Below are 57,671 nucleotides of genomic sequence, written 5' to 3' on the forward strand. Positions count from 1 at the left end.
AGCGCAGGGGAAGGGAATCCACTCACACAGGGACCGCCAAGGACCCCTTCCCGGTCCTGCGCCCGCTGACGACGCGGCGCGCTTCGCGGGGCTCCTGCGGCAAAGTCCCGCGAAGCGCTCGCTTCCCGTCCTCGATCCGCAAGTTTATGGCTTGCTAACCATAAAGGAGCGATAAGGAAGCGAATCGCGGGCTTCCCCGCCACAGGACTTCAACCCTTAAGGATGGCTCGGGCACGCGTGAGGGCGTTTTACGACGAGGACTATGAGGTAGGCGCGGCCCCGTCCGTGCACTTCGAGAATGTGGGCGTGCGTTACGGCATGGGGCCCGAGGTCCTGCGTGACCTGACCTTCTCCATCGAGCCCAACTCGTTCCAGTTCCTCACCGGCCCGTCCGGCGCCGGAAAGACAACGCTCCTGAGACTGATCCTGCTCTCGGTCAAGCCGACAAGGGGCCTGGTGTCCCTTTTCGGCGAGGACGTCTCGAAGATCTCCAAGGACGACCTGACGGGCTTGCGCCGCCGCATGGGCGTGGTGTTCCAAGACTTCCGCCTGCTCGATCACCTGACCACCTACGAGAACGTGGCCCTGCCGCTCAGGGTGCAGGGCAAGGAGGAGGCGAGCTACCGGGCCGAAGTGGTGGAGCTTCTGCGCTGGGTGGGCCTGGGGGACCGCATGCACATGCTGCCGCCCGTGCTGTCCGGCGGCGAGAAGCAGCGCGCGGCGATCGCCCGGGCGCTGATCGTGCGCCCCGACCTGCTGCTGGCGGACGAGCCGACCGGCAACGTGGACCCGTCGCTCGCCCGCCGCCTCCTGCGCCTCTTCATCGAGCTCAACCGGCTTGGAACCTCCGTCGTCATCGCGACCCACGATTTCAGCCTCATGGACCAGCTCGACGTCCGCCGCCTCGTGCTCGGCGACGGCCGGCTGCACATCGACGAGTGAGCGGGATGAGCGCCTCGCCCCAACCGCGAGCCAGAAAGGCCGCGGCCCCGAACGGGCAGAAGCGGGCCCTGCCCGCCTCGCTCAGCCGCAACGCCCCCCTCGTGCCCGTGGACTCGGCCGGCGGGCAGGCGCTGGCCGCCGTCATCGCCATCCTGACCTTCCTGGCGGCGCTTTGCGCAGGGGGCGCCGAGCTGATCGCCGCAAGCTCCGCCCAGTGGCGCTCCGAGATCGCCCGGGAGGTCACCATCCAGATCCGCCCCAACCCGCAGCGCTCCATCGACCAGGACGTGGAGCGCGCGGTGGCCCTCGCGCGCCGGGCGCCGGGGGTGGAGCAGGCCCAGGCCTTCACCAAAGAGGAATCCGAGCGCCTGCTCGAGCCATGGCTCGGAACGGGCCTCAACTTCAACGATTTGCCGGTGCCGCGCCTGATCGTGATCAAGATCCGGGAGAACGCAAAGCCCGATTTCAGCGCCTTGAGGCAGTCCCTTCAGGGCGAGGTGCCGGGGGCCACCCTGGACGATCACGCGCTCTGGGTCTCCCGGCTCTCGACCATGGCCAACACCATCATCAGCATCGGCGTGTTCCTGGTCGCCCTGGTGCTCGTGGCGGCGGGACTTGCGGTCATCTTCGCCACCCGGGGCGCCATGGCGGGCAACTGGGAGGTGGTGGACGTGCTCCACTTCGTGGGCGCGAACGATGCCTTCATCGCCAAGGAGTTCCAGCGCCACTTCTTCAGGCTCGGCCTGCGCGGCAGCGCCCTGGGCGCGGGCGCAGCACTTCTCCTGACCCTGCTCCTAGGGTTCATGGCCCGCTCCTGGCGGGCGAGCCCGGCGGGCGACCAGATCGAGGCCCTGTTCGGCGCCTTCACGATCAGCTGGACCGGCTACGCGGTCGTCGTCCTCATCGCGCTTCTGGTGGCGGTGGTCACGGGCATCGTGTCGCGCCTGACCGTGAGACGCTTTCTTAACGAAAATGGTTGATGGTGATTGTTAACACGGAAATAGAGGGTTGCCTCTCCATTGCCGCATTCTCCATTATCCTCGTCCAGGATGACCGCGCGAACGCAGAGTTGGGCGACGCCGAACGCCCTGGACGCCACAGAGGCCGTAGGTTGGGGCTGGACGATGTCAGGATCGCCTAAGCCACAGGCCAGACGGTCGTGGGCGAGACGTATGCTGGGCCTCGGCTTCTGGAGCTTCAGCCTTGCCCTGGTCGTTGGATTCCTCGGATTTCTGGGCTTCGTCTACAGCCTCAACCGCTTCGAGCGGGCGCCCGAGACGCGCGCCGACGGGATCGTGGCGCTCACCGGCGGGGCGCAGCGGATCGGCGAAGCCATCGACCTTCTGGCGCAGGGCTATGCCAAACGCCTGCTGATCTCCGGCGTCAACGAGAAGACCAGCCGCGAGCAGATCTCCAACCTCAATCCCGGCCAGCGGCGGCTGTTCGACTGCTGCGTGGATCTCGACTACCGGGCCCGCAACACCATCGGCAACGCCATCGAAACCCGGCGCTGGACGGAGGCGAACGGGTTCGACGCGATCATCGTGGTGACCTCGAACTACCACATGCCGCGCACCCTGGTGGAGCTCGACCACGCCCTGCCGAACCTTCAGAAGATCGCCTATCCGGTGGCCGCCACCATCGACCCGCACGACTGGTGGCACAACCCGGCCGTGGCCCGGGTGATCTTCACGGAGTACCTGAAGTTCCTGGCGGTCTGGGTTCGCACCCGGTTCGAGGACGACCCGGAGCGCTCCTCGGTCGCCCACATCATCAGCGGTGGGGCTCCGTCGAAAAGGCAGATGATCGCCGAGCCTCTCTGGCGCTAGAGCCGGGGCGGAAAACCGGGTCCACTTTCTTGCACGATGCGCTAAGGTGAGCGCCCGCGGAGCGCGATGCTCCGCTTTTCCTTTCATGAAGCCATGCTGATCGTCCGCTCCCTCCTGTTCAACGTCGCCTTCTACGCCAATCTGGTTCTGTGGCTGGTCCTGCTGTTTCCGGGCCTCCTTGTGCCGCCCCGGGTCTTCATGCAGGGGGTCAAGCTGTGGGGCCGCTCGTCCCTGTGGCTTCTGCGGGTGATCGTCGGAACGAAGATCGAGATTCGCGGCCGGGAGAAGATCCCGCCGGGCGGGGCGCTGGTGGCGGCCAAGCACCAGTCCTTCCACGAAACCTTCACCCTGGTGACGATCCTGGACGATCCGACCTACATCCTGAAGCGCGAGCTGATGTGGATCCCCCTCTTCGGCTGGTATCTGTGGAAGGCAGGCTGCGTCCCGGTCGACCGCAAGGCAGGCTCGCTGGCTCTGGTGCAGATGACCGCGCGGGCCAAGGAGGAGGCCCGCCACGGGCGCCAGATCATCATCTTCCCGGAAGGAACGCGCCGGCCCCCAGGCGCTCCTCCGGCCTATAAGTACGGCGTTGCGCATCTTTACCAGAATCTCGGCTTTCCCTGCATTCCGGTGGCCCTGAACACCGGCCTCTACTGGCCGCGCCGCCAGTTCATCCGTCGCCCCGGCACGGTCGTGATCGAGGTTCTCGATCCCATCCCTCCGGGCCTGCCGCGCGAGGATTTCTTCAAAGAGGTCCAGGAGAGGATCGAGGAGGCTTCCGACCGGCTGCTGGCCGAGGGTCAAAGGGAACTCGGCCTCGTTCCCTCCTCGCCGTCCGAGGCCTCCCTGTCAAAAGCCGGATAGGATCTGCTCGCCGGTACTTCCGAAAGGACGCGCCAGCAGAAGGGGGATCCACTTGCGTGCACGCAGCCATGGATCCCCTTCCCGCCCAGCCTGCGACGGAGATGACAAATCCTTGCGAAAAACGCCTAAACCCAAGCCCGGCCAAGCTTCCGGCAATCTTGACGACTCACCTGGGCGTTCTTACATATAAGAACATATGGCGAACAAACGAACCATATCCTGGAATACGGCCATGCGGGACCTCCGCAACGACCGAGTGCGGAGGGCTGGCGTGCGCGAGGAAAGGCTACGGGCGACCGCAGGGCTTCGCTCCTCTTCCACCTTGAGCTCCTGGCGCGGCCGGTCGGGACGCCGCTACATCGTCGGCGTGCATCCGCTCACCGAGACGGAACTCCTGGAAGTGACGGACGCCGTGATCCTTGCCGTGAGGCGGGACCGGAGCGGAGCGGGCCTGATCGTCGACGCCGCCATGGCGGCTGCCGAGCCCGCCGAGCAAACCCGCATGCGCTGGCTGGCGAAGGTTCAGGGGCTCGGCGCCACCGAGCTGCACATCCATCGGCTCGCCGAAACGGAGGCCGACCGCCGCGCGATCTTCGAGGATCTGCGCGAGAACGAGACTCAGGCCTCCTGATCGATCGCGCCCACGATCCTGTGCAGGAGCGGATCGACGACATTCATGCCGATGAGATGTTCGTAGGTGGAGCGGACATAGTCCGGGTTGCGCCCGGACACGCCCTGTCCCTGACGCACGAACCGGAGCACCTCCTCGAAGGACAGCCGGCCCGCATATTGCCCATGGTAGCGGTCGACCACATAGGCGAGCGCGCGAACCCGGCGGCCGTCGGCGAGCCGCACGGGCAGCCGGCGCTCCAGATAGACGGCCGTGACCTGCTCGCGCTCGCGCAGATACTGGATCGTGGCCCTTTCCTCCTCGGGCGCCACCCGAAAGGCGACGCCGTGGCAGCGTCCGCCCCGGTCGAGCCCCAGCACGAGGCCCGGATGCTCGGGCGTTCCCCGATGCACGTGGGAGAAGACGCAGAGCGAACGGTGATAGCCGTAGAGATGGGCGTGGGCCCGTTCGAGATAGGAAAACCCCGGCCGCCACATGAGCGAGCCGTAGCCGAAAACCCACAAATCCTCCGACGCGTCCTTCATGTCATCCATGCCCGAACCTTGCCTGCTTCGGGCCTATAGCATCGGACCCGCTAGGGGACACCACTTTTGGAATCGATTCGATGGCTTGGTTTCGGTGAAGGCATCCTTGTCGCGCACAAGTGAGGCTCCCACGTCCGGGGTCCCCTTGTCCGCACGAGGCGCTGCAGGTACCAAGCACCCGCACAACAGGAGATCGCGCATGGATCAGGCCGCCCCGTCGGGAAGCCCTCGCCGCAGCCGTTTCTGGCTCTACACGCCCTTCGTCCTGCTGCTTCTTCTCGCGATCGCCTGGAGCATCGCCTGGTTCGTGATCCGCAACCGCGCGGCCGACGCCCTCGACGGCTGGCTGGCCGCGGAGGCGCGGAGCGGACGGCAATGGACCTGCGGGGACCGCACCATCGCCGGCTATCCGTTCCGCATCGAGATCGTCTGCAACTCCCTCGACCTGAAGCGCGGCGCGGTGACCGCCTCCTTCGGGCGCACCGAGGCCGTCGCCCAGATCTATCAGCCCCGTCGCATCATCACCGAGGTCGCGGGCCCCTTGCGCGTGACCGACGGCGCCGTGACGGTGCAGGGAACCTGGGACCTCCTACAGGCCAGCATCAATGCCACGCCGGCCGGCTTGCAGCGCCTGTCGCTTGCGGCCACCGCCCCCAAGGTGACGGTCACGGGAATCGGCGGCGGGGAGATTGCCGGATCCGGCAGCCGCCTGGAGCTTCACGTTCGGCCCAATCCGTCCAGGGCGGGCGAGCAGGCCCGTGACGTGGCGGCCTCCGTGACGGAGGCCCGGATCCCCTTGCTCGACGCCCTGATCGGCGGCGGGGAGCCCGCCAACCTGACCGCAGACGTCACCGTGACCCGGGCCGACGGCTTCAAGGGCGGCACCATCGCCGAGGAGATGGAGCTCTGGCGCAACGCGGGCGGCAAGCTCGACATCCTGATGCTGGCGGCCACCAAGGGCTCCCGCCAGATCGAGGCCAAGGGGGATCTTCGCCTCGACGAGCAGCACCGGCCCGCGGGCCAGCTCAACCTGTCGGCCGCCGGCCTCGACGGCCTGCTCGGCAACCTGACGGGTGGCAGGCTCGGCGGCAACCTGTTGGGCATGCTGCTGGGGCAAGGCCGGGCCCCGGCCCAGCCGAACGCCAAGCCGCAGCTGGCGCCTCTTCCGCCCCTGCGCCTCGAGAACGGCTTCCTGGCCATGGGGCCTTTCGTGATCCCCAACGTGAAGCTGCAGCCGCTTTATTGATGGGGCTCCACACATTGTCATTCCGGGGCCGCGTAGCGGAGCCCGGAGTCCATAAACACGACGTTTCAAGAAGTGCGGGGAGCGTTACACCTCATTCTGCACCCGTAGTGGTTATGGATTTCCACGCTTGCAGCGCGGCCCTTCGGGTCGGGCTCGGCCTTTGGCCGCCCCGGAACGACGGTGGAGTAATGCCGCTTACGCCTTGTCCTCGCGCCTGCGGCCGAAATCGGGCTCCGGCGTTTCCTGCCCCGACGAGATGATGCCGCGGCGGATGGCGCGGGTGCGGGTGAAGAGATCGAACAGCTTGTCGCCCTCGCCCCAGCGGATGGCGCGCGCGAGCAGCGCAATGTCCTCGTTGAGGCGGCCGAGCATTTCCAGCACGGCCTCCCGGTTGTGCAGGAAGACGTCGCGCCACATGGTCGGGTCGGAGGCGGCGATGCGGGTGAAGTCGCGAAAGCCGCCGGCGGAGAACTTGATGACCTCCCCTTGCGTGACGGTTTCCAGATCCGCCGCCGTGCCGACGATGTTGTAGGCGATCAGGTGCGGCACGTGGCTGGTAATGGCCAGCACCAGATCGTGATGCTGCGCCGTCATGATCTCCACATTGGAGCCCATGGCGGTCCAGAAGGCACGCACGCGCTCGACGGCGCCTTCGTCGGTTCCCTCCGGCGGGGTGAGGATGCACCAGCGGTTATGGAACAGGGTCGAAAAGCCCGCATCGGGACCCGAATGCTCGGTGCCTGCCACCGGGTGGGCCGGCACGAAATGCACGCCCTCGGGCAGATGCGGCTGCACCTGGGCCACCACGGACGCCTTCACCGAGCCCACATCCGACACGATGCAGCCGGGCTTGAGGCCTGGGCGCAGGGCCTCGGCCACCCGTCCGCACACGCCCACCGGCACGCACAGGATCACGAGATCCGCATCCTTCACGCCGGCGGCGGCATCGGTGGTCGCCTCATCGGCGATGCCCAGCTCCCGCACCCGTGCGACCACCCGCTCATCCGCGTCGATGGCCACGATGGCGCGCGCAAGGTTCATGTGCCGCGCGGCTCGCGCGATCGACGAGCCGATCAGCCCGAGACCGACGAGGGCAACGCGCTCGAAGAGCGGCGCGTCGAGGGGAGGTCCGAGACGCTCAGGCATGGGTTTTCGTGCCGTTCAGGAAATCGCGGAGCGCCGCGACCACAAGCCGGTTCGCCTCCTCGTCGCCCACCGTCAGGCGCAGGGCGTGCGGCAGGCCATAGGCATCGATCCGGCGCAGGATCAGGCCGCGGCTGGAGAGAAACGCGTCCGCGTCCTTGGCCGTCCGGCCGGCGTCCTGCGGAAAATGGATCATCAGGAAGTTGCCGACGCTCGGCGTCACCTTCAGGCCCAGGGCCTCGATCTCGCGGGTGAGCCAGGCGGCCCAGCGCTCGTTGTGCTCGACCGCCCTGGCCACATGGGCTTCGTCCTGGATCGCCGCGATGCCGGCCGCCATGGCCGGGCCGTTGACGTTGAAGGGGCCGCGGATGCGGTTGACCGCATCGACGACATGGGCGGGCGCCACCATCCAGCCGAGGCGCATGTTCGCAAGGCCGTAGATCTTCGAGAAGGTGCGGGTCATCACCACGTTCTCGGAGGTGGCGACGAGCTCCAGCCCCGACTCGTAGTCGTTGCGGCGCACATATTCCGCATAGGCCGCATCGAGCACCAGCACCACATGGGGCGGCAGGCCCGCATGCAGGCGCTTCACCTCGTCGAACGGGATGTAGGTGCCGGTCGGGTTGTTGGGGTTGGCGAGAAAAACGATCCTAGTCCTGTCCGTGACCCTCGAAAGGATCGCATCCACATCCGTGCGGTAATCCTTCTCCGGCGCCACCACGGGCACGCCGCCGGCCGCCAGGACGGCGATGCGGTAGACCAGGAAGCCGTGCTCCGTGAAGATGCCCTCGTCGCCCGGCCCCACATAGGTGTTCGTGATCAGGGACAGGAGTTCGTCCGAGCCCGAGCCGCAGACGATCCGGTTCGCGTCGAGGCCGTACCTGGCCGCAATCGCCTCACGCAGCCTGGCGGCGCCGCCGTCCGGGTAAAGCTCGAGATGGTTGAAGCCGCGGACCGCCTCCGCCGCCTTGGGCGAGGGGCCGAGCGGCGTCTCGTTGGAGGACAGCTTGTAGATCTTCGCCACCCCTGCGGCCGAGCTCTTGCCGGGCACGTAGGCCTCGATCTGCATCACGCCGGGACGGGGCTGGGGACGAGCGGACATGGGGAATTCCTCAGGATCGGTCGAATGGGCAAAAAGGGCTCTAGCGCAGCCTGAGGTTTATTTCACGTGGAAACGTTCGGCATGGCTGCCGATCTCGGCCAGCTGAGCGAGACTTGCGCCTGCCTTGGTCAGGGTCTGGCGCAGCTGCGCGGGCTCGACCGTGCCCGGCACGGCGATGAGCTCCGACAGCCCATGGGCGTCGGCCGCGCTCGCCACCACCTCGCCGCCGAGGCGGATCAGGGCCTCGTTCGCACCCCGGTGCCAGCGCTCGAACTGGGCGGCATAGAGCACCACGTCCCGCACGGCCGCGTCCACCAGGGGCTTGGAGATGACGAAGACCGGGGTGCCGGCGGGATGGTCCGGCCGCTCGATGAAGGGCAGCCGGGCGATCACCTTCGGGCGGTCCCGGTCGGCCAAGGTGCGCCACCAGGCGCCGCTCGTGGCGCCCTGGTCGAGGCGGAAGACCCCGAGATCGCCGCGGGAGGAGGCCACGGCCTCGATCACCGCCGCCGCGCTCGGATGGCTGACATAGGGAACCGTGAAGCCGAAATGGAACCGGACCGAGTCGCGCATGGGCGCGTCGCCTCCGGAGATGTCGGCGTGAACCGCATAGTTGGACTGCACATAGGTGAAGGTGCCGATGATCACCCGCCAGATGCCCTCCACCGTATCGAGGGGGAGAAGCCCTTCGTGGCGCGCGGCGAGCGCCCGCATCATCGACGCCTCGCGCCCGGGGCGGAACGCGGAGCTGATGCCCGTCTCGGAGGCCTTCTTGGAGGCGATCAGCCGGTCGATGATGGTGCCGCGCTCCATGAGCAGCCGGTGCATCGCCTCGTCGATACGGTCGATCTCCTGGCGCAGGTCGGCAAGAGACGGAGCGGGCGTGTCGGCGGACATGAGCGGGATCCTCGTGAATGCGCCCTTCTTTGACGATTTTGGCCCCGCTTGTCATCCCTGATCGCACAGGGTTCGTGGGGCAGGCCCGCACAGGAGGGAGCGGCTTCGCGCTTTTGGCGCGAAGGGCTTTCGGCTGGTCCTGGCTTGTCTCGTGGGGCGAGGGAAGCGCGGGACTTGGATCTGCTTCGCTGCTCGGGCAGAGCGCGCGAAAGCGGGGTCGGGACGGGAGATCCGCCCGGATGAGAAGCAGGCCACCGCCCGCGCACGGCTTTTCGGCCCTGAGCCTTGCGCTCCGGCGGGATCAGGGACTAGACCCTCAGACCCGCTTCACGGCGCTTCTCGAGCGCGGCCCTTGATGAAGATCCTCGGGCCGGCAAGGCTTGGAAGGCCGACGGCGCCAGCCCGCCCGAACAGGCTGCCGCCTCGCATCCTCCACTCAGGCCCCCGGCATGCACGACCAGCGTCTTGTCCTGCAGCGGCCGGAACCGCATCCCGCCTCCACAACCGACGCCTCGGGCGCGTCCCTCGTGAGACCGGACCCGCATACCCATAGCCAAGGTTAGGCATAAAGTCAAGAACAAAAGCAGAACGCGCCCGCAGGCGATCCCGTGCCGGCGGGGAGCCGGACCCGACCTTTGCGGCAGGAGCCACCCGGCGCCATTGGAGGTGCCTGTTCTGCAGCGTCAGCGGTTCTGGATCCCCTTCCATCGCCTACGGCTCGCCGGGGATGACAGGGTGGCGCTGCCCTTGTGGTGCTGACCCTGGTGTCATTCCCGGCCGCAGCGAAGCGGAGGGGAAGGGAATCTATCAGCGTCAAGCGTGGAGTGGATCCCCTTTCCGGCCCTTCGGACAACCAGGAGCGACACTCCGAAGCCTCTTGCCGGGACGTTATGTTCGTTGACGCCGTGGCCTCCCCGCAGTACCGGTTGTTCGAAAGAACGAACGTTTCCAGCACACCATGTCCTTTGCCCCCCTTGCCTCCGAACCGCGAAGCCAGGTCGATGACCCGTCGAGCCCCGTCATGCGCTTCGGCGCGGACGAGCCGCTGATGATGGATGCGGGCGTGGCGCTGAGCCCCTGGCAGATCGCCTACCAGACCTACGGCACCCTCAATGCGGACCGGTCGAACGCGGTGCTGATCTGCCATGCGCTCACCGGCGACCAGCATGTGGCGAACGACAACCCGGTGACGGCCAAGCCCGGCTGGTGGCTGCCGATGGTCGGCCCCGGTCGGCCGGTGGACACGAACCGGTTCTTCGTGATCTGCGCCAATGTGATCGGCGGCTGCATGGGCACCACCGGCCCCGCTTCGATCAACCCGGCCACGGGCGAGCCCTACGCGCTCGATTTCCCCGTCGTGACCGTGCGCGACATGGTGCGGGCGCAGGCTGCGCTCATCGAGCGCCTCGGGATCGAGACCCTGTTCTGCGTGGTCGGCGGCTCCATGGGCGGCATGCAGGTGCTGCAATGGGCCGTGACCTACCCGGACCGGGTCTTCGCCGCGCTCCCCATCGCCACGGCGGCGCGCCATTCGGCCCAGAACATCGCCTTCCACGAGGTCGGCCGCCAGGCCGTGATGGCCGATCCCGAGTGGCGGCGCGGCCGCTATCTCGTGGAGGGCACCCGCCCCTCCAAGGGCCTTGCGGTCGCCCGGATGGGCGCGCACATCACCTATCTGTCCGAGATGGCCCTGCACCGGAAGTTCGGGCGCAACTTCCAGGACCGCAGCGCCCCGACCTTCTCGTTCGATGCCGATTTCCAGATCGAGAGCTACCTGCGCTACCAGGGCATCTCCTTTGTCGAGCGGTTCGACGCGAACTCCTATCTCTACGTCACCCGGGCCATGGACTATTTCGACCTCGCGGCGGAGCACGGCGGCAGCCTGGCCAAGGCCTTCAAGGGCTCGGCCACGCGCTTTTGCGTGATCTCGTTCACCTCGGACTGGCTGTTTCCCACCTCCGACTCGCGGGCCATCGTGCACGCGCTCAACGCGGCGGCGGCCTCCGTCGCCTTCGTGGAGGTGGAGAGCGACAAGGGCCACGATGCGTTCCTGCTCGACGAGCCCGAGATGTTCGCGGCGGCCCGCGGCTTCATCGACGGGGCCGCGCGCGCCCGGGGGATCGCATGACCGCCGCCGCCCTGCCCGCGACCGACAGCGAGTCCGGCCACCGCCTCGACTTTCTCCTGGTGGCCGACATGGTCGAGCCCGGCTCCCGCGTGCTCGACATCGGCTGCGGCGACGGTTCGCTCCTGGCCCTCCTGCGCGACCGCAAGGGTGTCGACGGGCGCGGCATCGAGATCTCCCGCGAGGGCGTGAATGCGTGCCTGACCAAAGGCCTGGCCGTGATCCAGGGCGATGCGGACACGGACTTGGCGGATTACCCGGACGATGCCTTCGACTACGTGATCCTGTCGCAGACGATCCAGGCCACCCGCCAGCCCCGGGTGGTGCTGGAGCATCTCCTGCGCATCGGCCGCCGGGCCATCGTGTCCTTCCCCAATTTCGGCCACTGGCGCGTGCGCTTCGACTTAGGCATCCGCGGGCGCATGCCGGTGACCGAGAACATGCCCTATTCCTGGTACGACACCCCCAACATCCATTTCTGCACCATCCGCGACTTCGTGGAGCTGTGCCGCGAGGTCGGCGCGCAGATGGAAAAGGCGGTGGCGCTCAACGCCGCCGGCCAGCCCATGCGCATGACCCTGCCCTGGTGGGCCTGGAACCTGCTCGGCGACCAAGGCGTGTTTTTGCTCAAGCGGCGGTAGCGCCGCAAAAGCCACTCGCGAGATTCGCTGATGGCTTTCCTTTTCCCTGATCTGAGCCAGAGCAAGGGAATTTCCAAGCTCACTGAATGGAGGGGCTTTCGTCCTCCATTCGGGTCAGAGGATTTCCACGACGCGGAAGTGCTCTCTTGTCAGGGCCGGGATCGACCCGTTCCAGGCATCGAAGTCCGCAATCTCAACGGCAGCGTTCCGGCCGGAGCCATCCACATCATAAAACAGCTTGCCGTTCGCCTGATTGTAGATGAGGTGCTGCGTCCTGGTTTGTGCTTGCGCACCAATGTGGAAGTTCTCCGCCGCAAGCGCTCCCAGCGCTAGAACACTGAAGTGGTACTGGGAAAGTTCGATCCGGTCCTCGTTGACATTGAAATCCACGATCCGGTCGCTGCTGAGGCTTTCGAACGTCACGAGATCAAAGACGAACACGTCTCGTCCTTCTCCCCCCGTGAGCGCATCGTTGCCCAGGCCGCTCATGAGCGTATCGTTGCCGCCGCCTCCGTCGAGCACATCGGACTCATCTGCCGAAACAAGGAGATCATTTCCATCAGAGCCTGTGACAACCTCGACCTCAAGATCACGCACGTCGATGGTGTACGTCATCTCCTTTGTTCCGTGCACACTGCCCGTGACAAGCACCTTGATCTCGAAGACGCGCTGCTGCTCGTAGTCGATGCGGAACCCATCCTTCACGCGAATGACATTGCCCTCGATGTAGAAGCGGCCCTCCGCATCTTCCCCGCCGATCATCTCGTAAGTATAGGTTTCGCCGCTCTCCTCGTTGACGGACCTGAAGAAGCCGACGGCGTCGTCCGTAAACGGATGCTCAAGGATCGTGTTGTTCTCCAGCAGATCCTCGAACCAGTCGCCCGGCCCCCCTTCTTCCCACTCCTTACCATCGACAAAGATTCTTTCTATGCCGTGGCTCCAAAGATGCCTCGCGTACCGACTGATCGCCGCAACATCTGCGAAGTCGCCTGACAGAAGATAAGCCCAATCGGCATCCGTGGCACTGCCCGTATCGTTGATGTCCCAGGCTTGGCCGTCAAGATGATAGATATCGCTGCCCTCGCCGCCATCAATGGAGTCGTTCCCGCCCCCACTGATCAGCGTGTCGTCGCCAAGGCCGCCCAGCAGCGTGTCGTTGCCGGCGCCGCCGTCGAGGAAGTCGTCGCCGTCGTCGCCAAAGAGACTGTCGGCTCCGTCATACCCGTAAAGCCTGTCGTTGTCGGCGCCGCCGGTCAGGCTGTCTTCAACAAGGCCGCCATACAGCGTGTCGTCGCCCTGCCCGCCGTCTATGGTGTTCTTGGAGTCGTTGCCGGTGAGTTGGTTGGCGCCGCTGTTGCCGATCAGATGCACGGCTCCGGCCGCCTCACCGGCAAAGGCATGTTCGATGGTGAGGCCGACCAGGCTGTAGGTGCCGGCCTCGGTGGCGACCAGCGTATCGTTGTCGCCGCCCTCGTCGATGATCTCGTCGTCGAGGTCGACGAAGTAGACGTCGTCACCGGTGCCGCCCTGCAGAAGATCGCTGCCGGCACCACCATCCAAGGTGTCGTTGTCGGCGCCACCATTGAGAGTATCGTTGTCGTCGCCGCCTTCCAGCGAGTCGTTGCCGGCTGCGCCCGTGATGCTGTCCTCGCCCGCTTCGCCGATCAGGTGGTCGCCGCCCTGGCCGCCGATGATGGTGTTGTCGAACCGGTTGCCGCTGATCTTGATGCCATCGGTGACGGTCTCGCCCACCGCCAGAACCTCGACGCCGACGTCGTCCTGAAGATCGTACTCGGGAATGAAAATGTAGGCCGTGTCAAAGCCTCCACTCGCGGCCGTATCCTCCCCAATCGTGTCACTCCCAAAACGTATGTAATAGGTATTGTTGATCGGTGGAGGTGTGTAGATCTGGCCATCGACCCATACAGTCTCAATGCCATGTGCCCAGAGGTGTTCGACATAGGCTTTGACGGCCTCAGCATTTCCTATGTTTACGGACAACACATGCACTGTGTCGTTGCCTGCATCGCGCCCGTCACTGAAGTCGATGACGTCGCCTGCATTGCGCAGATAGTAGACATCGTCTCCCGCTCCGCCCTTCAGAAGGTCGGGCGCACCCTCGTGACTATCGAGCGTGTCGTTGCCGATGCCGCCGATTATGGTGTTGGAGAGGTTGTTGCCTCGCAACGAGACACCGGTCTGAACCCCCTCGCCGACAGCCAAAACCTCAATGCCAACATCCTCGTCCAGTTCATAGCTGTCGACAAAAATATAAGCCTTGTCGTTCGAGCCGCCCTTAGCCGGGTCTTTATCCTCAGCAATGACATCCTCTTCATCTCCAAGGTAGATGTAGTAGGTGTCGTTGCCGCCGCCGCTGAGAGTATCGTTGCCGCCGCCGCCGTTGAGAGTATCATTGCCGCCGCCGCCGCCGAGTGTCTGATCGTACATGATGACGATGTTCTCGACGTTCACGAGTTTACTGACGTCAAAGCCCTTCTCGTACACATAGACCGTGTCGATGCCGCCGTTCGTTCCATCATGTTCTATGACAACGTCGTTCAGGTCGCGAACGTGATAGACGTCGTTGCCATCGCCGCCGTTCATGATGTCGGCCCCGGCACCGCCATCAAGCGTGTTGTCTCGTTCGTTGCCGGTCAGCGTATTTGCCGCGCCGTCGCCGATGAGGTGGATGCCGTCAATGCCTTCTTTTGCCTGCAGGTTCTCGATATCCGCGAAGGTGAGCGTGTGCGTGCCCGCCGTCGTGATCATCAGGGTATCGGAGCCCAGGCCGTCGATGATCGTATCGCCGCTGTCCGCGTAGTAGACGTCGTCGCCCTGGCCACCCTCCAGGGTGTCGTTACCCGCTCCGCCGATGAGCACGTCATTGCCCGCGCGCCCGGTGAGATGGTCGTTGCCGCCGCCGCCCTCAAGGGTATTGTCGAGATCGTTGCCGGCAATATCGTTGGCCTCGCCATCGCCGACCAACCATATATTGGCGATATTATCGGCAGCCTTCAGGTTCTCGATCCCGAACATGGCCTTATACGTGCCGCCCGTCGTGGCGACCAGGGTGTCGGTGCCACCCGTATCTTTAATCGAATCCTGGAAGTCCACGTAATAGGTGTCGTTACCGGCGCCGCCCTCCATGGAGTCCATGCCTTCGCCGCCCTTGAAGACGTCATGACCGCCGCCGCCGATGAGGGTATCGTTGCCTTTGTCGCCGGTGAGCACGTTGTTGCCCACGTTGCCCGTGATCTTGTTGTCGCGGGTATTGCCGGTGAGCTCGAGCGGGTCGGTCGAAGTGCCGGCGTTCGCGGCCTCGAGCTCTTCCAGGCGCTCGTCAGTCAAAGTGTAGGAGATGGTCGTGATCACCCTGTCCCGCAGGCCAGCATCATCCTTGATTTCGTCGAAACGGCTGTTGACGTAATAGGTGTCGTCGCCGGCGCCGCCTTCCATGAGGTCGATGCCTTCGCCGCCATTCAGGATGTCGTTACCGCCGCCGCCGATTAGAGTATCGTTGTTCTCCAGGCCAGAGAGGTAATTGTCACCCTCGTTGCCGGTGATCCGGTTGGCCAGCGTGTTGCCGGTGAGCGTGAAGGCGCCCGTGCCCGAGGCATTGGTGGTCTCGAGGTGCTCCACGTTGGCCGTGAGCGTGTAGCTCCGGTTCGCCTGGACGAGGTCGTTGCCCTCGCCGGCATTTTCCTCGACGCGGTCGCCATCATGGTCGATGACATAGGTATCATTGCCAGCCTTGCCCTGCATGCGGTCGGCCCCGCCGGCGCCGTCGAGCCGGTTGTCGCCCAGATTGCCCACCAGCCTATTGGCCTGGCTGTTGCCCGTCAGGTTTATGTGAATGACGCCATCCTGCGCCTGAAGAACCTCTATCCCGGCTGCGTTTTCCCCCAGCGTGTAGCTGACCATTGCGAGGGCGGTATCAATGTCGCCGAGGCCCGAACCGGAATCATTGAGAACCTCGCTGCCATATACCCTATAGGTGTCGGAGCCTTCCCCCCCGTCGAGGGTGTCACGGCCGAACAAGCTGCCACCGTCAAGCACGTCATCGCCGCCACCACCCTTGATGGTTTCGTGCACGGCGGCTGACCCGGTCAGGGTGTCACTGTGGCTGGAGCCAATGACTCCCTCGACTCCACTATAGGAGTCTCCAAAGGCCTCACCTGAATTCTTGCTCCGGTCGTTCAAGTTGACAATGACGCCGGCGGATGCATCAACATAGCTGACGTAGTCGTTGCCGTCGCCGCCCCTAAGAATGTCGTTTCCCCTAGCGCCGTTGAGGGTATCGTTACCTTCACCACCCGACAGGATGTCGTCGCCCGTTCCACCATCTACGAAATCATTGCCCTTGTGACCAGAAAGCGTGTCGTTGCCACCATTGCCCCATATATGGTCGTGACCAACCCCACCCACGTGGCGGTTTTCCCCATCCCAACCCCAGAGGTCCGTCTCAGAAGTTGTCCGCAGGTCGTAGGTCTTGCTTCGGATGCCGGATCCCCCTCCAGGGCCGAAATCCGTCGTCCAGGTGACCGTGAAACGTCCATCCCCTAAGGATGCGACCTTTGGATCAATCTGGCTTCCCTCCGGGAACACGCTGATGACAAACGCATCGAACTCACCGTAAGAGCGTCGGCCATCATGAAGCTTTCGACCCATGATGACGTTCTGGCCGCTCGCGCTCTTCTCGGTCCAAACAAGCACGTACGTGTCTTCGCCAAATTCTTTGTAGCCAAGCGACACTACGGCAGGGCTGCTGGCGGTACTGTTATCGCTATATTTGGTGATGCCTGAGACAGGCTGGGTGGGATTATTGGAGTCATAGATCCTGCCGAAGACGCCGCCGGCGTCTTCCCACATGACGAGGAACCTACCGTTAGCAAGGGCTACGACGTCGACGCTCCGCGGGTTGATGGGAAGCTCCGCGATGGTGTACTCGGTATTGCCCCCCCTCCAAGTATGCGGAACTTGAGGTAATTGTAGACCTCCCCCTCGGCGCGCGTCGAAGACGAACTCCATGCTATGACCATCCTACCATTGGTAAGGTAGGTTGCGGTGGAGTTTCCCTCGCTCGACCCTGTTTGTGTGTTGACCCGGTATTCTGGAAGCGAGGCACTTCCGTCAGAGCCGAAATCCCGGCCCTTGATATCTATACGGTCCGAGGTACTGCCGTACCCGTCCCAGAATACCGAGAAGCCGCCACCCGGTCTTGCAATCACCTCGGAGCCAGTCTGGTTACCAGATTTTAGATCATTGACGCTGAAGCTGGTTAGCGGATTATAGTGACCGTTTGCAGCTAGGATCTGACCCTGAATCCCTGTTCCGGATCCGTCGCTCGTTGTATAAGTGACGACAAATCGCCCGTCTTCCAGAGCAGCTACAGAAGGGTCTTGCGCGTTGGCCCACCCGCTACTTATGACGTAGGGACCTCGAATGACCTCGCCGTCGAAGGCGAGAAGCTGGCCCATAATCACGTCCGCATTGAGCGCCGGATCCCATACAGACCAGACCTGGAGCAGGGACCCGTCTTTGTTGACCGCCATGGCCGAGGAATTCTGGCTTGACGCTTGAACTACCCAGCCCTCGTCACTCCATACAGTCGGTCCGGCTGACATCACGAACTCCCAATTGAACCCTATATACTATGTTATATCGTATTTATCTAATAATAATGCAACACTATAGGCATTCTGTTCATGAAGAGGCATGCGACATGGTTTACGCCGAGGGGCTGGATCTATCGACAGCGCCCGTCCGAAGGTCCTTTGTTCAACTCTTTGACATGCACAATTGAGATTCCCTTGTGGCATGACCGAAGACTTGCCTCTTCGAACAGAGAGTGAAATGTGTAGTTTACTCAGGATTTTTTTAGCTTCCGAGCTGCGCAAAGCCTCATGAACTGCTTGCAACCGCATCTCAGGCACTTGCCATGACGGACAGGAACATCGCGTCTAGCCCTCACCGCCCTCCGCCAGGGGATGCAGGTCGCGCACCATGCTTTTGAGGCGCTCGTCCAGCACGTGGGTGTAGATCTGCGTGGTGGAGATGTCGGAATGGCCGAGCAGCTCCTGCACCACGCGCAGGTCAGCCCCGTTCTGGAGCAGGTGGCTGGCAAAGGCGTGGCGGAGCACGTGGGGGCTGATCTTGTCGGCCCGCAAGCCCGCCGCCCCGGCAACGGCCTTCAGGTCGCGCGCGAACGCTTGGCGGGTGAGGTGGCCGCTCTGGCTGTCGGCGGGAAACAGCCAGGGGCCGGCGGCCTTCTTCTGCTCTTCCAGCAGGGCCAGATAGGCCTGCGCCGCGTCCCGGGACGCATCGGTGAGCGGCACGAGCCGCTCCTTGGCGCCCTTGCCGCGCACCACGAGAAAGCGGTCCCGGGTCCTGGCGGCGCTGCGGGGCAGCGCGATCAGCTCCGAGACGCGCAGGCCCGTGGCGTAGAGAAGCTCCAGGAGGCAGGCCATGCGGGCGGCGCGCAGGCGCTCGGGCGCCGAGGCTTCCGGGTGCCCGACGCCCTGGTAGGCCACCTGGAGCAGGCGGTCGACCTCGGCGACGGACAGGACCTTGGGCAAGGCCCTGCCGCGCTTGGGCGCCGAGACGGCGGCCGTCGGATCGGCGGGCGCATAACCCTCCACGTAAAGAAACTTGTGAAACTGGCGCACGGCGGAAAGCCTGCGGGCCGCCGAGGTGGCCTTCAGGCCGCGCTCCTCGAGGCTTGCCATGAACCCCCGGACCGTGGCGGAGGTGGCGTTGCCGGGCTCCCCGCCCGCCTCGGCCAGATAGGCCAGGTAATCGTCGAGATCCCGTCGGTAGGCATCGAGCGTGTTCTTGGAGGCGCCTCGCTCGGCCGCCAGCATGTCCAGAAAGAGGCTGGCGTGGCGCGCACCGCTCATGAGGATGGCGTGCGATTGATCTGAACAGGGGCGTTGATCTCGCGCGGATCGGGCTTGACGAAGGTCGCCAGGGCGAACATGGCCGCAAAGCCAAGACCCGCCAGAACGGCAACGACGAGGAAGAACCGGAATAAGGTGGGCACGGGAGCCTCTTGCAGGGTTAGACCGCTAGAACCATGCCAGGGCCGCGAAGGCAAGTCCTTCTCGCCTGTTAAGTTTCTGCCCGGCTGGGGAATAACGTCCTTGTGACAGAGCGCCGCTCCCGCCCCGACGCATGGCGTTCCAGGACCCGATCGGGTTTCGAAGCACGCCGCGTCTCTTGAGAAAGGAGCACCGGATAGCGCCCAAAAGTGCATTCCACTTTTGGGCCTGATGCTCTACGACTGGCATATGAACAGTATCAGCCGCTTCAATTCGCTCGATGAAGTTGGCGGGCAAAACCAGGCAAGCCGGCGCGGCCATCCCATCAGCCGCCAGCTCGGCACGCGATCGCTTGTGCTCGTTGGCCTCATGGGCGCCGGAAAGAGCACCGTGGGCCGCAGGCTCGCGCAGACGCTCAAGCTGCCGTTCCGTGACGCCGATCACGAGATCGAGGCGGCGGCCGGCATGACGATCCCCGAGATCTTCGCGGTTCACGGCGAGGACCATTTCCGCGACGGCGAGCGCCGGGTGATCGCCCGCCTCCTCCAGGAAGGGCCCATGGTGCTTGCCACCGGCGGCGGGGCCTTCATGAACGAGGAGACCCGCCAGCGGGTGTCCGAATGCGCCATCTCGATCTGGCTCAAGGCCGATCTCGACGTTCTCATGCGCCGCGTCCGCAAACGGTCCACCCGTCCCCTGCTCCAGAACGCCGACCCGGAAGGCACCATGCGCCGCCTCATGGAGCTGCGCTACCCGGTCTACGCCACGGCGGATCTGACCATCGACTCCCATGAGGCCCCGCACGACCGGGTGGTCGCCGACGTCGTCAAGGCTTTGGCCGACTGGTTCGACAGGGACAAGCAGGGAGGCCACGAGGGATGAGCCACGCAGCCGCCCAGGCGGAGCCCTCGGCCCCTATCACGGTTCCGGTGCCGCTCGGCGAGCGGGCTTACGACATTCTCGTCGGGCGCGGCCTGATCGGGACCGCGGGCGCGCGCATTGCGGCGCTTGGCGCCCGGGCCGCCGCCATCGTGACGGATGCCCATGTGGGACCCCTCTATGCGGACGCCCTCGCCGCCTCCCTGGAGGCCCAGGGCCTGCGCATCTCCGTGACCGTGCTTCCGCCGGGCGAGGCGACGAAGTCCTATGCGGGCCTCGAGCGGGTCTGCGATGCGGTGCTCGAGGCCAGGATCGAGCGCGGCGACCTGGTGGTGGCGCTGGGCGGCGGGGTGATCGGGGATCTCGCGGGCTTCGCGGCGGCCGTGGTGCGCCGGGGCGTGCGCTTCGTCCAGGTGCCGACCACCCTGCTCTCCCAGGTCGATTCCTCGGTGGGCGGCAAGACCGGCATCAATTCCCGCCACGGCAAGAACCTCGTCGGCGCCTTCCACCAGCCGAGCCTGGTTCTCGCCGACACGGCCCTTCTCGACACGCTCCCGATCCGGGAGATGCGCGCGGGCTACGCGGAGGTGGTGAAGTACGGCCTCATCGACGATCCGGGCTTCTTTGCCTGGTGCGAGGCCCATTGGCGTGAGGTTTTCGCAGGCGGCCCCGAACGGGACCGGGCCGTCGCGCAAAGCTGCCGCGCCAAGGCCGCCGTGGTGGTGCGCGACGAGCACGAGAACGGCGATCGCGCGCTGCTCAATCTGGGCCACACCTTCGGCCATGCCCTGGAGCGCATCACGGCTTACGACTCGGCCCGCCTCGTCCATGGCGAGGGCGTGGCCATCGGCCTGTGCCTGGCCTTTCGCTTTTCCGCCTCCCTCGGGCTTTGCCCGAGGGCCGATGCCGAGCGCGTGGAGGCCCATCTCAAGGCTGCGGGCCTCCCGACGCGCCTTGGCGACGTGCCGGGAGGCTGCGGCACGGTGGACGCGCTTCTCGACGCCATGGCCCAGGACAAGAAGGTCAAGGGCGGCGCTCTCACCTTCATCCTGGCGCGCGGCATCGGGCAGAGCTTCATCGCGCCCGGCATCGAGGCCGAGAGCGTTCGGGCGTTTCTGCGGGACGAAACCAACACATCACGGCCATGATCGAAGAATCCTCCGGCAATCTCTGGCTTGCGGCTCTGGTCGTGGTCTTCTGCCTTCTGCTCTCGGCCTTTTTCTCGGCGGGCGAGACGGCGTTCACGGGGGCATCGCGCTCCCGCATGCTGGTGCTGGAGAGAAGCGGCGACCGGCGCGCCAAGCTGGTGAACCGCCTGCTCGAAATGCGCGAGCGCTTCATCGGCACGGTGCTGATCGGCAACAACATCGTCAATATCGGCGTCTCGGCCTTCGCCACCAGCGTGCTCGTGGCGATCTTCGGCGACGAGGGCGCGATCTACGCCACCGTCATCATGTCGGTTCTGGTGATCGTGTTCGCCGAGGTCCTGCCGAAGACGCTCGCCATCTCGTCCCCCGACACCGTCACGCTCTTCCTGTCGCGGCCCATGTCCTGGGTAGTGGCGCTCTTAGGCCCGCTTGCCATCGCCATCGAGCGCATGGTGCGCCTCATGCTGCTGCCCTTCGGCATCCGGATCGGGGAGAACACGCCGATCCTGTCCGCCAGCGAGGAGATCCGCGGCCAGGTGGCCCTGCTGCACAAGGAGGGCGGCGTCGCCAAGGTGGAGCGCGACATGCTCGGCGGCCTCCTCGACCTCGAAGACCTGACCGTCTCTGAGGTGATGGTTCACCGCACCAAGATGCGCACCATCAATGCGGACCTGTCGTCGGAAGAGATCGTGCGGGAGGTTCTCTCCTCGCCCTATACCCGCATGCCGCTGTGGCGCGAGAGCCAGGAGAACATCGTCGGCCTGCTCCACGCCAAGGACCTGCTGCGGGCCCTCGATGCGGTGGGCGGCGATGCCAGCAGGCTTAAAGTAGAGGCCATTGCGCTGGAAACCTGGTTCGTGCCCGACACCACGTCGCTGCGCGACCAGCTCAAGGCGTTCCTGGCCAAGAAAACCCACTTCGCCCTCGTGGTGGACGAATACGGCGAGGTGATGGGCCTCGTGACGCTCGAGGACATCCTCGAGGAGATCGTCGGCGACATCAAGGACGAGCACGATCTCTCGGTCCAGGGCGTGCGGCCCCAGCCCAACGGCTCGGTGAACGTGGACGGAGGGGTGCCGATCCGCGACCTCAACCGCGCCATGGACTGGAACCTGCCCGACGAGGAGGCCACCACCATCGCGGGCCTCGTGATCCACGAGGCGCAGACCATTCCCGATACGGGCCAGATCTTCACCTTTCACGGCTTCCGCTTCCAGGTGCTGCGCAAGTCCCGCAACCGGATCATGGCGCTGAGGATCACGCCGCTTACGGCGATCCGCGCCAAAGCGGAGTGATCGTCAGGTTTTCAGGAAGCTCGCGAGCGCCCCATTGACGGCCTCCGGCTCCTCGTGGTGAACCCAGTGGGTCGCGCCATCAATCCAGCGAATGTCGCCCGTGGTGCAGAGGGCAACGCTCGCCTCGGCCAGCCCCTTCTCCAGGAACCGGTCGCGGCCGCCCCAGATGACGAGCGTCGGGGATCGCACGGCGGGATCCTTCATGCCCGGCCGCAGCGGCAGGGCCCGGTACCAGTTCAGCATGGCCGTGAGCGCGCCGGGCTGAGACCAGACCTTTTCATACTCGGCCATATCCTCGTTCGAAAACGTGCCGCGCCGGCTGGTGCGCAGGAGCGCATCCTTGAGGCTGCGGTGGCCATTGGCCGACAGCATGGCTTCAGGCAGGCGCGGTATCTGGAAAAAGCCCGCGTAAAGGCTTCTCAGCATCTGGGTCGGATGGGACCGCATGTAGGACCCGACGACGCTCGGATGGGGCGCGTTGAGGGCAACGAGCTTTGCAACGCGGCCCGGATGGCGGGAGGCCGTCCACCAGGCGACGAGGCCGCCCCAATCGTGACCCGCCACATGAAACGTCTCGCGCCCGAGCGCATCCGCCAGCCCGACCACATCCTTTGCCAGGGTGTCGAGGTCATAGGCGCGCCGGCCTTCGGGCTTGTCGCTGAGATTGTAACCGCGCTGATCCGGCACGAGCACGCGAAAACCGGCCTCGGCGAGCGGCGCGATCTGGTAGCGCCAGCTCCACCAGTACTCGGGAAAACCGTGCAGCAGGATCACCAGAGGCCCATCCTGCGGCCCTGCCTCGATGCAATGAAGCGCGATGCCGTTGGTCCTGTGACGGATGCCGGGTGTATGAGGATCGAAGGCCTGTTTCATGCGCTCGCGCTCCTATGCCGTCAGGCCTTCCGAGATCCTGATCGTGCGCTTGGCCGGCTCGTCGGAAGCCATGAACTGTGCCCTGGCAAGCTCCGCGAAGCGGCCGCCCCTTGCCACGAGCTCGTCGAAGGTGCCGGTCTCGATCACACGGCCCCCATCGAAGACGAGGATGCGGCTGGCGTTGCGGATGGTGGCGAGACGGTGGGCGATCACGAAGGTCGTGCGGCCGCGCATCACCTCGTCCAGGGCCTTCTGCAGCTTCTGCTCGGTGGCGGCGTCAAGCGCGCTCGTCGCCTCGTCGAGGATGAGGATCGGCGGGTTTTTCAGGAGCGCACGGGCGATCGACAGGCGCTGGCGCTCGCCGCCCGACAGGGAGCGTCCGCGCTCGCCGATCACCGTGCCGAGCCCGTCGGTTTGGCGGGAGATGAACTCGATGGCCTGCGCCCGCTCCAGCGCCTCGATCATCTCCGCATCCGTGGCGTCGGGCCGCCCGACCTGCAGGTTCTCGCGGATGGTGCGGGCAAACAGCATGGGCTCCTGGAACACCACGCCGATGTTCCGGCGAAGCGACGACAGGGTCACGTCGCGGATGTCGAAGCCGTCGATCCGGATGCTGCCCGATTGCGGATCGAAGGCCCGGTGCAGCAGCCCCAAGGTGGTGGACTTGCCGGAGCCGGTCGCACCCACCAGGGCCACGTTCTCTCCCGCCCGGACGGCAAAGGACACGTCCTGCACGGCGGAGCGCTTGCCGTCATAGGAGAAGCTCACATCGTCGAAGGCCACATCGCCGCGGAAGCGCTCCACGTTCCTGGCATTCACCCGGTCATGGACGGCGGGCGTCGTGTCCAGGATGTCGAAGAACTCGCGCAATTTCGGCGCCTGCATGAAGAGCTGATTGATGAAGCTCACCGCCTGCTCCAGCCGCCCGATCAGCATGCCGGCCATGCTCATGAAGGTGACGATCTCGCCGATGCTGGCCAGTCCGTTCAGGTGCAGCCAGGTGCCGAGCAGAAAGATCGCCGTGACCGTGATGGTGGCGGAGGCCCGGGAGGCCACGGACGCAATCGCCCACCAGGACAGCACCGGGTTCTGCGCCTGGAGCAGCTGGTGGATGATGCCTCGCAAGGAGCGGGTCTCCGCCTCGACGCGGGTGAAGGACTGGATCACCGGCACGTTGCCCAGCGCGTCCGAGGCGTGCTCCGCGAGGTTCGAGTGATAGCGCTCGACGGAGCCCTGCAGGGTTTCGGTCTTGCGCAGCACGATGGCGGTGAGAACGGCGAAGACCGTCACCAACGCGACGAGCAGAAGCCCCAGGCGCCAGTTCAGGAACACGGTCAAAGGCAGAAGGACGACGAGCGCGATCAGGGCCGACATGTGCTCGCGAAAGAAGCCGAGCCAGAGCCAGGACATGCCGCCGGAGCCTTCGAGCATGACCTTCAGAACGCGGCCCGAATGGGTGGAGGTGTGGAACGCAAGCGGCAGTTCGAGCACGTGCTCGAAGTAATTGGCCACCACCGCCAGGCGCCGACGGTGGGCGAGCCTGTCCGCATGGAGCGCCACGAGAGCGCCGGCGCCGATGGAGAAGAGCCCGAAGGCCACCCAGGCGAGGATCAGCGGCGTCAGGACCCCGAAGGTCACGGGTGCGGTACCCGGCACCTGGGCGCGGGTGAGCAGGTCGATGATGCGGCCGAACAGGATCGGCTCCGCGAAGGCCGAGATCGCGAGCGCCACGTTGGCCACCGCCAGGAGAACGCCTATGCGAAGATCGGACCCGAGCTGACCGAGAACGCGGGTGTAGAGGCGGATCATCCGCATCGGGTCTTTCCTGCAAACCTTGGATCGGAGCTTGAGTGCAGGAAACGCCGCCCCCGATCCGGGGTTGCATGGATCGGGGCTGCCGGACAATCAGCGCTTGTCGGCCGCGACGGCAAGCGCCCAATAGACCTTGTACTTGGAGCCCGGCGCATAGGCCGTGGCGATGCCGATCCGGCCTGCCCTGGGATCGAGGAGCACGCGGTTGTGCTGCGGGCTTTCCCGCCAGCCGGAGAAGGCCTCGGCCAGGGTGTGGTAGCCGGCGGAGAGGTTCGCCGCCGGAGCCGCAAAGCCGGCTGCGGCCAAGCGGGCCTTGAAGGCTTCCGCCGAGCTTGGCTTGTCGGCCGCCGCCATGGCATCGGCCTCCGCCTGGGCCGCAGCCTGCAGCTGGGGATCGAGCGTAAGGGGTCCCAGACGGTTGTTGCCGCGATAGGCGCCGATCATGTCCCTAGCCATCGCGGCATCCACTTGCGCGTCGGCCCTGGCCATGGAGACGTAGAAGCTCGGGGTCTGGCCCTGCGTGACGGGCTTCTCGCTCTGACAGGCGGCCAAGACGAGGGCGGACAGGCTGAGAGTGATGAGACGCTTCATGCAGGCGTCTTATCCTTGAGAAGGGTTAAGATTTCGTCCTCTTTCGCCTCGGTCTTCGCGGCCTTGTCCGTCGCTTCGTCCTCGGGCTCAGGCGCTGGTGCGGCCGACGGCACGCCGATCCCGGCCTTCCGCAGCCCGCGGAAGACGTCGAAATACAGATCGCTCGAGACGCGCCCGGCCGCATCGATGTCGTCGACGAAGCAGACGAGATCGAAATCGATGGTGTTCTCGGTCACCTTCTTGAACAGGACGCGGGGGCTCGGCTCGCTCATGATCTCGCGGTGCGCCAGCGCCGCCTTGCGCATCACCTCCGCCACCTGGTCCGGATCGGACGCGCGGGGAACCGGGATCGAGACGAGCACCCGCCCGACGCGGTCGTTGCGCACGCGGTTGCGGACGATGCCGGAGATCAGGTTGGAATTCGGCACGATCAGCATCGAGCGGTCGAAGGCCTGGATCTCCGTGGAGCGCACATTGATCCGGCGCACATAGCCCTCCCCGTCGCCGACGACGACGAGGTCGCCGACGCGGATCGGCCGCTCCCAGAGCAGGATGAGCCCCGAGATGAAGTTGTTCACGATGGACTGCAGGCCGAAACCGATGCCCACCGAGAGGGCGCCGGCCACGATGGTGAGCCGCTCAAGGCTCAGGCCCAGATAGGTGAAGGCGATCACGCCCGCCGTGATGATGCCCACATAGCCTGCCGCCGTGCGGATCGAGTTGCGCAGGCCCGCATCGAGATCGGTTGCCGGCAGGAAGGTGTTGTCGAGCCAGCGCTGGATGATCCGCGTGATGGTGAAGCCTGCGGCGAACAGCAGGGCCGCGATGAGGATCGACGACAGGGAGATGGTGACGTCGCCCACGTTGAACCCGAAGAACACCGCCCGCAGGGAGCCGGTCACGTCGGTCGATTCGATGCCCCAGGGCGCCAGCACCAGCAGGAAGCCGATGACGATGAGGGCCAGCCGCGCGACCCCGCTTCCCAGAACGCCGATCTGCTCCAGGGAGCGGCGGCGCAGGCCCGTATTGGCCTGCAGGGCCGTGGCCAGCCGGCTCTGGCTGCGCAGGGAGCCGCCGATGAACTCGTCGGCGAAGGCGATGCACAGGATCAGCAAGGCGACGACGATGGAGATCCACAGGGCCTGATCGACCAGGAAGGACGCCAGCGCCACATAGCCGCCGAGCACGCTGCCGAGCACGAGGGCGACCACGAACCAGCCGAGGCTTCGCACCGGTCCGCCGATATCCACGTCCTGTGCCACGTAAGGGCCGAGGCAGGCCTCGTCCTGGGACTCCCGGGCGGCGAACCGGCGCAGGAGCTCGGCGAAAATGAGAGCCGCGGCGAGCGCGAAGACCGCGCGGGTGATCACCGTAATCGGCAGGGCGGCGGCAATCGCCTTGTTGAAGGCCTCGATCACCTTGCCGACCACCATGACGGTGGCCAGGGTGACGGAAAAGCTCATGATCCGGGTGGCCGACGCATCACGAACCGGGATGAGGCGCCAGGATGTGTGCTCCGGCGCCAGAATCGCGTCGATGAGCGCGCGCACGAAGGCGATGAAGGCCAATCCGCTCAAGGTAGCCCTGAAAACCTGCTCCAGCCGGGGCGGGACCAGATCGGCGGAGTCGAAGGCCACCCAGACGATCCAGCTTCCGGCAATGGCCGGAGCCGCGCCCAGGACGAGAACCCCGAGGGCCGCGAGCAGGCGGCTGCGCTTGAGGGGTTCGGCGATCGCCGGATCGCGCCGGACCAGGCGCGGAGCGATGGAGCGGCGGCCCACGTAAAGTGCGATCGCCACGCCGATGGCCAGCCCGAGCATGAGCAGGACGCCCAGCGTGGTGCTGCGCTGCAACTGGTCCAGGGCATCGGAGCCGATGATCCGCAGGGCACGCCACTCCCGCGGGACGGCCTGGATCACGTTCATCCAGAGGCCGGGGCTGAAGAGGCCTTCGCTCTGCTCGAACAGCGCGCGCGCAAAGCCTGCCCGCCGCAGGTCGCTGATTTGGGCGCTGAGCTGCTCGGCCTGAACGAGCAGGGCGCGCCCGAGCCGCTGGGTTTCGTCGAGCTCCGCCACGGCCGCCTCGCGCTCGGCCCGGTCCCGGGCCACGTCGGCGCTCTCCTCGGGCTGGCCGTTGGCAGGTTTCGGCCCGAGCTGGGTCAGGCGCTGCCTGCTGGCTTCCAGCCTCGGCGCCTGCTCCTCGATGACGGCGCGGATCTCCCCGATGACCGGATCGATCTGCTGCCGAAGGTTCTGCAGGTCGGCATCGGACATGGTCCGGCCCTGGATCGCGACCTCCTTCTGGTCGAGGTCGGCCTTGTAGCCGTCGAGCTTGGCTCGGGCGGCCTTCGTCTCGGCCGAGACCGAGGCGCCCGGGGCGTCCGTTGCGGCAGCAGGCGGGACAGCCTGGGGCTGGGCCTGCGGCGCGGTTTGTCTTTGGGGAGCAGGTTGAGCCTGGCTGGGCTGCGTTTGGGCAGGTTGCGTTTGGGAAGACGTCTGCGCCTGGGCCAGTCCGCCCGCCGCAACGCTCAATGCGATCATGGCCGCCCGGAGGAGCCGCCCCATTCCAACACCAGTCATTCAGTCCGCCTTATCGCAGCCCCTTGCGGTGGCTTCTTTGCGAATCATTACGGCGAAAACTCGCCGCCCTGCGGACGAAGCGCAACAAAAAAGCCGGGAGCGGCAAGGACCGTCCTCCCGGCTTTCCGATAGGGTATGCGTTACCGCTTCGGGGTTTCGTTCGCCGAAGGCTGGGCGCCGGGTGCGGGATAGGCCGGGTTTTCGGGCGCGATCCGGTTGGTGGGATTGCCGTTGGACGAGCCCGTCGTCGAGCCGGTCGTGTTCGCGCGGGCCGCATCCGTGCCCGGATCGTCGGGAGACGTGGAGCCGGCCCAGATCATGTAGCCGGACACGGCAACGGCGAGAAGGAGAAGCGAGCCGATCAGCACGCCCAGAACCGGGCGGCCGGAAGCTCCCTGCCGGGCGCGATCGTCGGGAATCAATTGAGCCATCTGTAGCCTCTTTGGAAAGCGTGGGTTGCAGGGCGAGCAACAAGGCTCGGCATTATCAGGGCAACGCCACATGTCCGGAGGGGTTCCTGCCGGATGCGCATGGCCGGCTCCTCCCTGGAGCGGGGGCCCGGACCTGGGATCAAATACAGCGCTTCGCCGTTGTTCGAAACGGGCCACTAACCACTGTCGGAAACGAGGGGCCGATGGGTCGAGCAAGCTTCAGCGGCACGTGGTGTCGCAGGTCGGGCACCTTTTCACTCTGCTCGTCTTCAGCCATGTTTTCGCCGTTTTCGAACCCCTTGGGTAACCGCTGATTCAAGGAGATGTCATGCAGGACAATCGCATCAGTCTGGATGGGACTTGGGAATTTTTGCACGTGGCCGACGATCGCCTGTCGGGCCCGGCCGAGGTTCGCCAGATCACGGTGCCAAGTCCCTGGCAGGCGCAGTTCTCGGATCTGCGGATGCGCGCAGGCATCGGCATCTACCGCAAGACCGTTCATATCGACGAGGCATGGCTGCACGACAGCGTCTGGATCCGCTTCGGGGCCGTCTTCCACAACACCAAGGTCTTCATCAACGACCACGTGATCGGCCATAACGAGGGCGGCTTCCTGCCCTTCTCCTTCGACGCGACCGCTCACCTCAAGCCCGGGGCGAACGAGATCAAGGTCCGCGTCGACTCGCCCACCGACAACCCGGCCGAGTTCCCGGACTCGCCCTTTGCCGAGATTCCCTTCGGCAAGCAGAGCTGGTACGGGCCGCTCTCGGGCATCTGGCAGTCGGTCTATCTCGAACGCCGCATCCCCGACCACATGAACCGCGTCCGCCTGGTGCCCAGCCTGGCGACGGGCCGGGTCACGTCGGGCGTGTTCTTCGCCCGCCCGCTGACGGATGCCACCCAGATCCGCATCACCGTGACGGCGCCCTCAGGCGAGGTCGTTCTCGACGAAATGCACGAGACGCAGGTGGGCGTCACGAGCATGCCGTTCGAGTTCACGGTCGGCGACGTGCAGCCCTGGTCGCCGGACCACCCCAACCTGTACCGCATCCGCCTGGAGCTCATGCGGAACGGCGCGGTGATGGACGAGATCGCCGACAATTTCGGCTTCCGCACCATCGAGACCCGGAACGGCAAGTTCTATCTCAACGGCGAGCCGCTCTACCTGCGCTCCGCCCTCGACCAGGACTACTATCCGGACACGATCTGCACGGTGCCGTCCGTGGAGTTCCTGGAGGATCAGTTCCGCAAGGCGAAGGAGCTCGGCCTGAACTGCCTGCGCTGCCACATCAAGGCGGCCGACCCGCACTACTATGAAGTGGCGGACCGGATGGGCATGCTCATCTGGACGGAGCTGCCCAACGGCGGCATGGCCACCGACCGCTCTCGCGGGCGCAAGGAAAAGCTCCTGAAGGGCATCGTCGACCGCGACGCCAACCATCCCTCGATCATCATCTGGACGATCATCAACGAGAACTGGGGCGTCGATCTCGTCAACGACGCGGACCACCGCGATTGGCTCAAGCGCACCTTCGCCTGGCTCAAGGCTTACGACCCCACACGCCTCGTGGTCGACAACTCGCCGCTCGCGCCGAGCTTCCACGTGGAGTCCGACATCGCGGATTATCACTTCTACGCCGCCTATCCCGACCACCGGGAGCAGTGGGACCAGTTCGTGGACGAGCTGTCGGGGCGCGCCTCGTGGCTCTACTCGCCCCACGGCGATGCGGTGATCACGGGCCGCGAGCCGCTGATGTGCTCCGAGTTCGGCAACTGGGGCCTGCCCTATCCGAAGGACCTGCGCGACGCCAATGGCGAGGAGCCCTGGTGGTTCGAGACCGGCCACGACTGGGGCGAGGGCGTGATGTATGCCCACGGGGTCGAGAACCGCTTCTCCGACTGGAGCCTCGACCGGGTGTTCGGCGACCTGCGCCGCTTCGTCATCGCGGCCCAGTGGCAGCAGTTCCGCGCCTTCAAGTACGAAATCGAGTCCATGCGCCGGAAGCCGAATCTCGCCGGCTACGTCATCACCGAGCTGCATGACTGCCATTGGGAATCGAACGGCCTTCTGGACATGCGCCGCAATCCGCGCGTGTTCCACGAGCTCTTCCACATCGTCAACTCGGACACCGTGATCGTGCCGAAATGGGAGCGCGCCTCCTACTGGTCCGGCGAGAAGGTTTCCCTGCAGCTGGCGGTCGCCCACGGAGCAGGACCCGTTCTGGAAGATTGCCAGTTGGAGATCACGGTCTGCGGCGAGACCCAGCAGATTCCCCTGCCCCGCATCGAGGCTCCGGAGGTGCTCGATCTGGGCAGCATCCAGCTGCAGCTGCCTGCCATGGAGGAGCCTTCGTTGCGGCGCATCAGCTTCGACGTGCGCGCCTCCGACGGACGCCTGATCGCGCATAACCACCATGACATCGCGATCCACCCCAAGCGCGGGCGGCCGGCGCATGCGCGCGAGCTGGTGTGGTCGCCGGACGAAGACATCCGCGAGCGCTTCCGGGCCTTGGGCTACACCCTCGCCCGGGCCTTCGAGGAATCGACCCTGATCGTCGCCCGGACGCACAACAAGGCCATCGCGGACCATGTGCGCGCGGGCGCCAAGCTCCTGCTTCTGCCGGAAGAGGACATGAGCCTTTATCCGTTCTTCCCGCACTGGCAGGCCGTGAAGGTTCAGGCGCGCCACGGCACCCTCTGGTCCGGCGACTGGGCCTCGTCCTTCGGCTGGCTGAGGCGCTCGGGCCACTTCGCCCGCTTCCCATCCGGGCCTCTGCTCGACGAGACCATGGACCGGGTGCTGCCGGACTTCGTGATCTCGGGCTGCAACCTGCTCGACTTCCAGGCCCGCGTCTTCGCCGGCCTCGTGGTGGGCTGGATCCACAAGCCGGTGGCCTTGGGCGTGGAACGCTCCTATGGCCGCGGACGCTTGGTGGCCTCGACCCTGCGCCTGTTCCGGGACGAGCCCATGGCCGATCCGAGCGCGACGATGCTGCTGGACGCCCTGGTGGAGCTCGCCGTCGAGTCGCGGGCGGCCCGCTTGGAAGAGGCTGTCCGGGCGGCGGAGGCAGCGGCCTGAGGCCTTCGCTTCGAACCCGCATCGAAAAGAGCGGCGCGGATCTCTCCGCGCCGCTTTTCTTTTGCTCACAAAAAACAAGGCCGGCGCGAGGCCGGCCTTGTTCCCAATGTCTGCTGCGAAAACCGTCTACTCGGCCGCCACCTTCATGGCTTCGTCCGACCAGTCGACCTCGCTGTCGCCGAAGAAGCGGTCGAGCGCGCCCTCGAGCCGCGGCATCAGGATGCCGCGCTCGGTGGATAGCGCCGTATTGAGGGAAGGCTCGTCTCCTGCCGCGGTCACGAGGCCGGGATCGTATCCTGCGCGCTCCGCCGCCATGGCGGCCAGATCGCGCCAGGAGGTCTCGCCGATATTGGCCATGTGCCAGATGCCCGTGCCGCCGTCGATCAGAAGATCGAGGGAGGTATTCACGAGATCGGGCACATAGGTGGGAGATACCAGGTCGACGCTGGCCTCGACGCCATCGCCCCTGCTCAGGGTGTTGAGAATGGACCAGACGAAGTTGTAGCGGTCCCAGGGGCCGAAGAACGCGCTCGTGCGAAGGACCAGGGCCTGCTCGTGCGCCGCCAGAACCCGACGCTCGGCCTCGGCCTTGCTCTCACCGTAGACGGTGGTCGGATTGACCGCGTCGCTCTCCACATAAGGCCGGTCGAGGCGCCCGTCGAAGACGAGATCGGACGAGAAGGTGACGAGCGGAATGCCCAGATCCGCACAGGCCTTGGCCAAGACCTCGGCGCCCAGAGCATTCTCCCGGAAGCAGGCCTCCGCGTCGTCTTCGGCCTCCGCCACGCGCACATAGCCTGCCGTGTTGATCACGGCCCAGGGCCTGTGACAGTCGAGAGCCTTGGCGACGCTTTTCGGATCCGCGATATCCATGTCGCGGCGCGAGAGCAGGACGTGATTGAGGCCGCGGAAATCGCAGAGACGCGAATAGGCCCGCCCCAAGGTACCGGTTGCACCCGTGATCAGAAGCTGGCGCGGCTCGTCGGCGAGCCAGCAGGACCGCGACTGCTTCGATGGACGCTTGTAGAAGCGGATGTCGCGCTTCCACCAGCCGGCACGGTCGAGAACCGGATGGTCGTAGGTGCCTGTCTTGGCAAGCGACTCGGCCGCATGGGCCAGGGCCGTCCGCCGCGGCACGGATGTTCGCACATCGAAGGGACCCGGCTCGTAGAAGCCGTTGCGGCGGGTCAGAAGGCTGTTCCAGTCCACGGCGCCGTAAAGCGACCAGACGGTGACGGCACGGATGTCGGCACCTTCGTCACGAAGCGCGTTGACGTCGTTCCACACCTCCATGAGCCAGCGGAGCTGATCGTCGCGGGTGCTGCCATGGTGGGCTTCCGTGACGGCGATGGGGCGCTTGTAACGCTCCCAAACCTCGCGCAGCCGCGCAGCCGGTCCGAGATCCGCCGCCGGAAGCGGCATGCGGACCGCTTCCGCGTCGGCGTATTGGTGCTTGCCGTTGCCGCCCCAATGGTGCTCGGGGTAGCGCGTCATGCGCTCGTCGAGATAGCGCTCGCTTGTCAGGTAATGATTGATGCCGATGATGTCCGGCGCGGCATCGGCCTCGAGGAGGAGCTCGAGATCGGCTTCACTCACGCCGCTCTCGATGAACTTGTTCCACCAGGGATGATCGCGGTCGACCATGCCGCACAGGAGATCGAAGCTCAGGAAACGGCGCTGGTTCTCGTGCTCGGCCTGATACGCCAATGCGGGCGTCGAGAAGGTCTTGCCCATGTCGTCCGTCTGCACGAGCTGCGCATCCGGACGCACCTTGCGGATGGCCCGCATGGACAGAACGGTCGCCTTGCACTCGTTCACCAGGATCTTGAGAAAGGTCTCCAGGCTCGTGCCGTGCGGATACCAATGGCCGTAGAGCCCGGAGAACCGCGCGGTGGTGAGCGGCTCGTTGACGGGCGTGTAAAGATCGAGATGCGGATAGCGCTCGGCCACATTCGCTGCATGACGGGCCAGCAGCTCGGGCCAGGCCGGATCGAGCATGTGCGTGTAGCGCGGGCCGCTGCCGTGGTGGCACAGGCCCGCGATGGCTCGGATATCGAGTTCCTGCAGGCGCTTCAGGCGGGTGTCGTGCCAGGAGAAGTCCGTGCGGTCCGGGCTCTCGGGAGAGATCTTCTCCCAGAGCACCGGGTGACGCAGCGTGCGGATGCCGAGTTCGGCGATACGATCAAGATCCTCGATACGATCCTGATGACCGGTCTCCAGGCTTTGGTCGCGGTAGTCGTCGCCAACTCTTGCGACAGTACATTCCAGACCGCCCCAAAGCTCTAGTGATCGTTTCATCATCCAACTCCGAGCTAATTCACTAAGCGTTCGACAACTATTCTTAGCGCGGATAGTTCGATGTCTTTTTCCATTAAGAGACGAGGCCTGCCGAGGACGACATGACTTTGACCGTGGATGTGTCCGCCCCGACCGGCAGGGACTCGTTGATGCGCCGGAAGGTGGCGAGCGCCTGACCGACGATCTGGTCCATGTTGTAGTAGCGGTAGGTTGCAAGGCGCCCCACGAACCAGACGTCGGGCGTGGCAAGCGCCAGGCGCTCGTACTTCTTGAACAGCTCCTGATTTTCCGCCTTCGGGATCGGGTAGTAGGGGTCGCCCTCCGCCGACGGGTACTCATAGGTGAGCGCCGTCTTGGCGTGCTCCTGACCTGTCAGGTGCTTGTACTCGGTCACGCGGGTGTAGTCGTTGGTCTGCGGGAAGTTCACCACGCCGACCGGCTGGTGCCAGGTCTTGTCGAGCGTCACGTGCTCGAAGCGCAGGGAGCGGTAAGGCAGCTTGCCGAACTGGAAGTTGAAGTACTCGTCGATGGGTCCCGTATAGATGACGCGGCGATGCGGGACGACGTTCTTCACGTCCTCGTAGTCGGTCTGCGTCATCACATGGATGTTGGGATGGCTGACCATCTTCTCGAACATCCGGGTGTAGCCGTGCTTCGGCATGAACTGGAACTCGTCCGCGAAGTAGCGGTCGTCCCGGTTCGTGCGGGTCGGCACGCGCGAGGTCACCGACTTGTCGAGCTCCGATGGATCGAGGCCCCATTGCTTGCGGGTATAGCCGCGGAAGAACTTCTCGTAGAGCTCGCGTCCGACGACGGAGACCACCACGTCCTCGGAGGTCTTGATCTCCCCGATCTTCTCGGCGCGCTCGGCAAACCAGTCCTGCAGCTGCTCGGAGGTGAGGTTCAGGCCATAGAGCTTGTTCACCGTATCGAGGTTGATCGGGATCGGCACCTGCATGCCGTCCACTTCGGCGAGCACCCGGTGCTCGTAGAAGCGCCACTCCGTGAAGCGGGAAAGGTGATCGAAGATCTGCTTCGAATTGGTGTGGAAGATATGCGGCCCGTACTGGTGAATCAGCAGGCCGTCATCGTCGTAGCGGTCATAGGCGTTGCCGCCGACATGGTTGCGGCGGTCGATGAGAAGCACGCGCTCGTTGCGCTCGGTTGCAAGACGTTCCGCCAGAACACTGCCTGCAAAGCCGGCGCCGACAATCAGCCAATCGTACATTCTCAATCACTCCGCAGGCGTGGTGGCATAAATCGAAAGGGAAGACGCGGGACGGTCCGCCGTTGCATCGCCCGTGGCATCCAGCATCAGCTTGTGCATGGCGCCCCAGGTCTTGTCCCAGGAACCGGCGGCAAGGTGGCGGTCGACCTTTGCGAGCCAGGCCTCCTTGGGCCGGGCCAGAATGGTCTCGACCTTCGCGACAACCTCTTTGGCGTCCTTGGCGATCTCGACCAGGCCCTTCTCGCCGTAAGGCCGGACCACGTCGGTGATGGCCGTCGAGACGACCGGCACGCCGGCTGCCAGGAATTCAGGGGTTTTCGTGGGGCTGATGAACTTCGTCGCCTCGTTGAGGGCGAAGTTCATGAAGCCCACGTCCCAGCCGGCAAGGTAATGCGGCAGCTCGTTGTAGGACTTTCCGCCGAGCCAGTGGATGTTCGGCGCCTGCGGGAGAGAAGCGGGGTCGATCTTCACCACCGGGCCGATCATCACGAACTGCCAGTCGGGGCGCAAGCCGGCGACCTGAGCCAGCAGGTCGATGTCCATGCGCTCGTCGACGACGCCGAAGAAGCCGAGGCGAACGTGAGGGATATGCGCCTGATCCTCGGGATCCTTGTCGATGGAGCGCGCCTGGGAGAAATGATTGAAGTCGATGGAGGACGGGAAGCCGTGAACGCTGCGGTGGCGGTGGCGCTTGGCCTCGTAAAGGCTCATGCCGCCCGTGAAGACCAGATCGCAGCGGGCGAACAGTGCGCTTTCAAGGTCGAGCAGCTCCTGCGAGGCGCCGCGGAAAAGCGAGAGCTCGTCCATGTTGTCGTAGATGCACAGATCGCACTCGAGATCGCTCGTGAAGGCCATCGCCATCGGCGTGTAGTACCAGAACACGCGCGATCCCGTGGACTCGCGCCCGATCAGCTCCTCGATGAGATCGTGCTGCTCGGCAAGAACATCCTCATGGGACAGGCCCTCGGGCAGAACCGGCACAGCGATGGTCACGCCCTGCGGCCGGTCGCTCAGATCCATATGCGGCTTCACACCCGGCTTGAACAACGGCTCTTCGATGATCAGCACGTTGTAGTGCTTGACGGCTCGGCTGAGGAGGTGCTGCGGGCGCTGCCAGACGAAGTCCCAACGCAGATGGGAAAAGCAGACAAGGAGAGGCTTTTCTGAACCGGCCTGAATAGGCGTACGAAGGGCATGGGACTGCGTCATCAAACGCTCATGCATAGCGCGATCCTCAAAAACAGCTGTGTTGTCACGATCGGACGGAAGAACACGGTCCGGGGCGAATAAAGCGATGACTTTAGTGAAGCGCACCGGCGAAGGGTCGCGGTCGCAATCGATTACCTAACGCAGACGGAGCAGTTTGGTTCCATTTGCGTTCATATTCGTGAACGGTTATTCATGACTATAGCTCGCATCACTTCTTCTCCAGAAGCAGCGTGCCTTGCTTTTGGATGAAGGTCTTTGCCTTCTCGGCGATCATGGCAAGAATCCAGGGCAACTGAACTTCAACACGCACCTGCTCTTCCATGACCTCGAGATGGCCGTTGACGGTCTGCCCCATGGCGCCGACGCGAAAATCCATGCGGTCCCCGCGCCAGGTTTCGTTGATGGACGCCACCTTGTCCCCGAACTGCGATTTCACGCTCGACATGCCGCCCTGCAGCCGCCGCGTCGCTTCGGCCTTGCCGAGATTGTGGGGAATTGAAACGATAAGGGGCTTGGCCATCGTAATGCTCCGCTCTGCAACAACAAGCGAAGCAGTGCAGGTCCGGTTCCGCCGTCACAGCATTTCCACGCGGATCGCGCGGATCACGATGGTCTCCTGATCGAAGCGGCGTTCCAGGTCCGCGCGATAGCGCTCCCACCAGGGATGATCGAGCTCGCGCGTCATCACCTCGAACACGACGATGTCGTCATGAGCCGTGTGGCCGCCCTCTTTCCAGACGCCTTCGGCCGGCGCGCGCGTAAAGCCGGTGATGCCGCCGAAACGCTCGGACAGCTCCGTTCGAACACGCCCGAAGGCCGCGCCGTCGAAGCGGCGGCCCGCATTGTCGGCAAGCGGCAGGAGAATCTGAACCAGGTGCATCGCCATTCCCTTGGAAACGCCATTGGCTGGCGCAGGAAATAGTTCAGGCGATGAGAAAGGCGAGTCCTACGGGCTCGTTAGGCCTGCAGGACGGCAAAGAGATCCCGGTCCGACTCGGGCAAGCCGTCATCGATGCGGTAGCGGCCGGACGGCTTCGAGACGCGCCATGGGCGGGCGGTGCAGCCATGGATCGCCTCGGACGGACGCAGCCGGCGGGCGGAACCATCGGCCTGCACCTCGTCGATGACCACGAAGCCGAAGATGTTCAGCCGCGTCGCCATAGCCTTGGTGGTCCGGTCTCCCGCCTCGATCGGCAGAGAGCCCGCGGCATAAACCGCATCCATGAGGCCCCGCTGATCGCGGCGGGGATTGGCCGACTGGCGCGCGCCCGGAAAGCGGACCACGTTCGTCGGATGAGACGATCTCGATTCCATGTAAGCAACCCTTGGTCCCGAATCGGGCCAAGAATCGCCGGAAGGGATTAAGAAGCGCCTAATCGAGCCGATGCAGGGACACGTAGCCCGTACCCGCGGATGTGAGCCCCAGAGCCTGCGCCGGTCCTTTGGCGAGATCGATGATGCGCCGATGGGCGAAGGGGCCGCGGTCGTTCACGCGAACAACCACCGAGCGGCCGTTGTTTTCGTTGACGACCTTCAGCCTCGTGCCGAACGGCAGGGAGCGGTGGGCTGCGGTCATGTCGTAGGAGTTGAACCGCTCCCCGCTGGCCGTTTTCCTGCCGTGAAAACCCGGTCCGTACCAGGAGGCGGTGCCGCGCTGAAAGGCCCTTCCCGTTTCGATATTCGCCTGGGAGATGGATCCCGTCACCGTAGGGTCGTTGGAAGCGGTCGTGTTGCACGCCGCCATGAATAGAAGTGGCACCACCGCGGATGCTCGGGTGAGGATATTCTTCAAGGTCATATTCCCCTTCCGTTTTGATTGGAAGTGAAGCTGATCTTTAAAAAGGCAAGAATAAGGCGTTACGGTTTTTTATGCCCCGGATAATCCTTTTGAGTCATGCGGCTATTGGCAATATTAGCCTCACCGGGATGAACGCCTTGAGGATATAGCCTGAATAATGTTTCCTTTTCCTAGCAATATCATCGAATACTGAGAATATTTTTTGGCCGCCGCCTCTACCCATCGGGCCGGGCTGATCTAGGTGAATCAGCCGTCGTCCCACGACGGTTGAGGGCTGCCGGTCCATGCTGAATTCTTCCCCATCGCCGCGTGTTGCCGTGATCGGCGCAGGCCCAGGGGGGCTTGCATCGGCCATGCTGCTGGCCCGTGAGGGCGTTCCCGTCACGGTGTTCGAGCGGGAGCCGGCTGTTGGCGGCCGCACCCGCACCATCCATGCACCGGGCGGCTACAAGTTCGACATCGGCCCGACGTTTTTTCTCTACCCCCGGGTTCTGAAGGACATCTTCGAGGCCTGCGGCGAGCGGCTGGAGGATCACGTCGAGCTCAAGCGCCTCGATCCGCAATACCATCTCATATTCGAAGGCGGCGGCGCCATCCGCGCCACCTACGATCTGGAACGCCTCGAGCAGGAGATCGCCCGCTTGGCGCCGGCCGATGCGCGCAACGTGCGCCGGTTCCTCGACGACAACCGGGAGAAGCTCGAGGCCTTTCGGCCCGTGCTGGAGCAGGCTTTCTCAAGTCCCGCCGACCTGTTCTCGCCAGGGATGCTGGCCGCCCTGCCGAAGCTGCGGCCGTTCTCCAGCGTCGACAGCGATCTCAAGCGCTATTTCGCCGATCCGCGCGTGCGCCTGGCCTTCTCGTTCCAGACGAAATATCTCGGCATGTCGCCGTTCCAGTGCCCGAGCCTGTTCACCATCCTGTCGTTTCTGGAATACGAGCACGGCGTCTTCCATCCCATGGGCGGCTGCGGCGCGGTCTCCGAGGCCATGGCGAAGGTCGCCCGCAAGATGGGCGTCGACATTCGGCTGAATACGCCGGTGGACCGCATCGTCTATGAGCAGGGCGAGGCTGTTGGAATCGAGGCGGCCGGAGAGCGGTTCGCGGCCGGCTCCGTCGTGGTGAACGGCGACTTCGGCCATGCCATGCGCCGGCTCGTGCCGGAGGCCATGCGCCCGCGCTGGAAGAACAAGAAGCTCGATCGGGCCAAACTCTCCTGCTCGACCTTCATGCTCTATCTCGGCATCGAGGGCGATGTGGGCGATCTGGCCCATCACACGATTCTCCTGTCGAAGGATTACGAGCGCAACATCCATGAGATCACGAACGGCATCCTTCCCGAGGAGCCGTCGATCTACGTGCACCATGCGGGCGCGTCCGATCCTTCCCTCGCGCCCAAGGGACATACGAGCCTTTACGTGCTCGTGCCCGTGCCGAACTTGCGCTGCAACGTCGACTGGGCCCGCGAGGCTCCGCGCTATCGCAGGATCGCCCTGGAGCGCTTGAAGCTGCTCGGGCTTACCGACATCGAGAGCCGCATCCGCTTCGAGCGGGTCGTGACGCCGAACGGCTGGCAGGACGATTTCGCCGTCTTCGAGGGCGCCACATTCAACCTCGCGCACAACCTGACGCAGATGCTCTATTTCCGGCCGCACAACCGGTTCGGCCGCAACGTGTATCTGGTCGGCGGCGGCACGCATCCCGGCAGCGGCCTGCCGGTGATCTACGAGGGCGCGCGCATCACGGCGCGGCTTCTCCTGGAGGACCGGGCGCGTCGCCGGGTCGGACGGGACGAGGAGCCGGCGCCTGCCATTGCGGCAACCGGCGAAGCGGCATTGTAAGGGAGCAAACCGTGAGACGCGCCGGAATGACCGGAGTTCTTCCAGCCGTCGCGCCCGCCCAAGCGACAACCCGCACGATCCGGTAGGCGGCCATGTGGTGGCGCGCCTATGCCCTCCTGTCACACGGCGGAGACCGCATCGGGCTGGGCTCCCTCCGGTGGGGCTCCTGGCGGCCGCTCCGTGGCCGCGCCCCCTGTCGAAAAGCCGACGATGTCCTGAGGGCGCTCGAGGAAGCCGACACCGCGATCTGGACGGCGAGCGCCTTGGCGGCCTGTGCCGAGAGCGGCCTGCTCACCCGCCTCGGACAGCCGGCGGCGCCGGAAGCCTTGGCCAGGGACCTGTCCCTGCCGCCGGCCCTCGTGCGAAGCCTGCTCGACGTGCTTGCAGGCTTCGGCTTCGTGGTGTGGGAACAGGAACGGGCGATGGCCGCACCGGCCCTGCTGCCCTTCACGTCCCCTGAAGGCGCCGCAACCTTCCGGGCGGCCCTGCGCGCTCCCCTTCTTCAAACCGATGACTTCCGGCGCAGGCTCGCCGACGGCACCCTCGCGCTCGACGGTTGGTCCCATACGGATGAAGCCGTCATCGAGGCTCAAGGCGCCTTGACGCGGCTTTGGACCACGAAGGCGCTTCCGAAGCTGAAATTCCTGCCGGGTCTCGTGGCGCGCCTGGAAAGTCCAGGGGCAGCGCTCCTCGATGTCGGGGCCGGAGCCGCAGGCCTGTCGATCGCGCTTTGCGAAAGCTTTCCCCATCTGAGGGCCGCGGCGCTCGAGCCCGCCCCTCATCCGGCCGCCATCGGTGAGCGGCATGTGCGGGAGGCCGGTCTGACGGACCGCATCGTCATTCGCCGTGAACGGGTCGAGGACCTGGAGGACACGGGCGCCTTCGATCTCGCCTTCCTGCCTCAGATGTTCCTGCCCGACGCGATCATCCAGGATGCGACCGAGCGGATCTTTCGCGCCTTGCGGCCCGGCGGCTGGCTTTTGGTCGCCGCTCTCGCCCAGGAGGGGCCTGGGACCGCGCCTGCGGTCAACCGCCTGAAGAACCTCCTGTGGGGAGGCAACACACGCGGCATCGACCATATGCGGCCACGCTTGATCGATGCCGGCTTCGCCCCGGTGATCCGCGCTCCCGGAGGCCGTTCGCTGCGCATGATCTGCGCCCGCCGCCCAAACCTGCGTGAACTGCCTTGAAGTGGAGGATGGGCTTCCTAGAACCAAGACGACTGGACATGCGCCCCATGAACGATAGGCTCGTGCCCCGCGGGAGGACTTCGTGAGCGCTCAAGGAACTTCGGTCGCCGTCATCGGCGGAGGACTGGGCGGGCTGGCTGCAGCCTGCGTCGCGGCGGCCCGCGGCCACAAGGTTACGCTTTATGACAAGAACGCCTGGATCGGCGGCAAGGCGGCGGTGCTGCACGAGGACGGCTTTCGCTTCGACATGGGGCCGACGATCCTCACCGTCCCGCGCGTGCTGGAGCGCATCTTCGCGGAGGCCGGACGCAACCTCTCGGATTATGTGGACCTCGTGCGGCTCGATCCGCAATGGCGCTGCTTCTTCGATGACGGCACGCAGATCGACCTGGAGGAGAACATCGACTCCATGGCGCAGGTCATGGACCGCTTCGCGCCCGGCAAGGGTGCGGGCGACGGCTACAAGCGCTTTCAGGAGATCTCTTCCCGTCTCCACGACATCTCGAACCGCTTCTTCTTCTGGAAGCCGGTGGAGGATCTGTTCGACACCATCAACATCCGCGCCAACATGAATCCCGCAACCTTGCGGGATGTCCTGTCCCTGCGCATGGGTTCCTCGGTGGCCGGCACCATCCGCTCGAAGGTGAAGGACGAGCGCCTGGCCCAGATGCTCGACCACTTCACGCAGTATGTCGGCTCCTCGCCCTATGGCTCCCCCGCCGTGCTGTGCGCCATCGCCCACATGCAGGCGGCCGACGGCGTGTGGTATCCCATGGGCGGCACCCGGGCCGTGGCGGAGGCCCTGGCGAAGCTCGCGACGGAACTTGGGACGACCTTCAAGACCGAAAGCGACGTGGCCTCGCTCAATATCGAGAACGGTGCGGTAACGGGCCTCGTGCTGGCCAACGGCGACGTGGCGCAGTACGACAGCGTCATCTCGAACATGGACTCGATCCGCACCTATCGCGAACTCGTCGGCGGCGAGGTGGGCGAGCATTACGCCCGGAAGGATTTCGAGCCCGCCTGCTCCGGGGTGGTGCTCTATCTGGGCCTTAAGAAGCGCTACGATCACATCCTCCACCACGACTTCGTGTTCTCGCGCGATCCGGAGGTGGAGTTCGACTACATCTACCGCCGGGGCGAGCCTGCGCCCGATCCCACCTGCTATCTGGCCGCCCCGGCCGCCACGGACCCGAGCGTCGCGCCGGAAGGCGGCGAGGCGCTCTACGTTCTCGTGCACACGCCGTATCTTCGCCCGCACCACGACTGGTCGCAGATGTTCCCGGCCTACCGCCAGGTCATTCTCGACAAGCTGAAACGCACGGCCGGCATGAGCGACATCGAGGAGCGCATCGTCGTCGAACGCCATCTCACGCCGCAGGACATTCACGACCGCTACAAGGTGCTCAACGGCGCGATCTACGGGCTTGCAAGCCACGGCAAGTTCATGGGCGCGTTCAAGCCGGGCAACCGCAGCCGGCAGGTGCGCGGCCTGTACCTTGCAGGCGGCGCGGCTCATCCCGGCCCCGGCATGCCGATGGTCATGATGTCGGGCTGGATCGCAGCCGACGCGCTCGATGCGGATCACAAGGCCGAGAATCTACGGAACGTGTCTTGAATCAGGAAGCGGATCAGGCAGCCACGGAGCGCTCCCCCTCCCAGGACGCGGGAGCCTCTCCCGTCGCGCGCCGCTCCGCCCTGCTTCACCGCTTCATGGTCTCCACCTTCCGGCGCTATCTCACCCGGCACATGAACGCGCTGCGGGTCGCGCAGTGGGGCATGCCCGCTGCGCCTCCCGGCGGTCCCGTCATCGTTTATTCCAATCATCCCGCCTGGTGGGATGCGGCCGTCTATATCGTCGCGGCCGACCGGTTCTTTCCGGCCTATGAGAGCTATGCTCCCATCGATGCCGAGATGCTGAAGCAATACGGCATCTTCGGCCGCATCGGCGCCTTCGGCGTCGACCTCCACACCCCGCGCGGCGCGGCGAATTTCCTGAAGACCAGCCGGGAGATCCTCGCCTCGCCCCGTCGCTCCCTCTGGATCACCGCGCAGGGACGCTTCAGCGACGTGCGCGAGCGGCCGCTGGGGCTGAAGCCCGGTGTGGCCCGCCTGATCGAGCTGGCGCCGGATTGCACGGTTCTGCCGCTTGCCATCGAGTACGGCTTCTGGCTGGAGCGGGGCGCGGAGGCGTTCATGGCCTTCGGGGCTCCCATGCAGGGTCGCGATCTTCTGGCCCTTGCGCGCCCTGCCCGCCTGGAGCACCTGGAGGCAGACCTCACCCGAACCCTCGACCGCCTGAGCGCCGACGTGCAGAGCCGCGATCCGGACCGGTTCCGCGCCGTGCTCGAGGGTCGCGCCGGGATCGGCGGGGTCTACGATGGTTGGCGCAGGCTGTCGGCCGCCCTGCGCGGGCGCACCTTCGACCCCTCGCATGAGGGGCACGCATGATGGTGATCCTCGGCCTCATCCTGCTGGCGCTGGCGGCGCTTCCCGCGGTGCTGGTCGTCATGAACCTGAACATCCTGCGCGCGACGCCGCGGCATCTCCCGCAAGGCGACGTTCTCGTCTCGGTTCTCATCCCCGCCCGGAACGAGGCGGCGAATATCGGCCCCGCGCTCGATGCGGCCCTGAAAAGCATGGGCGTGCCCGTCGAGATCCTGGTGATGGACGACGGCTCGACGGACGAGACGCCGGAGATCGTGCGCGCCTATGCGGCCCGCGACGCGCGGGTGCGCCTTCTCACCGCCCCGCCCCTGCAAGAGGGATGGACCGGCAAGGTCCATGCCTGCCACCACCTGGCCGAGGCGGCGCGCGGCACGCACCTCCTGTTCGTGGATGCAGACGTGAGGCTTGAACCCCATGCGGCAGCCTTGCTCGCGGGCCACGCGCAGGCAACCGATGCCGGTCTCGTGAGCGCCGTCCCGCGCCAGATCATGCGCTCGCCCGGCGAGTTGCTCACCGTGCCCACGATCAACCTGCTGCTTCTCGGCTACCTGCCCATGGGTTTCATGCGCCTGTCCCGCGATCCGGGACTGGGCGCCGCCTGCGGTCAGCTCATGCTCGTGGAGCGCGAGGCCTATCGCCTGAGCGGAGGCCACGCGGCGATCCATTCGCGCATTCACGACGGCATTCAGCTGGCGCGGCTCTTCCGCCGCAAGGGGCTCATGACGGATCTCGTGCCCGGCGAGCGGCTGGCCTCGTGCCGGATGTATGCGGGCTTCCGGGAGGCGTGGATCGGCTTTGCCAAGAACGCCCATGAGGGCATGGCGACGCCGGTGGCCCTGCCCGTCTGGACGATCCTGCTTTTGGGCGGGCACGTCCTCCCGTTCGCCCTCCTGCCGCTTTGGCCCGCATGGCCCATCGCCCTTGCGGCGTTTCTGTCGCTTTCGTCCCGCGCCGTGGTCACCGTCGTGACGCGCGAGAATCCCTGGTCCATTCCCTTGCATCCCTTCACCACCCTCGTGGGACTTGCCATCCAATGGAGCGTTCTCCTGCGGATCGGCAGGGCCCGCCGTGCCGGATGGAAAGGGAGGCTTTATCCCGTAGGGTGACGCAATGCAGACGGGCGCCAAAGAGGCATCGAAGAAACCGCGGAACGAGAACTTTCCCGTGGCGTCTCTCGTGCTGTCGTCCGAACACAGGGATGCGGCCCTCGCGTTCTATGGCTTCGCGCGCTTGGCCGACGATGTGGCCGATGCTCCCGACCTGGGAGCCGCCGAAAAGCTGGCGCGCCTCGAGGCGCTGGAACAGGCGCTCGTGTCCGGCGATCCCACCGTTCCAGAGGCCGCGCGCCTGCATGCGGCCGACAGGCGGCACAAGGCCGGCCTCGTTCAGGCCCGCGACCTGCTGCGCGCCTTCCGCCAGGACGTGGTCAAGGCCCGCTACAACGAGTGGGCGGAGCTGGTCGGCTACTGCCGCCTCTCGGCCAATCCGGTCGGCCGCTTCCTGCTTGCCCTGCATGGGGAGCGCATTGCCGCGCAGGCGCCGGCGGACGCCCTTTGCACGGCGCTCCAGATTCTCAACCACCTCCAGGATTGCGGCGACGACCGGGAGCGCCTGGGCCGCATCTACATCCCGATCCGCTGGATGATGGCCGCAGGCTCGGAGGCCGCCTTCTTCGATCCGTCGCAGGCCACGATCCGCCGCAGCGTGTTCGACGCCATGCTCGACCGGGTCGATGCCCTGATCGATCAGGCGCAATGCCTGCCGCAGCATCTGCAGAGCAGGCGCCTGCGGGCTCAGAGCATCGCCACGATTGCCCTGGCCCGGTGCCTGAGCCAGCGCCTGCGTCTCGCCGATCCGGTTGTCCAGCGCGTGCAGGTGAACAAGCCGGATGCCATCAAGGCTTTCCTGCGCGGGCTCGGCGGCTTGGCGCGTGCGCCGGTGAACGGCGACCATCGGGTCACGGCAGCGGTGGTGCGCCGCTCAGGCTCGTCGTTCCGCCTGGGCATGCAGAGCCTTGCGCGGGAGCGCCGCCGCGCCATGCATGCGGTCTATGCTTTCTGCCGGGCCGCGGACGACATCGCCGACGGCGCCGCGCCCGCCTCCGAGAAGCGCGCCTTTCTGCGCGACTGGCGCTGCGAGATCGACCGGCTGCACCGCGCTCCGGAAACGCCCATCGGGCGCGAGCTCGCCCGCGCCTCGAGCCTGTTCAAGCTGCCGCTGGAGGAATGCCATGCCCTCCTCGACGGCATGGAAACGGACTGCGCCGACCGGGTCCGCTTGGCAAGCGACCATGAGCTCGGCCTGTATGGGCGCCGGGTGGCAGGTTCCGTCGGAGCGCTCTCGATCCGCATCTTCGGCGCGCCCGCCGCCCATGACTTCGCCCTCAATCTCGGACGCACCCTGCAGCTCGTGAACATCCTGCGCGACGTGGACGAGGACGCGGCCTGCGAGCGGGTCTACATTCCCCTTTCGCGCCTCGCGCAGCTCGGGCTGCAGGACGCCCCGGCGGCAGCCCTCGTGGCCGATCCGCGCTTCGCCCGCGTCTGCGAGAGCCTTGCCGAGGAAGCCCGCGCCGGCTTCGCGGCCGCGGACGAGGCCCTGACGCGCCTCGACCGCGCAGCCCTCAAGCCCGCCATCCTGATGATGGAGAATTACCGCCGCGTGCTCGCACGCCTCGCGGCCCGCGGCTGGGGCGTGCGCCAGGGCAAGCTTCGCCTGAGCGCCACGGACCGGCTCCAGCTCATCACCCGCGCCATGAGGCCTGCATGACGACGAGGCGCACCCATATCATCGGAGCGGGCATCGCGGGCTTGAGCGCCGCCCTTGCGGTGACGGCCGAGGGCGGCGAGGCCATTATCTACGAGGCCGCGCCGCAGCCCGGCGGGCGCTGCCGGACGCTTCGCAAGGAAGACGGATTCACCCATGACAACGGCACCCATGTGCTGTTCACGGCCAACGGGTACACGCTCGATCTTCTGAAGGCCATCGGTGCGCGGGACCGCTGGTTCGAGCCCGAGCCCAAGGGTCTGACCCTGTACGACGGCCCGACGGGGGAAACCCGAAGGGTCGGGCTCTCCCCCTGGTCCTGGCTGTTGCCGTCGCGCCGCCCGCGGGGCCTGACCCTGCCCGATCTCGGCCGCATCCTTCGCCTTGTCTTCACCTCCAGGAACTGCCCCGTGGCGTCGATCATCGGCAAGGGGCCGATCATGGACAACCTGATCGAGCCCCTGACCGTGGCGGTGCTCAACACCCCGACGTCGCAGGCTTCGTCGCAGCGGCTCGCCTGCGCTCTCCGGCAGTTCATCCGGCCCGGCGCCGGCAGGCTCCTGGTGGCGCGGAACGGGCTGAGCCAGGACCTGATCGAGCCGGCCGTCGCCACCCTGCAGGCCAGGGGCGCTGCCGTCCTCACGGGGCAGCGCCTGCGCATGCTTCTGACAAGCCAGGAGCGCGTGATCGGGCTCGCGCTCACGGACCGCACGGTGATGCTCGGCCCCGACGACCGGGTCATTCTGGCCCTGCCGCCCTACGAGGTGGAGCGGCTCCTGCCGGCGCTTCCGGTGCCGAAGACGTTCGAGCCCATCCTGAATGTGCATTTCCGCATGGCGGGCTTGAGCACCCCCCGCTTCCTCGGGTTCACGGGCACGCTGGCCCAGTGGGCGCTGATCCGCCCCGATCATGTGAGCGTCACCGTCTCGGCGGCCGATCATGTGGTCGATCAGAATGCCTCCAATGCGGCGGCCCGGATCTGGCGCGAGATCGTGCCGGCGCTCCGCTCGCTCGGCCTCGACGCATCCGTCGATCGTCAGCCCGAAACGCGGGTGGTGAAGGAAAAGCGCGCCACGATCCGCCAGGCGGCCGAGACGCTGCCGCAGCCTCCCCTGCGGCCGCTTGCGAACCTTGCTCTCGCGGGCGACTGGATCGGCTCGCTTCCGGCCACCATCGAGAGTGCGGTCATGGCCGGGGAGCACGCAGCCTCCATCCTTCGCCACGCCCGGTGCGCCCGTCCGCCTCTTTCCCGTGAACGCTCCTTGAAGACGGAGGATGCCGCATGATCCAGGAGCATCCGCCGCTCACCGTCCTGCTGGCCGCTCCCCGCGGCTTCTGCGCCGGCGTCGAGCGCGCCATCCGGGCCGTCGAGGACGCTCTCGCGCAGACGGGAAAGCCCGTCTATGTGCGGCACGAGATCGTGCATAACGGCCGCGTCGTCGAGGAGCTCAAGCGAAAGGGCGCGATCTTCGTCGAGCACATCTCGCAAATTCCGGACGGGGCGGTCGCCATCTTCAGCGCCCACGGGGTTCCGCAGGCTGTCGAGCGCGAGGCCGCAGGCCGCGGGCTGTCGGTGCTCGACGCCACCTGCCCTCTCGTCCGGCGCGTTCATATGGAAGGGCAGCGCCATGCGCGGGCCGGCCGGGAGGTCATCGTCATCGGCCACCGCGGCCATGTGGAGGTCGAAGGCACCATCGGGCAGATCGACGGGACCGTTCATGTGATCGACAGCGTGGCGCAGGCGCTCACCCTGCCGGTCGCGAACCCTGAGCGCATCGCCTACGTCACCCAGACCACGCTGTCGGTGGACGATACGCGGGAGATCATCGCCGCCCTCAAAAGCCGCTTTCCGGCGATCCAGGGCCCCGACGTCAAGACGATCTGCTACGCCACGCAGAACCGGCAGATGGCCGTGCGCGTCATCGCCAAGCGGGCGGAGCGGATCATCGTGTGCGGGGCGCGCAATTCATCCAACACCAACCGCCTGCGCGAGGTGGCGGCGGGCGAGGGCCGCCCGGCCCTTCTGATGCAGGACCCCAAGGACCTGACCCTGTCCTTCATCGAGGGCGCTGCCGTCATCGGCCTGACCGCAGGGGCCTCGGCCCCCGAGGACCTGATCCAGGAGGCCCTGGCGCAGCTCGCGCAGTGGCGCCGCCTCACCGTGGAGGAAGTGCGGGTGACCCATGAGGACACGCAGTTCGCCCCGGTCGACCTGGCGCGCCTCGTGTCTCAGCTCGCAAACGCCTCCTGAAGGCCCTGCGGCGTTGCCGTGACCAGCCCGAGCCGGTCGCGGCGAAGCCAGCGCCACAGCATCAGCGAGGCCACCACCGCAAGCCCGCTGGCGAGCCCGATCCAGATGCCGATGCCCCGAAGGCTCGTGCCGAAGGCCAGGATGATGCCGAGCGGCAGGCCGACGCCCCAGTAGCCCAAGGCCGCATAGATCATCGGGACCCGGGTATCCTGCAGCCCGCGCAGCATCCCGGCTCCGACCGCCTGCGCGCCGTCCACGAGCTGGAAGATGGCGGCCACCACCAGGAACGAGCGCGCCAGGTCGATCACCAGGGCGTTCTTGGGGTCGCTCATGTCGAGGAAGGCCCCGAGCAGCAGATGAGGCGCAAACATCATGAGAGACGCCGTCAGGACCATGAAGCCTGTGCCGAGCGCATAGGAGGTCCAGCCGGCGCGGGTGACCCCTTGCGCGTCCTGCGCACCGTAGGCCCGCCCCACGCGCACCGTGACCGCCTGCCCGATTCCAAGAGGAATGGAGAAGCAGAAGGAGGCGATCTGCAAGGCTATCGCATGGGCCGCCAGTTCGCTTTCGCCGATCCAGCCCATCAGCATGGCGGCCGCGTTGAAGATCGTCACCTCGAACATCAGCGTCAGGCCGATGGGGATGCCGATCCGCCACAGGGTCCGGTAGCGCGGCCAGTCGGCCCGCCAGAAGCGCCCGAAGATGTGATAGCGCCTGAGCTTCGGATCGAGGACGATCACGAGGGCGAGCGCCAGGAACATGAAGGTGCTGGAGAGCACCGTGCCGAGGCCTACCCCGATCAGCCCCAGGGCCGGCAGGCCGAACGAGCCGACCATCAGCACGTAGGCCGCGCCGAAATTGACGGGAATCGTCAGGAGGCCGATGACGAGGGCCCAGCCGGGACGCTCCAGCGCCGACAGGAACGAGCGCAGCACCAGGAAGAGCAGGAACGGCAGCAGGCTCCACTGGAGGGCCCGCATGTACTCGCCGGCGTTGTGGGCGAGCACGGGCTCCTGGCCGATGGCGAGAAGGATCCTTTCCCCGTTCCAGGCCACGATCCAGATCGGGATGGCAACGGTCACCGCGGCCCACAAACCCTGGCGCACGGTGCGGCGCACCTCGCGCACGGAGTGGCGCTTGCGGCCCAGCTCCTCGGCGATCATCGGCGAGGTGGCGTTGACGAGGCCGATGCCGAAGATCAGGAAGGCGAAATACAGGTTGGTGCCGAGCGCACCGGCCGCCAGGGCTTCCGAGCCCATCCAGCCCATCAGAATCACGTCCGACGTCATCAGGGCGTTCTGCGCCATGGTGGCGAGAACGAGAGGCCAGCCCAGGGCCAGCGTGGCGCGCAGCTCCGCCATCCAGGCGGCCCGCTCGGTGGGTGCGATGCGAGAGATCATAATGGCCGGCTTGTAGCCCGAACGGCCCCTGGAGCGCCACCCCATGCATGGCCGAACAGGCATGTTCCCGAAAAAAGGAACCGGGGCGGAAGGGTGTCCGTTCATCCTTTCACTCACGCTTTCGTGTTCCCTGGAGTTCCTTGATGGCGCAGCCGGCGCTTTCCACCTCGATCGATTTCGCGCTGCCGCCGATCCTGCACAACGAACAGGGGCGGATGCGTACCGTGGGTGTCGAAATCGAGTTCGTCGGCCCCTCCGCCGAGAAAACCGTGCAGGCGCTGCAGGAGGCGCTCGGAGGCAGGCTGATCGAGGAGGATCCCCACGCCTTCGCGCTCAGGGAGTCGGCCATCGGGGACCTGACGGTGGAGCTCGACAGCCGGATCCTGCATCCGGGCAAGCAGGCCGGGAGCCAACGCGGGGTTCTGCCCAAGATCGCGGCCCTGTTCGGATTTGCGGCAAGCTATCTCGTCCCCTGCGAGCTCGTGACGTCGCCGACCCGGCTCGACCGTCTCCAGGACCTCAACCGGATCCTGACGATCCTGCGGAGGCTCGGCGCCAGGGGCACGCAGGATGCGCCCTTCTATGCCTTCGGGCTCCACTTCAACCCGGAGATCCCGCGCCAGGATGCGGCAACCCTCACGGCCTTCATGAAGAGCTTCGCGCTGCTCAACCCGTGGCTCCGCCGGGAGGCCTCGCCGGACAGGACCAGGGAATTGCTGGGCTTTGCCGACCCATTTCCGGCCGATTACGTGCGCAGGATCGTCTCGCTGGACTACTGGCCGGACATTTCCACCTTCATCGACGATTACCTCAGCCTCAATCCGACCCGGAACCGCGACCTCGACCTCCTGCCGCTGCTGCATCATCTCGACGCGCAGCGGGTGCGCGCCGTGCTGCCGAACGAGAAGATCAACGGCCGTCCCACCTTCCACTACCGGCTGCCGGACGCCCGGGTGAGCGATCCGGGCTGGAGCATCGCGCCGGACTGGAACCGCTGGGTGTGCGTCGAGCGGCTTGCCGCCGACCGCGAGAGGCTCGACGCGGTCGGCTCCGCCTACCTGTCCTTCGAGGGAGAGGACAAGAGCTGGGCCAACGTGGTGGAGCAGATCGTACGGTCATGACGAGCCCGCTCATCGGTGTGACCACATCCCGGCGCGGCGGATGGCGCAGCTATCTCATGCACCGGCTGGCGCTTGCCCGCGTGGGCGCGCGCTCCATTCGCCTGATGCCGGGAAACCCCCTGCCTGCGGAACCGCTGCAGGGCCTCATCATCGGCGGCGGGGACGACATCGGCGCGGAGATCTACGGCGGAAAAGTTCTGCCCGACGTGCGCATCGACCCGGAGCGGGACAAGATGGAGCTCGGCCTGCTCAAGGCCGCCCTTCCGGCCGGGCTGCCGATCCTCGGCATCTGCCGCGGATCGCAGATGATCAATGTGGGGCTCGGCGGCACGCTGCACACGGACATCTACGAGGTTTATGTGCAGGCGCCCAAGATGCGCACCGTGCTGCCGCGAAAGACCGTGTCCATCGCGCAGGACTCGCGCCTCGACCGCATCCTGCGCTGCAATCCCTGCCAGGTGAATGCGCTCCATCACCAATCCGTGGACCGGCTCGGGCAGGGCCTGAGGATCGCCGCGACCGACGAGAGCGGCATCGTGCAGGCCATCGAAAGCGAGAGCGCCCCGTTCCTGCTCGGCGTTCAGTGGCACCCGGAGCTTCTGGTCTGGAAGAGGCCGCATCAGCGCCTGTTCGGGGCCCTTGCCGATGCGGCTCGCGAGGTTGCGCAGCCGCTCAGCGCAGCCGCATTGGCGCAGTAGATCAGCCGGCGCGCTGCGAGGGGCGCGGGAAAAGCGGGATGACCTTGTTGTCGCCGCGCACGGTCAGATGCCGCTGGATGGCGCCATGCAGGTCGCGGCTGATGATGGGCTTATGGAGCAGCGGAAACTCGCTGCTCTCATCGGCCACCATGGGATTGCCGGTGATGAGCAGCACGGGCAGGTCCGGGAAGAGCTGACGGACCTCGCGCGCGAGCATGACCCCGTTCATGGTTCCGGGCATGGCCACATCCGCCAGCACCAGGGTGGGCTTGCGCGCGTGCAGGTTCTTCATGGCCTGGGGAGCATCGGTGGCGATGGTGGTCACATAGCCGAACTCCTCCAGGGTGGACTGCAAGGCCAGTGCGACCTCGAGCTCGTCATCCACCACGAGAACTTCCGTCCGGTTCGGCACGCTCGCGTCAGGCGTGTCGTCCTCGCCCGCCGAGCCGGTCGGCAGCAAGGTGGTGGCCTCGGCTCTGGGGATGTAGAGCATGATGGCCGTCTCGGCCCCATCGCGGCGCACCTCCGACGCTCCGCCAAGCCCCTGCAGGAAGTGCAGGCCCTGACGCAAGGTCAGCCATGACGAGAGGTCCAGATCCCGCAGGGCAAAGGCCTGCTCCCCGTGAACCTCCCGACCGTGCGTTTCCTTGCCGTGAGTTTCCTTCCCGTGCGCCTCGTGGGCTTGAGCCTCCCTGTCCGGTCCGGTGCTGCGGATGGCGAGCTGAACGAAATCGCCCTCGAGCGCCAGGTTTGCCAAAGTCCCTCTCGGAACCTGCACGTTGCGCGCCTCGAGCGTGATCGCGCCTCCTTGCGGCAGGGCGTCGCGAACATGGGCGCTCAGCGTGACAAGCGCCGTCTGGATGTCGTCCGGATTGGCCTGGACCGCCCAGAGATCGTCCGCCAGGGCCAGTCGCAGCTCGACCGTGTCGCGCAGGAGCGAGCGGCTCATCAGGTCGGCGATCGCGCTCACCGGTTCGGCAAGATCGAGATACTGGAACCCGGCCTCGCTCTGCCGGGCAAAGGATGTCGATCGCGCGATGAGCTTGGCGGCCTGATCGGAGGCCACAAGCGCGGAGAGCAGCTTGCGCTGGAGGATCGGCTGGTCCTTCATCTGCCGTGCCGCGGCGTCGACATTGGCGCTGATCACCATGAGCCGGTTGTTGAGGTCATGGGTGATCCCGTCGCGCAGGCGATCGACGGCCTGCGTCTTCTGAATCCGCCGAAGGGCCTCCTCCCCGTCAGGCGCGGAGGCCTCTTCGGGAGCAGGAAACGAGGCGAGCGGCTCGGGCCGGTCGACCGTCACCTCCTCGAACACCGACAATTCATCGGATGCGCGGTCGTCCCGATCCTGAAGGATCGCTCTGAGCTGCTGGCCGATCAGCAGCGGCGCTCCGGCGGCCATGAGAAGAAACCATCCTGCGAAGATCGCAACCAGCGCGGAATCCCTGACGAAGGCAGCACCGGCCAGCGCGAAACCCGACATGATCAGGGCGAAGGAAAAGGTCAGGAGGGACAGCTTCAGGGAGGCAGGCAGCGGATGCATCTCGTTTTTCTAAAGAATGAATTGACCTCGCGTCCTCGAGACGCCACTTGCAACGCTTATCTTGTGTAGCACGAACCGGCAGCAAGCGAGGTTGCCTTCGCGATTAAGTGTTACTGCCCCTATAGGAGATCATTGTGCGGCTTTCTGATGTCCCCGGCTTGACGCAATTCACGCTTGCGCTGGCGCTGACGGCCTTTTCTGTCCCGACGGCAGGAGCGCAGGAAGCCATCGAGCGCCGCGTGAACGAGCTTCTCGGGCAGATGACCCTGGAGGAGAAGATCGGCCAGCTGAACCTGGTCTCGCACGGTCCGCCCCTGCGCTGGGAGGACATTTCCGAGGGCAAGGCCGGCGCCCTGCTGAACTTCAACAGCGCCCCGGACGTGGCCCGCGCCCAGGCGCTCGCCCGCCAGACCCGCCTGAAGATCCCGCCCCTGTTCGGCCTCGACGTGCTGCACGGCTTCCGCACCCAGTTTCCGCTTCCCCTTGGAGAAGCCGCAGCCTTCAGCCCGCGCATCTCCCGGCTCGCCTCGGAGTGGGCCGCGAAGGAAGCAGCCTTCGTGGGCGTGAACTGGACCTTCGCGCCCATGGCGGACCTGTCCCGGGACAGCCGCTGGGGCCGCATCGTCGAAGGCTTCGGGGAGGATCCCACTCTCGGGGCCGTGCTGACCGCCGCCCGCGTGGAGGGCTTCCGCAAAGGGGGCCTGGCCGCCTCCACGAAGCACTTTGCAGGCTACGGAGCGCCGCAGGGCGGACGCGACTACGACACCACCTACATCCCGCGCGCGGAGATGTACGACACCTATCTGCCGCCGTTCCGGGCTGCCGTGGAGGCGGGCTCGGCAAGCTTCATGGCCGCCTTCAATGCGCTCAACGGCGAGCCCTCCACGGCCAATCCGTGGCTGCTGACCGACGTGCTGCGCAGGCAATGGGGCTTCGACGGCTTCGTCACCTCCGACTGGGTGGGCATCGGCGAGCTGGTCAACCACGGCATTGCGGCGGACGGCGCGGAGGCCGCCCGCAAGGCGATCCTCGCCGGCGTCGACATGGACATGATGGGCCAGCTCTACATCAAGCACCTTCCCGAGGAGGTGCGGGCGGGCCGGGTGCCGGAAAGCGTGATCGACGAATCCGTGCGGCGCGTGCTGCGCACCAAGTTCCGCATGGGCCTGTTCGACCGCCCCGATATCGACCCATCCCGTTCGGATGCGGCCTTCCCGTCGCCGGAATCGCGCCAGGCCGCCCGCGAGGTCGCCCGCGAGACCTTCGTGCTGCTGCAGAACCGAGGGGACGTGCTGCCCTTTGGCCCGGGCGTGCGCTCCGTCGCCGTGGTCGGCCCCCTGGCCGATGCGCCGCACGACCAGATGGGACCGCACGCGGCCCGGGGCCACAAGGAGGACAGCGTCACGATCCTGGAGGGCATCCGCCGCCGCGCGCAAGGAGCAGGGATCGCCGTCAATCATGCGCCGGCCTGCGATCTCTTCTGCCGCAACACGGATGGGCTGCAAGCCGCTCTCGAGGCGGCACGCCGGTCGGATGCGGTGATCGCCGTCTTCGGCGAGCCGCAGGAGCTGTCGGGCGAGGCCGCCTCCCGCGCTCATCTCGAGCTCAACGGCCGGCAGGCTGAGGTTCTGGAGGCGCTTGCCGCCACCGGCAAGCCGGTGGCCCTCGTGCTCATGGGCGGCCGTCCGCAGGTGCTGGGTCCGGTGGCCGAGCGCATCCCGTCGATCCTCATGACCTGGTATCCGGGCACCGAAGCGGGACCGGCGGTCGCCGACGTGCTGTTCGGCGACGTCAGCCCCAGCGGCAAGCTCCCGGTCACCTGGCCCCGCGCCACGGGGCAGCTGCCCTTCTACTACAACCACCTCCCCACCGGCCGCCCCACCAAGCCGGACAACCGCTTCACCGTGCAGTACATCGACGAGGCGATCACCCCGCTCTATCCCTTCGGCTGGGGCTTGAGCTACACGCAGTTCGCCTACTCCGACACGACGATCGCCCAAAAGCGGCTGGATGCAGGCCAAATGCTGGAGGTTGCGGTCAGCGTCCGGAACACCGGCGCGCGGGAAGGCCAGGAAGTGGTGCAGCTCTACACCCGCGATCCGGTGGCAAGCCGCAGCCGTCCCTTGCGTGAGCTGAAGGCCTTCGAGAAGATCGCCCTGAAGCCCGGCGAGACCAAGCGCGTCACCCTGCGCGTGCCGGTGGAATCCCTCGGCTTCCACCTCGACGACGGCACCACTCTGGTGGAGGCCGGCGCCATCCAGGTCTTCGTGGGCGGCAGCTCCCTTGCGGAGCCGGCCGGCGAGGCCGAGATCGTCAGGACCTTCCGCATTCCGCCGATGGAGCGGCGCGCCGCCGTCTCCACCAGCGTCGCGCAGTAGGGCGAAGCATCGGCTGCCGTGCCAAGGAACATAGATCGAGGCTGGGCGGTTCTCCTCTGACAAAGCGGAGCCGCAAAACATGTCCGACATCAGACGTCACCCCGTGGAGAGCCTCGCCCGTTTCGGCTATGGGGCGCGCGGCGTCGTGTATGGTCTCGTCGGCGGCTTGGCCCTCTTGGCCGCCATCGGCTCGGGCGGCCAGACAGGCGGCAGCCGCAGCGCCTTGCAGACCCTCGTCTCGCAGCCCTTCGGCAAGGTCTGGCTCTTCCTGATCGCCCTTGGCCTGTTCGGCTTCTGCGCCTGGCGCATCCTCGAAGCGCTCACGGACGCCGACAACCGCGGCTCCGACATGAAGGGCTGGGGCGTCCGGGGCGCCCACCTGATCAGCGGCGTCATCTATGCGGGCCTGGCGGTCTCCGCCTTGAGGCTCGCCCTCGGCCGGGGCTCCGGGGGCAGCGGCGAGGACCAGGCCGCGCAGGACTGGACGGCCTGGCTCATGAGCCAGCCCTTCGGCCAATGGCTCGTCGGCCTCGTGGGCCTCGTGGTTGCCGGCACCGGGATCGCCTTCATCTGGAAGGCGTGGCGCGGGAATGTGGCGGACCGCCTGTCCCTGCCGTCCGACAAGCGCGAATGGATCGTCTCCCTTGGCCGCATGGGCTTTGCCGCCCGCGGCGTGGTCTTCCTGCTGATCGGCGGCTTTCTGGTTCTTGCCGCGCTCCACAGCTCCTCCTCGCAGGTGCGCGGCCTCGGCGGCGCGCTCGAGGCCTTGCAGCAGCAGCCCTATGGCTGGGTGCTCCTGGCGCTCACCGCCATCGGCCTCTTCGCCTTTGGGCTCTTCGGCCTCGTGCAGGCGCGCTACCGCCACATCGACGCGCCGGACCTCGACGACGCCAAGGCCGCCGTCGCGCGGGTGGGACGGTAGGAAGCGGGACACACCGAACCCCGACCTTGGAACAGGCCGGACTGAGCCCATGGAGCGGGCCCGAGCGGGTCCGGAGCACCCCTTAGGGAACATGGAGCCCATAGCCCTGCGCAAGGAGATGCATGCAATTGGTGGCTTGAAGCCAACGGGGCGGATGACGATGGCATCGCCATTCGCGCATTATCTCAAGCGTATTGAGCATGCTCTAAAAGCAGGAAACGGGACGGAGCATGCCTGTCAGCCTGCCCTGAAAGCACTGATCGAGGCGCTCCGGCCACAGCTTATCGCAACGAACGAACCACAGCGGATTGCTTGCGGAGCGCCGGACTTCATCATTACCCACGATGGTATTCCGCTCGGCTATATCGAGACGACGAACATAGGAGCAGACCTCGACGAGGCGGAGAATACCCCGCAGCTGAAGCGTTGCCTCGGCAGCCTCCACAACGTGATCCTCACGGATCATCTTGAGTTCCGCCTATACCGAGATGGCGAACGCGTCGGATCGGCGCGGCTTGCGCGCGTGCAGACAAGCGGCGACCTGAGGATTTCCGCCAACGGAGCAGAGCAGCTCATCCTGCTTCTTGACGCCTTTTTCGATGCCCGGGCGCCGGTGATCAAGACCCCCAGGGAACTGGCCGAGCGCATGGCCCGCCTGGCCAGGCTGATTGACGACCTGATCCGCCAGACCCTTGGTCATGAAAGCAAGCCGGGCGATCTTCACGCCCAGTACGATGCTGTCCGAAAGATCCTGATCCCGAGCCTGTCGGTCGATGAGTTCGCCGACATGTATGCCCAAACGATCGCATACGGATTGTTTGCCGCGCGATGCAATCACGTCGGATCGGGCTTCATGCGCGAGCTTGCGGGCAAGGATCTTCCAAAAACGAACCCTTTTTTGCGACGCCTCTTCAA

Annotated in this window: 47 protein-coding genes (1 of these 47 running past the window's edge); 25 read left to right on the top strand and 22 right to left on the bottom strand. The window is 65.9% G+C overall.

The features are described from left to right. Nucleotides 1-222: 222 nt before the first annotated feature. From ftsE to JKG68_RS11795, 5 genes are all read left to right on the top strand, one after another. Nucleotides 223-942 (top strand): cell division ATP-binding protein FtsE, encoded by a 720-nt coding sequence (gene ftsE, locus JKG68_RS11775; RefSeq protein ID WP_210346302.1) that lies wholly within the window; start codon nt 223-225, stop codon nt 940-942. A 5-nt stretch (nt 943-947) separates the two neighbouring features. Continuing rightward, complete coding sequence (locus JKG68_RS11780; protein ID WP_202059543.1) at nt 948-1,922, top strand: cell division protein FtsX; 975 nt, start codon at nt 948-950, stop codon at nt 1,920-1,922. Between the two features lie 69 nt (nt 1,923-1,991). Then, nucleotides 1,992-2,771, top strand: coding sequence for a YdcF family protein (locus JKG68_RS11785; protein WP_202059545.1), 780 nt, complete (start codon nt 1,992-1,994; stop codon nt 2,769-2,771). A gap of 93 nt (nt 2,772-2,864) precedes the next feature. Further along, nucleotides 2,865-3,635, top strand: coding sequence for a lysophospholipid acyltransferase family protein (locus JKG68_RS11790; protein ID WP_202059787.1), 771 nt, complete (start codon nt 2,865-2,867; stop codon nt 3,633-3,635). A gap of 232 nt (nt 3,636-3,867) precedes the next feature. Further along, a complete protein-coding gene (locus JKG68_RS11795) occupies nt 3,868-4,266 on the top strand; it encodes a hypothetical protein (RefSeq protein ID WP_246515358.1) in 399 nt (132 codons plus the stop codon). Here the strand turns inward: JKG68_RS11795 and JKG68_RS11800 are convergent. Then, entirely contained in the window at nt 4,254-4,790 is a 537-nt protein-coding gene (locus JKG68_RS11800; protein ID WP_376773140.1) for a gamma-glutamylcyclotransferase, read from the bottom strand. The genes JKG68_RS11795 and JKG68_RS11800 overlap by 13 nt on opposite strands. A 199-nt stretch (nt 4,791-4,989) precedes the next feature. Here JKG68_RS11800 and JKG68_RS11805 point away from each other — a divergent pair, with 199 nt between their 5' ends. Beyond that, a complete protein-coding gene (locus JKG68_RS11805; protein ID WP_202059551.1) occupies nt 4,990-6,036 on the top strand; it encodes a DUF2125 domain-containing protein in 1,047 nt (348 codons plus the stop codon). A gap of 195 nt (nt 6,037-6,231) precedes the next feature. Here the strand turns inward: JKG68_RS11805 and JKG68_RS11810 are convergent, their stop codons facing one another. From JKG68_RS11810 to JKG68_RS11820, 3 genes are read right to left on the bottom strand one after another with little or no spacing between them, the layout of a single operon-like run. Continuing rightward, complete coding sequence (locus JKG68_RS11810; RefSeq protein WP_202059553.1) at nt 6,232-7,182, bottom strand: prephenate/arogenate dehydrogenase family protein; 951 nt, start codon at nt 7,180-7,182, stop codon at nt 6,232-6,234. Continuing rightward, the gene (gene hisC, locus JKG68_RS11815; protein ID WP_202059555.1) at nt 7,175-8,281 is read right to left on the bottom strand and encodes a histidinol-phosphate transaminase; all 1,107 of its coding nucleotides are present in this window, start codon (nt 8,279-8,281) and stop codon (nt 7,175-7,177) included. Before hisC ends, JKG68_RS11810 begins: the two co-directional genes overlap by 8 nt. 57 nt (nt 8,282-8,338) lie before the next feature. After that, the gene (locus tag JKG68_RS11820; RefSeq protein ID WP_202059557.1) at nt 8,339-9,178 is read right to left on the bottom strand and encodes a chorismate mutase; all 840 of its coding nucleotides are present in this window, start codon (nt 9,176-9,178) and stop codon (nt 8,339-8,341) included. A gap of 958 nt (nt 9,179-10,136) precedes the next feature. Between JKG68_RS11820 and metX the strand changes: the two genes are divergently transcribed. Together metX and metW are read left to right on the top strand one after the other, a co-directional pair. Beyond that, on the top strand, nt 10,137-11,306 hold the full coding sequence (gene metX / locus JKG68_RS11825) for a homoserine O-acetyltransferase MetX (protein WP_202059559.1): 1,170 nt from the start codon (nt 10,137-10,139) through the stop codon (nt 11,304-11,306). After that, on the top strand, nt 11,303-11,944 hold the full coding sequence (gene metW / locus JKG68_RS11830) for a methionine biosynthesis protein MetW (RefSeq protein ID WP_202059561.1): 642 nt from the start codon (nt 11,303-11,305) through the stop codon (nt 11,942-11,944). The genes metX and metW overlap by 4 nt, the downstream gene beginning before the upstream one ends. 114 nt (nt 11,945-12,058) lie before the next feature. Here metW and JKG68_RS33405 read toward each other — a convergent pair whose 3' ends face one another. From JKG68_RS33405 to JKG68_RS11850, 4 genes are all read right to left on the bottom strand, one after another. Further along, the gene (locus JKG68_RS33405) at nt 12,059-16,813 is read right to left on the bottom strand and encodes a calcium-binding protein (RefSeq protein WP_202059563.1); all 4,755 of its coding nucleotides are present in this window, start codon (nt 16,811-16,813) and stop codon (nt 12,059-12,061) included. Between the two features lie 26 nt (nt 16,814-16,839). Further along, nucleotides 16,840-17,496, bottom strand: a complete 657-nt coding sequence (locus JKG68_RS33410; protein ID WP_202059565.1) for a hypothetical protein — start codon at nt 17,494-17,496, stop codon at nt 16,840-16,842. A gap of 408 nt (nt 17,497-17,904) precedes the next feature. Next, nucleotides 17,905-18,840 (bottom strand): site-specific tyrosine recombinase XerD, encoded by a 936-nt coding sequence (gene xerD, locus JKG68_RS11845; RefSeq protein WP_202059567.1) that lies wholly within the window; start codon nt 18,838-18,840, stop codon nt 17,905-17,907. Further along, entirely contained in the window at nt 18,837-18,983 is a 147-nt protein-coding gene (locus JKG68_RS11850; protein ID WP_202059569.1) for a histidine kinase, read from the bottom strand. Before JKG68_RS11850 ends, xerD begins: the two co-directional genes overlap by 4 nt. Nucleotides 18,984-19,230: 247 nt before the next feature. On the opposite strand from JKG68_RS11850, the gene JKG68_RS11855 reads away from it, so the two are divergent. From JKG68_RS11855 to JKG68_RS11865, 3 genes are read left to right on the top strand one after another with little or no spacing between them, the layout of a single operon-like run. Then, entirely contained in the window at nt 19,231-19,863 is a 633-nt protein-coding gene (locus JKG68_RS11855; RefSeq protein WP_246515360.1) for a shikimate kinase, read from the top strand. After that, on the top strand, nt 19,860-21,008 hold the full coding sequence (gene aroB, locus JKG68_RS11860; RefSeq protein WP_202059573.1) for a 3-dehydroquinate synthase: 1,149 nt from the start codon (nt 19,860-19,862) through the stop codon (nt 21,006-21,008). The genes JKG68_RS11855 and aroB overlap by 4 nt, the downstream gene beginning before the upstream one ends. After that, a complete protein-coding gene (locus JKG68_RS11865) occupies nt 21,005-22,303 on the top strand; it encodes an HlyC/CorC family transporter (protein ID WP_202059575.1) in 1,299 nt (432 codons plus the stop codon). Before aroB ends, JKG68_RS11865 begins: the two co-directional genes overlap by 4 nt. Nucleotides 22,304-22,306: 3 nt before the next feature. Here the strand turns inward: JKG68_RS11865 and JKG68_RS11870 are convergent, their stop codons facing one another. The 5 genes from JKG68_RS11870 to JKG68_RS11890 form a co-directional block, all read right to left on the bottom strand. After that, nucleotides 22,307-23,176, bottom strand: a complete 870-nt coding sequence (locus JKG68_RS11870) for an alpha/beta fold hydrolase (protein ID WP_202059577.1) — start codon at nt 23,174-23,176, stop codon at nt 22,307-22,309. Between the two features lie 12 nt (nt 23,177-23,188). Next, nucleotides 23,189-24,991 (bottom strand): glucan ABC transporter ATP-binding protein/ permease, encoded by a 1,803-nt coding sequence (locus JKG68_RS11875; protein WP_202059579.1) that lies wholly within the window; start codon nt 24,989-24,991, stop codon nt 23,189-23,191. 90 nt (nt 24,992-25,081) lie between these two features. Further along, nucleotides 25,082-25,579 (bottom strand): CAP domain-containing protein, encoded by a 498-nt coding sequence (locus JKG68_RS11880; RefSeq protein WP_202059581.1) that lies wholly within the window; start codon nt 25,577-25,579, stop codon nt 25,082-25,084. Then, nucleotides 25,576-28,158 (bottom strand): DUF3772 domain-containing protein, encoded by a 2,583-nt coding sequence (locus JKG68_RS11885; protein WP_246515362.1) that lies wholly within the window; start codon nt 28,156-28,158, stop codon nt 25,576-25,578. The genes JKG68_RS11880 and JKG68_RS11885 overlap by 4 nt, the downstream gene beginning before the upstream one ends. A 140-nt stretch (nt 28,159-28,298) precedes the next feature. Beyond that, nucleotides 28,299-28,589, bottom strand: coding sequence for a hypothetical protein (locus JKG68_RS11890; protein ID WP_202059583.1), 291 nt, complete (start codon nt 28,587-28,589; stop codon nt 28,299-28,301). Nucleotides 28,590-28,917: 328 nt separating this feature from the next. Here JKG68_RS11890 and JKG68_RS11895 point away from each other — a divergent pair, with 328 nt between their 5' ends. Then, nucleotides 28,918-31,668: a glycoside hydrolase family 2 protein gene (locus JKG68_RS11895; protein ID WP_202059585.1), complete on the top strand. Its 2,751-nt coding sequence runs from the start codon at nt 28,918-28,920 to the stop codon at nt 31,666-31,668. 126 nt (nt 31,669-31,794) lie between these two features. Here the strand turns inward: JKG68_RS11895 and JKG68_RS11900 are convergent, their stop codons facing one another. The 7 genes from JKG68_RS11900 to JKG68_RS11930 all read right to left on the bottom strand — a co-directional run bounded on the left by JKG68_RS11900 (nt 31,795) and on the right by JKG68_RS11930 (nt 38,147). Then, the gene (locus tag JKG68_RS11900) at nt 31,795-33,966 is read right to left on the bottom strand and encodes an SDR family oxidoreductase (protein WP_202059587.1); all 2,172 of its coding nucleotides are present in this window, start codon (nt 33,964-33,966) and stop codon (nt 31,795-31,797) included. A 73-nt stretch (nt 33,967-34,039) separates the two neighbouring features. Then, nucleotides 34,040-35,194, bottom strand: a complete 1,155-nt coding sequence (gene glf, locus JKG68_RS11905) for a UDP-galactopyranose mutase (RefSeq protein ID WP_202059589.1) — start codon at nt 35,192-35,194, stop codon at nt 34,040-34,042. A gap of 6 nt (nt 35,195-35,200) precedes the next feature. After that, entirely contained in the window at nt 35,201-36,403 is a 1,203-nt protein-coding gene (locus JKG68_RS11910) for a glycosyltransferase family 1 protein (protein ID WP_246515363.1), read from the bottom strand. A gap of 208 nt (nt 36,404-36,611) precedes the next feature. Further along, the gene (locus JKG68_RS11915) at nt 36,612-36,923 is read right to left on the bottom strand and encodes a polyhydroxyalkanoic acid system family protein (protein ID WP_202059593.1); all 312 of its coding nucleotides are present in this window, start codon (nt 36,921-36,923) and stop codon (nt 36,612-36,614) included. A gap of 54 nt (nt 36,924-36,977) precedes the next feature. Beyond that, a complete protein-coding gene (locus JKG68_RS11920; RefSeq protein ID WP_202059595.1) occupies nt 36,978-37,283 on the bottom strand; it encodes a hypothetical protein in 306 nt (101 codons plus the stop codon). Between the two features lie 77 nt (nt 37,284-37,360). Next, nucleotides 37,361-37,717: a hypothetical protein gene (locus JKG68_RS11925; RefSeq protein WP_202059597.1), complete on the bottom strand. Its 357-nt coding sequence runs from the start codon at nt 37,715-37,717 to the stop codon at nt 37,361-37,363. Between the two features lie 58 nt (nt 37,718-37,775). Then, complete coding sequence (locus JKG68_RS11930) at nt 37,776-38,147, bottom strand: septal ring lytic transglycosylase RlpA family protein (RefSeq protein ID WP_202059792.1); 372 nt, start codon at nt 38,145-38,147, stop codon at nt 37,776-37,778. A 338-nt stretch (nt 38,148-38,485) separates the two neighbouring features. Between JKG68_RS11930 and crtI the strand changes: the two genes are divergently transcribed. The 8 genes from crtI (at nt 38,486) to ispH (ending at nt 48,694) form a co-directional block, all read left to right on the top strand. Further along, a complete protein-coding gene (gene crtI / locus JKG68_RS11935) occupies nt 38,486-40,039 on the top strand; it encodes a phytoene desaturase family protein (RefSeq protein WP_202059599.1) in 1,554 nt (517 codons plus the stop codon). Between the two features lie 92 nt (nt 40,040-40,131). Beyond that, nucleotides 40,132-41,229: an SAM-dependent methyltransferase gene (locus JKG68_RS11940; RefSeq protein WP_202059600.1), complete on the top strand. Its 1,098-nt coding sequence runs from the start codon at nt 40,132-40,134 to the stop codon at nt 41,227-41,229. An 82-nt stretch (nt 41,230-41,311) separates the two neighbouring features. Beyond that, a complete protein-coding gene (locus JKG68_RS11945) occupies nt 41,312-42,847 on the top strand; it encodes a phytoene desaturase family protein (RefSeq protein ID WP_202059612.1) in 1,536 nt (511 codons plus the stop codon). A gap of 95 nt (nt 42,848-42,942) precedes the next feature. Further along, nucleotides 42,943-43,680: a lysophospholipid acyltransferase family protein gene (locus JKG68_RS11950; protein WP_202059794.1), complete on the top strand. Its 738-nt coding sequence runs from the start codon at nt 42,943-42,945 to the stop codon at nt 43,678-43,680. Next, nucleotides 43,680-44,783: a glycosyltransferase family 2 protein gene (locus JKG68_RS11955; protein ID WP_202059796.1), complete on the top strand. Its 1,104-nt coding sequence runs from the start codon at nt 43,680-43,682 to the stop codon at nt 44,781-44,783. The genes JKG68_RS11950 and JKG68_RS11955 overlap by 1 nt, the downstream gene beginning before the upstream one ends. A gap of 4 nt (nt 44,784-44,787) precedes the next feature. Continuing rightward, complete coding sequence (locus tag JKG68_RS11960; RefSeq protein WP_246515365.1) at nt 44,788-46,446, top strand: squalene/phytoene synthase family protein; 1,659 nt, start codon at nt 44,788-44,790, stop codon at nt 46,444-46,446. After that, nucleotides 46,443-47,729, top strand: coding sequence for a hydroxysqualene dehydroxylase (locus JKG68_RS11965; RefSeq protein WP_202059616.1), 1,287 nt, complete (start codon nt 46,443-46,445; stop codon nt 47,727-47,729). The genes JKG68_RS11960 and JKG68_RS11965 overlap by 4 nt, the downstream gene beginning before the upstream one ends. Further along, nucleotides 47,726-48,694, top strand: coding sequence for a 4-hydroxy-3-methylbut-2-enyl diphosphate reductase (gene ispH / locus JKG68_RS11970; RefSeq protein ID WP_202059618.1), 969 nt, complete (start codon nt 47,726-47,728; stop codon nt 48,692-48,694). The genes JKG68_RS11965 and ispH overlap by 4 nt, the downstream gene beginning before the upstream one ends. On the opposite strand, the gene JKG68_RS11975 is transcribed toward ispH, so the two are convergent. Continuing rightward, complete coding sequence (locus JKG68_RS11975) at nt 48,673-50,094, bottom strand: MATE family efflux transporter (RefSeq protein ID WP_202059620.1); 1,422 nt, start codon at nt 50,092-50,094, stop codon at nt 48,673-48,675. The genes ispH and JKG68_RS11975 overlap by 22 nt on opposite strands. A gap of 143 nt (nt 50,095-50,237) precedes the next feature. Here JKG68_RS11975 and JKG68_RS11980 point away from each other — a divergent pair, with 143 nt between their 5' ends. Beyond that, entirely contained in the window at nt 50,238-51,215 is a 978-nt protein-coding gene (locus JKG68_RS11980) for an amidoligase family protein (protein ID WP_202059622.1), read from the top strand. Continuing rightward, complete coding sequence (locus JKG68_RS11985; RefSeq protein ID WP_202059624.1) at nt 51,212-51,913, top strand: gamma-glutamyl-gamma-aminobutyrate hydrolase family protein; 702 nt, start codon at nt 51,212-51,214, stop codon at nt 51,911-51,913. The genes JKG68_RS11980 and JKG68_RS11985 overlap by 4 nt, the downstream gene beginning before the upstream one ends. A 1-nt stretch (nt 51,914) precedes the next feature. On the opposite strand, the gene JKG68_RS11990 is transcribed toward JKG68_RS11985, so the two are convergent. Further along, nucleotides 51,915-53,456, bottom strand: coding sequence for a response regulator (locus tag JKG68_RS11990; protein ID WP_202059626.1), 1,542 nt, complete (start codon nt 53,454-53,456; stop codon nt 51,915-51,917). A 134-nt stretch (nt 53,457-53,590) separates the two neighbouring features. Between JKG68_RS11990 and bglX the strand changes: the two genes are divergently transcribed. The 3 genes from bglX to JKG68_RS12005 all read left to right on the top strand — a co-directional run. After that, nucleotides 53,591-55,834, top strand: a complete 2,244-nt coding sequence (gene bglX / locus JKG68_RS11995) for a beta-glucosidase BglX (RefSeq protein ID WP_202059628.1) — start codon at nt 53,591-53,593, stop codon at nt 55,832-55,834. 79 nt (nt 55,835-55,913) lie between these two features. Continuing rightward, nucleotides 55,914-56,756 carry a DUF1206 domain-containing protein gene (locus JKG68_RS12000; protein ID WP_202059630.1) on the top strand — a complete coding sequence of 281 codons (843 nt, stop codon included), beginning with the start codon at nt 55,914-55,916 and terminating at the stop codon, nt 56,754-56,756. A 160-nt stretch (nt 56,757-56,916) separates the two neighbouring features. Further along, on the top strand, nt 56,917-57,671 hold the 5' end (the start) of the coding sequence (locus tag JKG68_RS12005) for a type ISP restriction/modification enzyme (protein ID WP_202059632.1). 2,404 nt of this gene lie beyond the right edge of the window; 755 of the gene's 3,159 nt are visible here — the first part of the coding sequence; the start codon lies at nt 56,917-56,919; the stop codon falls past the right edge of the window.

This window comes from Microvirga aerilata, assembly GCF_016743775.1.
Taxonomy (GTDB): domain Bacteria; phylum Pseudomonadota; class Alphaproteobacteria; order Rhizobiales; family Beijerinckiaceae; genus Microvirga; species Microvirga aerilata.

Coding starts and splice junctions, on each gene's coding strand:
- glf (WP_202059589.1), bottom strand. CDS start 35,194: ATGTACGATTGGCTGATTGTCGGCGCCGGCTTTGCAGGCAGTGTTCTG.
- JKG68_RS11950 (WP_202059794.1), top strand. CDS start 42,943: ATGGTCTCCACCTTCCGGCGCTATCTCACCCGGCACATGAACGCGCTG.
- JKG68_RS11795 (WP_246515358.1), top strand. CDS start 3,868: ATGCGGGACCTCCGCAACGACCGAGTGCGGAGGGCTGGCGTGCGCGAG.
- JKG68_RS11820 (WP_202059557.1), bottom strand. CDS start 9,178: ATGTCCGCCGACACGCCCGCTCCGTCTCTTGCCGACCTGCGCCAGGAG.
- JKG68_RS11920 (WP_202059595.1), bottom strand. CDS start 37,283: ATGCACCTGGTTCAGATTCTCCTGCCGCTTGCCGACAATGCGGGCCGC.
- JKG68_RS11880 (WP_202059581.1), bottom strand. CDS start 25,579: ATGAAGCGTCTCATCACTCTCAGCCTGTCCGCCCTCGTCTTGGCCGCC.
- ftsE (WP_210346302.1), top strand. CDS start 223: ATGGCTCGGGCACGCGTGAGGGCGTTTTACGACGAGGACTATGAGGTA.
- JKG68_RS11990 (WP_202059626.1), bottom strand. CDS start 53,456: ATGCATCCGCTGCCTGCCTCCCTGAAGCTGTCCCTCCTGACCTTTTCC.
- JKG68_RS12000 (WP_202059630.1), top strand. CDS start 55,914: ATGTCCGACATCAGACGTCACCCCGTGGAGAGCCTCGCCCGTTTCGGC.
- aroB (WP_202059573.1), top strand. CDS start 19,860: ATGAGCCACGCAGCCGCCCAGGCGGAGCCCTCGGCCCCTATCACGGTT.
- xerD (WP_202059567.1), bottom strand. CDS start 18,840: ATGAGCGGTGCGCGCCACGCCAGCCTCTTTCTGGACATGCTGGCGGCC.
- hisC (WP_202059555.1), bottom strand. CDS start 8,281: ATGTCCGCTCGTCCCCAGCCCCGTCCCGGCGTGATGCAGATCGAGGCC.
- JKG68_RS11975 (WP_202059620.1), bottom strand. CDS start 50,094: ATGATCTCTCGCATCGCACCCACCGAGCGGGCCGCCTGGATGGCGGAG.
- JKG68_RS11940 (WP_202059600.1), top strand. CDS start 40,132: ATGTGGTGGCGCGCCTATGCCCTCCTGTCACACGGCGGAGACCGCATC.
- JKG68_RS11985 (WP_202059624.1), top strand. CDS start 51,212: ATGACGAGCCCGCTCATCGGTGTGACCACATCCCGGCGCGGCGGATGG.
- metW (WP_202059561.1), top strand. CDS start 11,303: ATGACCGCCGCCGCCCTGCCCGCGACCGACAGCGAGTCCGGCCACCGC.
- JKG68_RS11895 (WP_202059585.1), top strand. CDS start 28,918: ATGCAGGACAATCGCATCAGTCTGGATGGGACTTGGGAATTTTTGCAC.
- JKG68_RS11855 (WP_246515360.1), top strand. CDS start 19,231: ATGAACAGTATCAGCCGCTTCAATTCGCTCGATGAAGTTGGCGGGCAA.
- ispH (WP_202059618.1), top strand. CDS start 47,726: ATGATCCAGGAGCATCCGCCGCTCACCGTCCTGCTGGCCGCTCCCCGC.
- JKG68_RS11930 (WP_202059792.1), bottom strand. CDS start 38,147: ATGGCGGCGTGCAACACGACCGCTTCCAACGACCCTACGGTGACGGGA.
- JKG68_RS11890 (WP_202059583.1), bottom strand. CDS start 28,589: ATGGCTCAATTGATTCCCGACGATCGCGCCCGGCAGGGAGCTTCCGGC.
- JKG68_RS11800 (WP_376773140.1), bottom strand. CDS start 4,790: ATGAAGGACGCGTCGGAGGATTTGTGGGTTTTCGGCTACGGCTCGCTC.
- JKG68_RS11885 (WP_246515362.1), bottom strand. CDS start 28,158: ATGACTGGTGTTGGAATGGGGCGGCTCCTCCGGGCGGCCATGATCGCA.
- JKG68_RS11915 (WP_202059593.1), bottom strand. CDS start 36,923: ATGGCCAAGCCCCTTATCGTTTCAATTCCCCACAATCTCGGCAAGGCC.
- JKG68_RS11900 (WP_202059587.1), bottom strand. CDS start 33,966: ATGAAACGATCACTAGAGCTTTGGGGCGGTCTGGAATGTACTGTCGCA.
- JKG68_RS11955 (WP_202059796.1), top strand. CDS start 43,680: ATGGTGATCCTCGGCCTCATCCTGCTGGCGCTGGCGGCGCTTCCCGCG.
- JKG68_RS11980 (WP_202059622.1), top strand. CDS start 50,238: ATGGCGCAGCCGGCGCTTTCCACCTCGATCGATTTCGCGCTGCCGCCG.
- JKG68_RS11965 (WP_202059616.1), top strand. CDS start 46,443: ATGACGACGAGGCGCACCCATATCATCGGAGCGGGCATCGCGGGCTTG.
- JKG68_RS11780 (WP_202059543.1), top strand. CDS start 948: ATGAGCGCCTCGCCCCAACCGCGAGCCAGAAAGGCCGCGGCCCCGAAC.
- JKG68_RS11910 (WP_246515363.1), bottom strand. CDS start 36,403: ATGACGCAGTCCCATGCCCTTCGTACGCCTATTCAGGCCGGTTCAGAA.
- metX (WP_202059559.1), top strand. CDS start 10,137: ATGTCCTTTGCCCCCCTTGCCTCCGAACCGCGAAGCCAGGTCGATGAC.
- crtI (WP_202059599.1), top strand. CDS start 38,486: ATGCTGAATTCTTCCCCATCGCCGCGTGTTGCCGTGATCGGCGCAGGC.
- JKG68_RS33410 (WP_202059565.1), bottom strand. CDS start 17,496: ATGGCGGTCAACAAAGACGGGTCCCTGCTCCAGGTCTGGTCTGTATGG.
- JKG68_RS11870 (WP_202059577.1), bottom strand. CDS start 23,176: ATGAAACAGGCCTTCGATCCTCATACACCCGGCATCCGTCACAGGACC.
- JKG68_RS11810 (WP_202059553.1), bottom strand. CDS start 7,182: ATGCCTGAGCGTCTCGGACCTCCCCTCGACGCGCCGCTCTTCGAGCGC.
- JKG68_RS11805 (WP_202059551.1), top strand. CDS start 4,990: ATGGATCAGGCCGCCCCGTCGGGAAGCCCTCGCCGCAGCCGTTTCTGG.
- JKG68_RS11960 (WP_246515365.1), top strand. CDS start 44,788: ATGCAGACGGGCGCCAAAGAGGCATCGAAGAAACCGCGGAACGAGAAC.
- JKG68_RS11790 (WP_202059787.1), top strand. CDS start 2,865: ATGCTGATCGTCCGCTCCCTCCTGTTCAACGTCGCCTTCTACGCCAAT.
- JKG68_RS11925 (WP_202059597.1), bottom strand. CDS start 37,717: ATGGAATCGAGATCGTCTCATCCGACGAACGTGGTCCGCTTTCCGGGC.
- JKG68_RS33405 (WP_202059563.1), bottom strand. CDS start 16,813: ATGTGGGAAGACGCCGGCGGCGTCTTCGGCAGGATCTATGACTCCAAT.
- JKG68_RS11875 (WP_202059579.1), bottom strand. CDS start 24,991: ATGCGGATGATCCGCCTCTACACCCGCGTTCTCGGTCAGCTCGGGTCC.
- JKG68_RS11785 (WP_202059545.1), top strand. CDS start 1,992: ATGACCGCGCGAACGCAGAGTTGGGCGACGCCGAACGCCCTGGACGCC.
- JKG68_RS11865 (WP_202059575.1), top strand. CDS start 21,005: ATGATCGAAGAATCCTCCGGCAATCTCTGGCTTGCGGCTCTGGTCGTG.